Annotated in this window: 56 protein-coding genes, 1 tRNA gene and 1 pseudogene (2 of these 58 running past the window's edge); 37 read left to right on the top strand and 21 right to left on the bottom strand. The window is 65.7% G+C overall.

Annotated elements, in window-relative coordinates; translation table 11 throughout:
• The 7 genes from G6N43_RS18090 to G6N43_RS18060 form a co-directional block, all read left to right on the top strand.
• Positions 1-480, top strand: the end of a protein-coding gene (locus tag G6N43_RS18090; protein ID WP_083151056.1) for an anthranilate synthase component I. Its footprint begins 1,047 nt before the window's first position; only the last 480 of its 1,527 coding nucleotides appear in the window; the start codon falls outside the window, past its left edge; the stop codon is at positions 478-480.
• Positions 477-1,067, top strand: coding sequence for a TIGR02234 family membrane protein (locus G6N43_RS18085; protein ID WP_083151058.1), 591 nt, complete (start codon positions 477-479; stop codon positions 1,065-1,067). Before G6N43_RS18090 ends, G6N43_RS18085 begins: the two co-directional genes overlap by 4 nt.
• A 71-nt stretch (positions 1,068-1,138) precedes the next feature.
• Positions 1,139-1,957 carry an indole-3-glycerol phosphate synthase TrpC gene (trpC, locus tag G6N43_RS18080; protein WP_083151060.1) on the top strand — a complete coding sequence of 273 codons (819 nt, stop codon included), beginning with the start codon at positions 1,139-1,141 and terminating at the stop codon, positions 1,955-1,957.
• Between the two features lie 3 nt (positions 1,958-1,960).
• Positions 1,961-3,220: a tryptophan synthase subunit beta gene (gene trpB, locus G6N43_RS18075; protein ID WP_083151063.1), complete on the top strand. Its 1,260-nt coding sequence runs from the start codon at positions 1,961-1,963 to the stop codon at positions 3,218-3,220.
• A gap of 14 nt (positions 3,221-3,234) precedes the next feature.
• Positions 3,235-4,005 (top strand): tryptophan synthase subunit alpha, encoded by a 771-nt coding sequence (gene trpA, locus G6N43_RS18070; RefSeq protein WP_179968041.1) that lies wholly within the window; start codon positions 3,235-3,237, stop codon positions 4,003-4,005.
• Positions 4,002-6,179, top strand: a complete 2,178-nt coding sequence (gene lgt, locus G6N43_RS18065) for a prolipoprotein diacylglyceryl transferase (protein WP_083151067.1) — start codon at positions 4,002-4,004, stop codon at positions 6,177-6,179. Before trpA ends, lgt begins: the two co-directional genes overlap by 4 nt.
• Positions 6,180-6,245: 66 nt before the next feature.
• Positions 6,246-7,532: a DUF222 domain-containing protein gene (locus G6N43_RS18060; RefSeq protein WP_083151070.1), complete on the top strand. Its 1,287-nt coding sequence runs from the start codon at positions 6,246-6,248 to the stop codon at positions 7,530-7,532.
• Here the strand turns inward: G6N43_RS18060 and G6N43_RS18055 are convergent.
• Complete coding sequence (locus G6N43_RS18055; protein WP_083151072.1) at positions 7,518-8,186, bottom strand: response regulator; 669 nt, start codon at positions 8,184-8,186, stop codon at positions 7,518-7,520. The genes G6N43_RS18060 and G6N43_RS18055 overlap by 15 nt on opposite strands.
• The gene (locus G6N43_RS18050; protein WP_083151485.1) at positions 8,179-9,816 is read right to left on the bottom strand and encodes a sensor histidine kinase; all 1,638 of its coding nucleotides are present in this window, start codon (positions 9,814-9,816) and stop codon (positions 8,179-8,181) included. Before G6N43_RS18050 ends, G6N43_RS18055 begins: the two co-directional genes overlap by 8 nt.
• 129 nt (positions 9,817-9,945) lie before the next feature.
• Here G6N43_RS18050 and G6N43_RS18045 point away from each other — a divergent pair, with 129 nt between their 5' ends.
• Together G6N43_RS18045 and G6N43_RS18040 are read left to right on the top strand one after the other, a co-directional pair.
• The gene (locus G6N43_RS18045) at positions 9,946-11,403 is read left to right on the top strand and encodes a nitrate/nitrite transporter (RefSeq protein ID WP_083151075.1); all 1,458 of its coding nucleotides are present in this window, start codon (positions 9,946-9,948) and stop codon (positions 11,401-11,403) included.
• Positions 11,404-11,408: 5 nt separating this feature from the next.
• Positions 11,409-15,161, top strand: a complete 3,753-nt coding sequence (locus tag G6N43_RS18040; RefSeq protein ID WP_083151077.1) for a bifunctional nitrate reductase/sulfite reductase flavoprotein subunit alpha — start codon at positions 11,409-11,411, stop codon at positions 15,159-15,161.
• On the opposite strand, the gene G6N43_RS18035 is transcribed toward G6N43_RS18040, so the two are convergent.
• A complete protein-coding gene (locus G6N43_RS18035) occupies positions 15,158-15,778 on the bottom strand; it encodes an FMN-binding negative transcriptional regulator (protein WP_083151078.1) in 621 nt (206 codons plus the stop codon). The genes G6N43_RS18040 and G6N43_RS18035 overlap by 4 nt on opposite strands.
• 217 nt (positions 15,779-15,995) lie before the next feature.
• Here G6N43_RS18035 and G6N43_RS18030 point away from each other — a divergent pair, with 217 nt between their 5' ends.
• Both G6N43_RS18030 and G6N43_RS18025 read left to right on the top strand, forming a co-directional pair.
• Positions 15,996-16,844, top strand: a complete 849-nt coding sequence (locus tag G6N43_RS18030; protein ID WP_308206461.1) for an SDR family NAD(P)-dependent oxidoreductase — start codon at positions 15,996-15,998, stop codon at positions 16,842-16,844.
• Positions 16,845-16,853: 9 nt separating this feature from the next.
• Positions 16,854-17,657, top strand: a complete 804-nt coding sequence (locus tag G6N43_RS18025) for an SDR family NAD(P)-dependent oxidoreductase (protein ID WP_083151081.1) — start codon at positions 16,854-16,856, stop codon at positions 17,655-17,657.
• A 174-nt stretch (positions 17,658-17,831) separates the two neighbouring features.
• Here the strand turns inward: G6N43_RS18025 and G6N43_RS18020 are convergent, their stop codons facing one another.
• From G6N43_RS18020 to G6N43_RS18010, 3 genes are read right to left on the bottom strand one after another with little or no spacing between them, the layout of a single operon-like run.
• The gene (locus G6N43_RS18020) at positions 17,832-19,247 is read right to left on the bottom strand and encodes a phytoene desaturase family protein (protein ID WP_083151083.1); all 1,416 of its coding nucleotides are present in this window, start codon (positions 19,245-19,247) and stop codon (positions 17,832-17,834) included.
• The gene (locus G6N43_RS18015; protein WP_083151086.1) at positions 19,244-21,010 is read right to left on the bottom strand and encodes a DUF3556 domain-containing protein; all 1,767 of its coding nucleotides are present in this window, start codon (positions 21,008-21,010) and stop codon (positions 19,244-19,246) included. Before G6N43_RS18015 ends, G6N43_RS18020 begins: the two co-directional genes overlap by 4 nt.
• 25 nt (positions 21,011-21,035) lie before the next feature.
• On the bottom strand, positions 21,036-22,502 hold the full coding sequence (locus G6N43_RS18010; RefSeq protein ID WP_083151088.1) for a class I adenylate-forming enzyme family protein: 1,467 nt from the start codon (positions 22,500-22,502) through the stop codon (positions 21,036-21,038).
• A gap of 167 nt (positions 22,503-22,669) precedes the next feature.
• Between G6N43_RS18010 and G6N43_RS18005 the strand changes: the two genes are divergently transcribed.
• Positions 22,670-23,956, top strand: coding sequence for a PucR family transcriptional regulator (locus tag G6N43_RS18005; protein ID WP_083151091.1), 1,287 nt, complete (start codon positions 22,670-22,672; stop codon positions 23,954-23,956).
• Between the two features lie 53 nt (positions 23,957-24,009).
• Here the strand turns inward: G6N43_RS18005 and G6N43_RS18000 are convergent.
• A tRNA-Leu gene (locus tag G6N43_RS18000) sits at positions 24,010-24,095 on the bottom strand.
• A 74-nt stretch (positions 24,096-24,169) separates the two neighbouring features.
• Here G6N43_RS18000 and G6N43_RS17995 point away from each other — a divergent pair.
• Together G6N43_RS17995 and G6N43_RS17990 are read left to right on the top strand one after the other, a co-directional pair.
• Complete coding sequence (locus G6N43_RS17995; protein ID WP_083151094.1) at positions 24,170-25,510, top strand: M20/M25/M40 family metallo-hydrolase; 1,341 nt, start codon at positions 24,170-24,172, stop codon at positions 25,508-25,510.
• Positions 25,511-25,528: 18 nt separating this feature from the next.
• Positions 25,529-26,059: a YbhB/YbcL family Raf kinase inhibitor-like protein gene (locus G6N43_RS17990; protein ID WP_083151096.1), complete on the top strand. Its 531-nt coding sequence runs from the start codon at positions 25,529-25,531 to the stop codon at positions 26,057-26,059.
• On the opposite strand, the gene G6N43_RS17985 is transcribed toward G6N43_RS17990, so the two are convergent.
• From G6N43_RS17985 to G6N43_RS17975, 3 genes are read right to left on the bottom strand one after another with little or no spacing between them, the layout of a single operon-like run.
• Complete coding sequence (locus G6N43_RS17985; RefSeq protein ID WP_179968040.1) at positions 26,056-27,120, bottom strand: quinone-dependent dihydroorotate dehydrogenase; 1,065 nt, start codon at positions 27,118-27,120, stop codon at positions 26,056-26,058. The genes G6N43_RS17990 and G6N43_RS17985 overlap by 4 nt on opposite strands.
• Before the next feature lie 7 nt (positions 27,121-27,127).
• Complete coding sequence (locus G6N43_RS17980; RefSeq protein ID WP_083151102.1) at positions 27,128-27,385, bottom strand: DUF5703 family protein; 258 nt, start codon at positions 27,383-27,385, stop codon at positions 27,128-27,130.
• Positions 27,382-28,389: a YncE family protein gene (locus G6N43_RS17975; protein WP_083151104.1), complete on the bottom strand. Its 1,008-nt coding sequence runs from the start codon at positions 28,387-28,389 to the stop codon at positions 27,382-27,384. The genes G6N43_RS17980 and G6N43_RS17975 overlap by 4 nt, the downstream gene beginning before the upstream one ends.
• 130 nt (positions 28,390-28,519) lie before the next feature.
• Here G6N43_RS17975 and G6N43_RS17970 point away from each other — a divergent pair, with 130 nt between their 5' ends.
• Genes G6N43_RS17970 through G6N43_RS17950 form a run of 5 tightly spaced genes read left to right on the top strand, consistent with a single transcriptional unit; the run spans position 28,520 to position 31,893 of the window.
• Positions 28,520-28,831: a hypothetical protein gene (locus G6N43_RS17970; RefSeq protein ID WP_083151107.1), complete on the top strand. Its 312-nt coding sequence runs from the start codon at positions 28,520-28,522 to the stop codon at positions 28,829-28,831.
• 42 nt (positions 28,832-28,873) lie between these two features.
• Positions 28,874-29,704, top strand: coding sequence for an undecaprenyl-diphosphate phosphatase (locus tag G6N43_RS17965; protein ID WP_083151487.1), 831 nt, complete (start codon positions 28,874-28,876; stop codon positions 29,702-29,704).
• Positions 29,701-30,417, top strand: a complete 717-nt coding sequence (locus G6N43_RS17960) for a histidine phosphatase family protein (protein WP_083151110.1) — start codon at positions 29,701-29,703, stop codon at positions 30,415-30,417. The genes G6N43_RS17965 and G6N43_RS17960 overlap by 4 nt, the downstream gene beginning before the upstream one ends.
• 59 nt (positions 30,418-30,476) lie before the next feature.
• Positions 30,477-31,064 carry an Rv2134c family protein gene (locus G6N43_RS17955; RefSeq protein WP_083151113.1) on the top strand — a complete coding sequence of 196 codons (588 nt, stop codon included), beginning with the start codon at positions 30,477-30,479 and terminating at the stop codon, positions 31,062-31,064.
• A complete protein-coding gene (locus tag G6N43_RS17950; protein WP_110810366.1) occupies positions 31,048-31,893 on the top strand; it encodes an Rv2133c family protein in 846 nt (281 codons plus the stop codon). The genes G6N43_RS17955 and G6N43_RS17950 overlap by 17 nt, the downstream gene beginning before the upstream one ends.
• Here G6N43_RS17950 and G6N43_RS17945 read toward each other — a convergent pair.
• The gene (locus G6N43_RS17945; protein ID WP_083151492.1) at positions 31,844-32,560 is read right to left on the bottom strand and encodes a Crp/Fnr family transcriptional regulator; all 717 of its coding nucleotides are present in this window, start codon (positions 32,558-32,560) and stop codon (positions 31,844-31,846) included. The two genes, G6N43_RS17950 and G6N43_RS17945, sit on opposite strands and share 50 nt — an antisense overlap.
• A 128-nt stretch (positions 32,561-32,688) precedes the next feature.
• Between G6N43_RS17945 and G6N43_RS17940 the strand changes: the two genes are divergently transcribed.
• From G6N43_RS17940 to G6N43_RS17930, 3 genes are all read left to right on the top strand, one after another.
• Positions 32,689-33,489: a 3'(2'),5'-bisphosphate nucleotidase CysQ gene (locus G6N43_RS17940; RefSeq protein ID WP_083151115.1), complete on the top strand. Its 801-nt coding sequence runs from the start codon at positions 32,689-32,691 to the stop codon at positions 33,487-33,489.
• Positions 33,490-33,578: 89 nt separating this feature from the next.
• Positions 33,579-34,817 carry a cysteine--1-D-myo-inosityl 2-amino-2-deoxy-alpha-D-glucopyranoside ligase gene (gene mshC / locus G6N43_RS17935; RefSeq protein ID WP_083151118.1) on the top strand — a complete coding sequence of 413 codons (1,239 nt, stop codon included), beginning with the start codon at positions 33,579-33,581 and terminating at the stop codon, positions 34,815-34,817.
• Between the two features lie 40 nt (positions 34,818-34,857).
• Entirely contained in the window at positions 34,858-35,736 is an 879-nt protein-coding gene (locus G6N43_RS17930) for an SDR family oxidoreductase (RefSeq protein ID WP_083151120.1), read from the top strand.
• A 73-nt stretch (positions 35,737-35,809) separates the two neighbouring features.
• Here the strand turns inward: G6N43_RS17930 and G6N43_RS17925 are convergent, their stop codons facing one another.
• From G6N43_RS17925 to G6N43_RS17910, 4 genes are all read right to left on the bottom strand, one after another.
• Positions 35,810-36,499 (bottom strand): MIP/aquaporin family protein, encoded by a 690-nt coding sequence (locus tag G6N43_RS17925; RefSeq protein ID WP_083151122.1) that lies wholly within the window; start codon positions 36,497-36,499, stop codon positions 35,810-35,812.
• Positions 36,500-36,596: 97 nt separating this feature from the next.
• Positions 36,597-37,244 carry a response regulator gene (locus tag G6N43_RS17920; RefSeq protein ID WP_083151125.1) on the bottom strand — a complete coding sequence of 216 codons (648 nt, stop codon included), beginning with the start codon at positions 37,242-37,244 and terminating at the stop codon, positions 36,597-36,599.
• Positions 37,241-38,491 carry an ATP-binding protein gene (locus tag G6N43_RS17915; RefSeq protein ID WP_083151128.1) on the bottom strand — a complete coding sequence of 417 codons (1,251 nt, stop codon included), beginning with the start codon at positions 38,489-38,491 and terminating at the stop codon, positions 37,241-37,243. The genes G6N43_RS17920 and G6N43_RS17915 overlap by 4 nt, the downstream gene beginning before the upstream one ends.
• 37 nt (positions 38,492-38,528) lie before the next feature.
• Positions 38,529-39,419, bottom strand: coding sequence for a PAC2 family protein (locus G6N43_RS17910; RefSeq protein WP_083151131.1), 891 nt, complete (start codon positions 39,417-39,419; stop codon positions 38,529-38,531).
• 81 nt (positions 39,420-39,500) lie between these two features.
• Between G6N43_RS17910 and G6N43_RS17905 the strand changes: the two genes are divergently transcribed.
• The 8 genes from G6N43_RS17905 to G6N43_RS17870 all read left to right on the top strand — a co-directional run bounded on the left by G6N43_RS17905 (position 39,501) and on the right by G6N43_RS17870 (position 49,027).
• On the top strand, positions 39,501-39,647 hold the full coding sequence (locus G6N43_RS17905; RefSeq protein WP_163658145.1) for a hypothetical protein: 147 nt from the start codon (positions 39,501-39,503) through the stop codon (positions 39,645-39,647).
• A gap of 205 nt (positions 39,648-39,852) precedes the next feature.
• The gene (gene metH, locus G6N43_RS17900) at positions 39,853-43,599 is read left to right on the top strand and encodes a methionine synthase (RefSeq protein ID WP_083151134.1); all 3,747 of its coding nucleotides are present in this window, start codon (positions 39,853-39,855) and stop codon (positions 43,597-43,599) included.
• A 98-nt stretch (positions 43,600-43,697) separates the two neighbouring features.
• Complete coding sequence (locus G6N43_RS17895) at positions 43,698-44,381, top strand: HAD family hydrolase (RefSeq protein WP_083151137.1); 684 nt, start codon at positions 43,698-43,700, stop codon at positions 44,379-44,381.
• Positions 44,382-44,439: 58 nt separating this feature from the next.
• Positions 44,440-45,906 carry a sugar porter family MFS transporter gene (locus G6N43_RS17890; RefSeq protein WP_083151139.1) on the top strand — a complete coding sequence of 489 codons (1,467 nt, stop codon included), beginning with the start codon at positions 44,440-44,442 and terminating at the stop codon, positions 45,904-45,906.
• Between the two features lie 40 nt (positions 45,907-45,946).
• On the top strand, positions 45,947-46,228 hold the full coding sequence (locus G6N43_RS17885; protein ID WP_083151141.1) for a phosphoribosyl-ATP diphosphatase: 282 nt from the start codon (positions 45,947-45,949) through the stop codon (positions 46,226-46,228).
• Between the two features lie 8 nt (positions 46,229-46,236).
• Positions 46,237-47,094, top strand: a complete 858-nt coding sequence (gene hisG, locus G6N43_RS17880) for an ATP phosphoribosyltransferase (RefSeq protein WP_083151495.1) — start codon at positions 46,237-46,239, stop codon at positions 47,092-47,094.
• A gap of 69 nt (positions 47,095-47,163) precedes the next feature.
• On the top strand, positions 47,164-47,646 hold the full coding sequence (locus G6N43_RS17875) for a DUF4126 family protein (protein WP_083151144.1): 483 nt from the start codon (positions 47,164-47,166) through the stop codon (positions 47,644-47,646).
• Between the two features lie 10 nt (positions 47,647-47,656).
• Complete coding sequence (locus G6N43_RS17870) at positions 47,657-49,027, top strand: FAD-containing oxidoreductase (protein WP_083151147.1); 1,371 nt, start codon at positions 47,657-47,659, stop codon at positions 49,025-49,027.
• Here G6N43_RS17870 and G6N43_RS17865 read toward each other — a convergent pair.
• Genes G6N43_RS17865 through G6N43_RS17855 form a run of 3 tightly spaced genes read right to left on the bottom strand, consistent with a single transcriptional unit; the run spans position 48,978 to position 50,442 of the window.
• Entirely contained in the window at positions 48,978-49,625 is a 648-nt protein-coding gene (locus tag G6N43_RS17865) for a flavodoxin family protein (protein ID WP_179967885.1), read from the bottom strand. The genes G6N43_RS17870 and G6N43_RS17865 overlap by 50 nt on opposite strands.
• Positions 49,622-50,131, bottom strand: coding sequence for an SRPBCC family protein (locus G6N43_RS17860; RefSeq protein ID WP_083151150.1), 510 nt, complete (start codon positions 50,129-50,131; stop codon positions 49,622-49,624). Before G6N43_RS17860 ends, G6N43_RS17865 begins: the two co-directional genes overlap by 4 nt.
• Complete coding sequence (locus tag G6N43_RS17855; protein WP_083151153.1) at positions 50,128-50,442, bottom strand: ArsR/SmtB family transcription factor; 315 nt, start codon at positions 50,440-50,442, stop codon at positions 50,128-50,130. Before G6N43_RS17855 ends, G6N43_RS17860 begins: the two co-directional genes overlap by 4 nt.
• A gap of 149 nt (positions 50,443-50,591) precedes the next feature.
• Between G6N43_RS17855 and G6N43_RS31085 the strand changes: the two are divergent.
• From G6N43_RS31085 to G6N43_RS17835, 6 genes and pseudogenes are all read left to right on the top strand, one after another.
• Positions 50,592-50,828 (top strand): annotated as a pseudogene (locus tag G6N43_RS31085) (acyl-CoA dehydrogenase family protein); the annotation flags it as partial.
• A gap of 76 nt (positions 50,829-50,904) precedes the next feature.
• Entirely contained in the window at positions 50,905-51,219 is a 315-nt protein-coding gene (locus G6N43_RS30695; RefSeq protein WP_244960501.1) for an acyl-CoA dehydrogenase family protein, read from the top strand.
• A 14-nt stretch (positions 51,220-51,233) separates the two neighbouring features.
• Positions 51,234-51,794, top strand: a complete 561-nt coding sequence (locus G6N43_RS30690; protein WP_207569314.1) for an acyl-CoA dehydrogenase family protein — start codon at positions 51,234-51,236, stop codon at positions 51,792-51,794.
• Positions 51,794-53,017, top strand: a complete 1,224-nt coding sequence (locus G6N43_RS17845) for an acyl-CoA dehydrogenase family protein (RefSeq protein WP_083151155.1) — start codon at positions 51,794-51,796, stop codon at positions 53,015-53,017. Before G6N43_RS30690 ends, G6N43_RS17845 begins: the two co-directional genes overlap by 1 nt.
• 10 nt (positions 53,018-53,027) lie before the next feature.
• Entirely contained in the window at positions 53,028-53,765 is a 738-nt protein-coding gene (locus G6N43_RS17840) for an SDR family oxidoreductase (protein ID WP_163658143.1), read from the top strand.
• An 85-nt stretch (positions 53,766-53,850) separates the two neighbouring features.
• Entirely contained in the window at positions 53,851-54,072 is a 222-nt protein-coding gene (locus tag G6N43_RS17835; protein WP_083151161.1) for a (2Fe-2S)-binding protein, read from the top strand.
• Positions 54,073-54,094: 22 nt separating this feature from the next.
• Here the strand turns inward: G6N43_RS17835 and G6N43_RS17830 are convergent, their stop codons facing one another.
• On the bottom strand, positions 54,095-54,277 hold the full coding sequence (locus G6N43_RS17830; RefSeq protein ID WP_083151164.1) for a hypothetical protein: 183 nt from the start codon (positions 54,275-54,277) through the stop codon (positions 54,095-54,097).
• A 66-nt stretch (positions 54,278-54,343) separates the two neighbouring features.
• Between G6N43_RS17830 and G6N43_RS17825 the strand changes: the two genes are divergently transcribed.
• Positions 54,344-55,240, top strand: coding sequence for an amidohydrolase family protein (locus G6N43_RS17825; protein ID WP_083151167.1), 897 nt, complete (start codon positions 54,344-54,346; stop codon positions 55,238-55,240).
• Here the strand turns inward: G6N43_RS17825 and G6N43_RS17820 are convergent.
• Entirely contained in the window at positions 55,237-56,034 is a 798-nt protein-coding gene (locus G6N43_RS17820) for a thioesterase family protein (RefSeq protein WP_083151170.1), read from the bottom strand. The genes G6N43_RS17825 and G6N43_RS17820 overlap by 4 nt on opposite strands.
• Positions 56,031-56,595, bottom strand: the 3' portion of a protein-coding gene (locus G6N43_RS17815) for a RecB family exonuclease (protein ID WP_083151506.1). The gene runs 326 nt beyond the window's last position; 565 of the gene's 891 nt are visible here — the last part of the coding sequence; the start codon falls outside the window, past its right edge; the stop codon is at positions 56,031-56,033. Before G6N43_RS17815 ends, G6N43_RS17820 begins: the two co-directional genes overlap by 4 nt.

The following is a 56,595-nucleotide window of genomic DNA, read 5'->3' as shown; positions in this document are numbered from 1 at the left end:
GAGCACCTGATGCTGGTCGATCTCGGCCGCAACGACCTCGGCCGCGTCTGCCGGCCCGGCACCGTGCGCGTCGAGGACTACAGCCACATCGAGCGGTACAGCCACGTCATGCACATCGTGTCGACGGTGCACGGTGAGCTCGCCGACGACAGGACCGCGCTGGATGCCGTATTGGCGTGCTTCCCGGCGGGAACGCTGTCGGGCGCGCCGAAGGTACGCGCCATGGAGCTGATCGAAGAGGTCGAGAAGACCCGTCGCGGGCTGTACGGCGGTGTGCTGGGTTACCTGGACTTCGCGGGCAACGCCGATTTCGCGATCGCCATTCGCACGGCGCTGATGCGCGGGGGCACGGCGTACGTCCAGGCAGGCGGGGGAGTCGTGGCCGATTCCAACGGGCCCTACGAGTACACCGAGGCGTCAAACAAGGCCCGTGCGGTGCTCAAGGCCATCGCTGCGGCGGAAACGCTGACCGAACCATGATTCGGATCGCGCAGCTCGGGCTCGTGTTGGCGGCGGCGGCATTGTGGGTCGCGTCGCGGATGACATGGGTCGAGGTGACGTCGTTCGACGGGCTGGGCCAGCCCCGAACGACGGCGCTGTCCGGCGGTTCGTGGTCGACGGCCCTGGTCCCGCTCGCTGTGTTGCTGCTGGCCACCGCTGTCGCCGCGCTCGCGGTACGCGGCTGGGTGTTGCGCGCGCTGGCCGTCCTTGTGGCGATCACCAGCGCGGGGCTGGCATATCTGGCGATCACGCTGTGGGTGATGCCTGACGTAGGCGTTCGGGCGTCACACCTTGCCGACGCGCCGGTGGCCGATCTGGTGGGCACTCAGCGGCACTACGGGGGTGCGGTGATCACGGTGGTGGCGGCGGCCCTGACCCTGCTGTCCGCCGTGCTGCTGTTGCGATCGGCGACCAAGGACCGCTCCGCTGCGGTCCGCTACGCACGTCGTAGTAGTTCTGTCGCGGGCGAACCGGAGGACGCGATGTCGGAGCGACAGCTGTGGGACGCACTCGACGATGGCGTCGATCCCACCCAACATCAGACCCCAGACAACAAGGGCCGGTGACACCCAATGGTGTGGCGACGGTTACCCTTCGTTGAAGATCGGTTGGCACCATCCGGGAGGATTCGGCACTCATGAGTTCGGCGACTGTGCTCGACACCATCATTGAAGGTGTTCGCGCCGATGTCGCAGCTCGCGAAGCGGCTCTTCCGCTCGCCGACATCAAGGAGAAGGCGAAGGCGGCGCGACCCCCGCTCGACGTGTTGGCGGCGTTGCGTGAACCGGGTATCGGTGTCATCGCAGAAGTGAAGCGCGCTAGCCCGTCGCGCGGCGAATTGGCCGCGATCTCCGATCCAGCGGAGTTGGCCCGTGCATACGAGGACGGCGGAGCACGCGTTATCAGCGTCCTCACCGAGGAACGGCGATTCAACGGCTCGCTGGCAGATCTCGACGCAGTGCGTGCTGCGGTGTCAATCCCGGTGTTGCGCAAGGATTTCATCATTGGGCCGTACCAGATTCACGAGGCCCGTGCCCACGGTGCGGACATGCTGCTGCTCATCGTCGCTGCGCTCACGCAGCAGGCACTGGAGTCGATGCTCGATCGCACCGAATCGCTTGGCATGACGGCGCTTGTCGAGGTGCACACCGAGGAGGAGGCGGACCGCGCTCTGCAGGCCGGCGCGAAGGTGATCGGGGTCAACGCCCGGGACCTCAAGACGCTGGAAGTGGATCGGGACTGCTTCGCGCGCATTGCCCCCGGTCTACCGAGCGGCGTCATTCGTATCGCCGAGTCGGGTGTGCGCGGCACAGCCGATCTCCTCGCTTACGCCGGGGCAGGCGCCGACGCTGTGCTCGTCGGTGAGGGACTGGTCACCAGTGGTGACCCGCGCAGCGCCGTAGCCGATTTGGTCACCGCAGGCACACACCCGTCCTGCCCGAAACCCTCACGCTGACAAGTGGCCGACCTCACCGGTCCGGAGTTACCGCGTTCGAGCGCGGCCGTCGCCGAACCCACAGTCCACGATCCCGACGAGCGCGGCCATTTCGGCGTCTACGGAGGGCGGTACGTCCCCGAGGCGCTGATGGCGGTGATCGAAGAAGTCACCGCCGCATACGAGAAGGCTCGTGGCGATCAGGAGTTCCTCGACGAGTTGGATCGGTTGCAGCGTCACTACAGCGGTCGGCCGTCGCCGTTGTACGAAGCGTCGAGGCTTTCCGAGCATGCGGGTGGCGCGCGGATCTTCCTGAAGCGAGAAGACCTCAACCACACCGGATCTCACAAGATCAACAACGTGCTCGGGCAGGCGCTGCTGGCGCGGCAGATGGGCAAGACCCGCGTGATCGCCGAGACCGGCGCGGGCCAGCACGGTGTGGCCACGGCGACGGCGTGCGCGCTGCTCGGCCTGGAGTGCATCATCTACATGGGTGCGATCGACACCGCGCGGCAGGCTCTCAACGTGGCGCGGATGCGTCTACTCGGGGCCGAGGTGGTGTCCGTCGAGGCGGGTTCCAAGACGCTGAAGGACGCGATCAACGAGGCGTTCCGCGACTGGGTCACCAACGCGGACAACACCTATTACTGCTTCGGTACGGCGGCGGGGCCGCATCCGTTCCCCACGATGGTGCGCGATTTCCAACGGGTGATCGGGCTCGAGGCGCGGGCGCAGATCCAGGCGCAGGCGGGCAGGCTGCCTGATGCCGTGACGGCGTGCGTGGGAGGCGGATCGAATGCCATCGGCATCTTCCACGCCTTCATCGATGATCCTGGGACTCGGCTCATCGGCTTCGAGGCAGCGGGGGATGGCGTCGAAACCGGGCGTCACGCAGCGACTTTCACAGGCGGTTCGCCTGGAGCGTTTCAGGGGTCGTACTCGTATCTGCTTCAGGATGAAGACGGGCAGACCATCGAATCGCATTCGATCTCAGCGGGTTTGGACTATCCGGGGGTGGGGCCGGAACACGCGTTCCTGAAGGACATCGGCCGCGCGGAATATCGACCTATCACCGACACCGAGGCGATGGATGCCTTCGCTCTGTTATGCCGTACCGAGGGAATCATTCCGGCAATCGAATCGGCGCACGCCGTGGCGGGTGCATTGAAGCTGGGTCAGGAGCTGGGCCGCGACGCGCTCATCTTGGTCAACCTGTCGGGCCGTGGCGACAAGGATGTCGAGACCGCGGCGAAGTGGTTCGGCTTGATGGACGGTGAGTCGTGAGTCGGCTGGCGGAGATGTTCGACACGTGCGGGGCGGAGGACCGTTCGGCACTCATCGGATACCTGCCCACGGGTTTTCCCGATGTGCCGACGTCGATTTCGGCGATGAAGGCGTTGGTCGAATCAGGCTGCGACCTCGTTGAGGTCGGTATTCCGTATTCGGACCCGGGTATGGACGGACCCACGATCGCGGCGGCCACGGAAGTGGCGTTACGCGGTGGCGTCCGCGTGCGTGACACGCTGGCCGCTGTCGAGGCGATCAGTAATGCGGGCGGCCGTGCCGTGGTGATGACGTACTGGAATGTGGTGCTGCACTGGGGTGTCGACGCGTTCGCCCGTGACCTGGCTGCGGCAGGCGGTCTGGGGATGATCACGCCCGATCTGATTCCGGACGAGGCGTCGGAGTGGCTCGAAGTGTCGGAGCGCCACGATCTGGACCGCATCTTCCTGGTAGCCCCGTCGTCGACTCCCGAGCGGCTGGCCGCGACGGTGCGGGCGTCACGCGGATTCGTCTACGCCGCGTCCACGATGGGCGTCACCGGTGCACGCGACGCGGTGTCAACAGCCGCACCCGAATTGGTCAGGCGGGTGAAGGCGGTGTCCGACATTCCGGTCGGGGTCGGCCTGGGTGTGCGGTCGCGTGAGCAGGCAGCGGAGATCGGGGCGTACGCGGACGGCGTGATCGTCGGGTCGGCGCTGGTTTCGGCGTTGCAGGACGGGTTGCCTGCGGTGCGGGCACTGACCACTGAGCTTGCCGACGGTGTGCGGCAGAGGATCACCGCGTGACGACGACAGTCCTGGCATCGATACCCAGTCCCTCGCAGGGTGTGTGGTACCTCGGCCCGGTCCCGATCCGCGCGTACGCGTTGTGCATCATCGTCGGAATCGTTGTGGCGTTGCTCATCGGTGACCGGCGCTGGACGGCCAGGGGTGGCGAGCAGGGCGTCATCTACGACATCGCGCTGTGGGCGGTGCCGTTCGGTCTGCTCGGCGGCCGGCTGTATCACGTCATCACCGATTGGCCGAAGTACTTCGGGGAAGGTGGCGCCGGGTTACTCGGCGTCGTGCGGATCTGGGACGGTGGTCTCGGAATCTGGGGTGCCGTCGCGCTCGGCGGTGTCGGGGCCTGGATCGCGTGCCGACTGCGTGGCATTCCGTTGCCGGCGTTCGCAGATGCGATCGCGCCGGGAATCGTGCTGGCGCAGGCGATTGGACGGTTGGGCAACTATTTCAACCAGGAGTTGTACGGCCGCCCGACAGATCTGCCCTGGGGACTCGAGATCTACGAGCGGGTGGGCGCGAACGGCGTCGTCAGCCCAGACCTGGCGAGCGGGGTCTCGACGGGCCAGCTGTACGCCATCGTGCATCCGACGTTCCTGTACGAATTGCTCTGGAACGTTCTGGTTTTCGCAGTCCTGATTTGGGTCGATCGGCGGTTCACGATCGGTCACGGTCGCTTGTTCGCGCTGTACGTGGCCGGTTACTGCGTGGGTCGGTTCTGGATCGAACTGCTGCGCAGCGACCCCGCCAGCCTGATCGCAGACATCAGGATCAACTCGTTCACATCGACGTTCGTGTTCATCGGCGCAGTGGTCTACATCATGGTGGCGCCCAAAGGTCGCGAGGATCCGGCGACGCTCAAGGGGAAGCCGCGTGACGAGTCGCTGATCGACGAGGTGGCCGATGAGCTCGTCGCGGTCGCTGCTACGACGGGTGTGGTGGCTGCGGCCAAGGCGGCAGGTGCGGATGAGGACGAAGATGCTGGCGCTGACTCGGATGAGGTCGCCGAGGCGGCCGAAGAGCCGGGGCCGGACGATGATTCGGAGACCGAGGCGCATACGGCGGTAGTCGAACTGCTTACGGCCGCTGCGGCGGCTGAGGACGAGGATTTCGACGGGGACGAAGAAGTAGTCGGTGGTGTAGGCGCTGTCGAGGGTGAGGACGCCGTCGAGGCGCAGGAGGCTGCGGCTGAGGTTCATGAGGCCGCGGTTGAGGATGCGGCTGAGGCGGAAGAAGTAGCGGCGGAAGTCGCCGAAGAGGCCGAGGAAGCCGAGGACGAGGAAGCCGAAGCTGTCGGCGGCGTGGGTGCTGTCGAGGGTGAGGATGCCGTCGAGGCGCAGGAGGCTGCGGCTGAGGTTCATGACGCGGCGGTCGAGGATGCGGCCGAGGCTGAAGAAGTTGCAGCGGAAGTCGCCGAAGAAGCCGAGGAATCTGCCGACGAGGAAGCGGCAACCGACGCAGAGGAAGCGGAGGAGCCGGAGCCTGACGAAGGTGCCGACGAAACGGTGTCCGCCGAGGGCGGGGAAGCAGCACCCGAGGCTGCTGGTGAGGCTGCAGCTGAAGAAACCACCGCCGAGGAAACAGAACCCGAACTACCCGGCGACGGTGATGCTGTAGCCGAGGGCGAAGACCAGGGCGACGTAGAGGAAGGTTCGGATGTTCTGGCCGAGCCGACCGACGCTGACGCTGAGAGCACCGATGAGGGCGAAGAACTAGCGGCGACTTCTGAGGAATCGGAACCCGAGGAACTCCTGGACATCGAGACTGAGGAAGCCGAATCTGACGACTCCGGTGAGGACAAGCCGGTCGTCGAGGATGCTGAAGAAACTGAACCCGAGACATCGGCATCCGACGAGCCCGGCGACGATGACGCTGCAGCCGAGGACATTGCAGAGGCTGAGGACGAAGACATAGCGGCGGAACTCGCCGCTGCGGCCGAGGATCTCGGTTCCACCGACGAAGAATCAGAGTCCACGGTCGACGGTGAGGACGAAGAAGCGGCGGACTCTGAAGCCGACGCAGACGCCGACGAATCCGACGACGCCACAGCAGAAGAGCCTGCCGTCGAAGAAGCTGCGGAAGCAGAGAACGACGCCGCCCCAGCATCGGCCCAAGCGCCTGCACAACAGCCTGAAGAGCGCGGCGGACGGCTTCGTCGACTGTTCCGTCGCCGAGGCTGAATCTGCGAGCCGATCATCATCTGACTGACAACCAAACTGTCAGAGGGTCGATATACGATCGAATGTATGTTCGATCTCGCGACCGTGACCTCGGTTGATCCGCTCGCCGACGAGGCTGAGTTGATCGCGCGGATCGCCCAGTTGGAGCAACTCAAATCAGCCGCCGCGGCAGGGCAGGCGCGTGCCACCGCTGCGTTGGACGAGCGCCGGCGCGCAGCGGAGGCGGCAGCGGGTGTTCCATCGGCCAAGAGAGGCAAGGGCCTCGCCAGCGAGGTGGCATTGGCGCGACGCGATTCTCCATATCGTGGAAACCAGCATCTCGGGTTCGCCAAGGCATTGGTCCATGAAATGCCGCATACGCTGGCGGCATTGGAGTCGGGTGCACTTTCGGAATGGCGCGCCACGCTGATCGTGCGCGAGTCCGCCTGTTTGGAGGTCGAGCTTCGACGGACGCTGGATGCTGAATTGTGCGCGGACGTAAGCAAGCTGGATGGGCTCGGCGACAAGAGGTTGACCACCGAGGCAAAGAACATCGCCTACCGGCTCGATCCGCAGGCGATCGTCGACCGGGCCGCTAGGGCCGAAGCCGACCGGACAGTAACCATTCGTCCCGCGCCCGACGCCATGACATACGTGACCGTGCTGCTACCGGTGGCGGTGGGTGTAGGGGTGTACGCCGCGTTGAAGCGTTCTGCCGACACCACTTTCGACGATCGGTCCCGCGGCCAGGTCATGGCCGACACGCTAGTGGAGCGGGTGATGGGCCGGCCTGCAGACGTTCCGGAACCAATCGCGGTCAGCCTCGTGATATCGGATGAGGCGCTGCTCGGTGGAGAGAACGTCCCGGCGATGATCGAGGGTTACGGCCCGATTCCTCCTTCGGTGGCATGCCGATTGGTTGAATCCGCAGTCGGCGACCAGCGGTCGAAGGCGACGTTGCGGCGTCTGTACCGAAACCCGAAGAGCGGATCACTTGTGGCGATGGAGTCCCGATCACGCTGCTTCCCCAAGGGACTGGCGATGTTCATCGGCCTTCGAGATCAAAGTTGTCGAACACCGTATTGCGATGCGCCCATCCGACACCGTGATCACGCTGTGCCGAGCAGCCGGGGCGGACCCACGAATGGACTCAACGGGCTCGGCATGTGCGCGTACTGCAACTTCGTCAAGGAGTCACCGAATTGGGAGGTGTCCCCATGCGAGGAGAACGGTGTCCACACAGCTGAATTCGTGACACCGACTGGCCATCATTACCGGTCGACCGCTCCGCCCTTGCTCGGGCGCCCGCTGATCACGATCAGCGAAGTCGAGATCAGAATCGGTATCGAGCTCGCAGACCTACACGCCGCGTAGGTGATAACGCCGCTCAGGTCTGCCGGCGCCGTACTGCAGTCGCAATTCCAACACCTCAGTACTCAGGTAATGCTCGAGGTAGCGGCGAGCACTGACACGGGAAATCCCAACCATATCCGCACATTCCGCAGCAGACACTTCGCCCGCCTCGCGAACTGCATCCAAGACCAGCCGCCCAGTCTCGGCACCGAGCCCCTTCGGCAGGGGCTGGGTCGTACCGCCCGGACTCCCGAACAACGAATCCACCAACGACTGGTCGATTCCACCGGGGGCCGACTCCAGGGCATCCGCCCGCGCCGCGAATGCTTCCAGTTTCGCCTTGAACTGACCGAACTCGAACGGTTTGATCAAGAAGTCCGCTGCACCACCATCCAAAGCGCCTTTGACGGTGTCCAATTCGCGCGCCGCGGTGATCATGATGACGCCGACGAGATTGCCGTCCGAACGCAGCCGCTGCAGCACGGACAAGCCAGTCATATCCGGCAGGTACACATCCAACAGAACCAGATCCGGCTGCAACTCCTTCACCGCCGCAAGTGCCTCCGCCCCCGTACGTGCAACGCCAGTTGCCTGAAAGCCGTCTACCTGTTCGACGAACCGGCGATGGATCTCGGCCACCATGAAATCGTCATCGACGATCAGCACGTCACGCATGAGCAGCCTTCTCCGCGACGACGCTCGCTGGCAGGCGCACCACGAAGAGTGCACCTCCAGAAGGACCGTCGACAACCTCCACCGTGCCGCCATGCTGCGCCGTCACCAGCCGCACCAACGCCAGGCCGATACCCCGACCGCCCGGAACGTCCGGCTTGGAGGTCACCCCGCGCGCGAAGATCGACTCCCGAAGATTCTCGGGCACACCCGGTCCGGAGTCAGCTACCGAGATCGTCAGGCCCGCGTGGTCGTCAATGCTGACCGTCACTCGGGCCGCTACAGATCCCACCGACACGTCGACCGCGTTGTCGATCAGATTGCCCAGCAGCGTGATCACGTCGGTCGCCACGGCAGGCGGCAACGCCTCAAGGTGCGAATCCGGGGCGAGTTCCAGAGAGACACTGCTCTCAGCCGCCAACGTCGTCTTGGCGATCAACAATGCCGCTACTGCGGGATCGGAAATGCGCTGTGTCACGGCATCACTGATCTCCGCGCGGCGTCGAGTCAGCGTCTCGACAAGATCGCGGACAGAGTCGTATTCGCCCAACTGAACAAGCCCCGAGATCGTATGCAGCTGATTGGCGAACTCGTGCGTTTGGGCCCGCAGCGTGTCTGTCACGCTCTTGTGTGACGACAGCTGGCCCTGCAACGCCGCCAGCTCGGTGCTGTCACGCATCGTCGTGACCGTCCCGATCTGCTGACCCTGGCTCGTCGCCGCCCGCCTGTTCAGCGCCAACACCCTTGTCCGCGTGACGATCACGACGTCGCGGCCCTCCTCACCCGACAACAGGAACGCGACCACTGCGGGATCGAGCCCCACGCTGTGCACCGGTCGGCCTACGGCATCGGCAGTCACGCCGAGCAGTTCCTGTGCGCTGTCGTTCAGTACGGTGATGTCGCCCTCGTTGTTCACCGCGACGACGCCCTCACGGATGCTGTGTAACAACGCTTCCCGATGATCGGCCAGGCTCGCGATCTCCGCGATCTCCAACCCGCGGGTATGCCGCTTGATCCGCCGCGACAACAGCCACGACGCCAGCAGCCCCAGCGCCGCACCCAGCCCGAGGTAGAACAGGAGCCGCTCGCCGGACGCACCCATCAACTCCCACACCGACGGATACCGCTCACTGACCGACGCGATCGACACGACTTCCCCTGAGTCTGCCAGGATCGGCACCTCGCCGACGAGGCTGTGTACCCCGTCGATCGTCAGATCACCGAACCAGGCCCGCCCTTCGTCGGCGCGCGTCGGACCCATGTCGACTTGACGCCCGACCCGCGACGGATCCGACGACACGCGCACCGTCCCGCCCGGATCGATGATCTCCGCAAGCCCGGCACCCGACAGCGCCACCGCACGATCGACCTCCGGCGCCAGCACCTTGGACGCGCCCGGGTCCGCGTACCTGTCCCGCACCACCGGCGTCGACGCCATATTCTCGGCGACCGCGATCATCCGCGCCCCGCGCACCTCACGGAACTCCCGCGTCGACTGCGCCACCGACACCGCCGCCACCGCGACCAGGACGATCGCGACGACCAGCAACTGGAAGACCAGGAATTGGCCCGCCAGGCTGCGAAACCCCCGCGCCGTGTCGCAACAGGTGCTGCTCGAATGCCCGAAGCCGATCTTGGCGGTCAAACCCGACGGAAAATGACGTGGCACAGGTCACGTATGTTTCCGTTGCGTTTCGTCGACCGCGCACGCAGCCATCACGGTGAAGTGAGCGGGTGTTGACGTTTCGGACATGACGGGGCAATGGCAAGGGAATGGCCGCACGCGAACCTAGTGTTCGTGAAAACCTTGAGCCGCAGCCGCACGATCGAGCACTGGGACGCCGAAGACGTCGAGGCATGGGAAGCCGGGGGGAACCGGATCGCCAAGCGCAACCTGATCTGGTCCATCTTCGCCGAGCACGTCGGTTTCTCGGTGTGGTCAATCTGGTCGGTGATGGTCCTGTTCATGCCGCAGAGCATTTACCACATTGATGCCGCAGGAAAGTTCTACCTGGTCGCGGTGCCCACGCTGGTCGGCGCCGTCATGCGCATCCCGTACACCATCGCGCCCGCCAAGTTCGGCGGCCGTAACTGGACGATCGTCAGCGCACTGCTGCTGCTCATCCCGACGGTTCTGACCCTCTGGGTGATGAAGAGGCCCGACACGTCGCACGCCACGTTCATGGTTGTCGCGGCATTCGCGGGCTTCGGCGGCGGAAACTTCGCCTCGTCGATGACCAACATCAACGCGTTCTATCCCCAGCGCCTCAAGGGCTGGGCGCTTGGCCTGAACGCCGGCGGCGGCAACATCGGCGTGCCGGTGATCCAGCTGATCGGCCTGCTGGTGATTGCCGCGGTCAGCAACACGGCGTCCGAAATCGTCTGTGCCATCTACCTTGTGATGATCGGACTCGCCGCGCTCGGTGCCGCCCTGTTCATGGACAACCTCGGCAACCAGCGCTCGAACCTCGGCGCGATGTTAGAAGCGTTGCGGTTCAAGCACTCCTGGGTGATGAGCTTCCTCTACATCGGCACCTTCGGCTCGTTTATCGGCTTCTCGTTCGCATTCGGTCAGGTGCTCCAGATCAACTTCCTCGCCGGGGGAGACACCCCAGCGCAGGCGTCGCTGCACGCTGCCCAGATCGCCTTCATCGGCCCGCTGCTCGGCTCGATCTCCCGTCCTTTCGGCGGCAAGATCTCCGACCGGATCGGCGGCGGGAGAGTCACCCTGTACACGTTTGTCGCGATGATCTTCGCGGCGGGAATCCTGGTGGCAGCGGGCGTGATCGACGACGGCATGGCCGGCGCCGCGACGACCGGACAGATGGTCGCCTACGTGACCGGTTTCATCCTGCTTTTCATCCTGTCGGGTATCGGAAACGGGTCGACGTACAAGATGATCCCGTCGATCTTCGAGGCGAAGGCCCAGGGCCGCGGTGACTGGAACCGCGAAGAGAAGGCGGCCTGGTCGCGAAGCATGTCCGGCGCTCTCATCGGCTTCGCCGGTGCGATCGGCGCACTGGGCGGCGTGTTCATCAACGTCGTACTGCGCGCGTCCTATGTCAGCGAGGCCAAGTCCGCGACCAACGCGTTCTGGGTGTTCCTCGTCTTCTACGTGATCTGCGCGATCGTCACCTGGGGGGTGTTCCTGCGAGTCCACACGGCGCGGGCCGGCGCGGGCGAGCAGATCGGTCGCACACCGGCACCGGTGCCCGCCTGACGCCCATGGTGACCCGTACGGCGTGCTCATACTGCGGTGTCGGCTGCGGTATCGAAGTTCACAGCGTCGTGAGCTCCGATACCGGCCGACCCGTCATCGCCCAGGTCACCGGAGACAAGCTGCACCCCGCCAACTTCGGCAGGCTGTGCACCAAGGGCGCGACGCACGGCGAGATGATGGCCGCCGACGATGGACGGCTGACGACGGCACTGCTGCGTCCCGCCCGCGGTGAGGAACCGGTGTCGGTACCTGTCGACGACGCGGTCGCCGAGGCGGGGCGACGACTGCGCGCCATCGCCGACGAGCACGGACCCGACGCCGTCGCGCTCTACGTATCGGGTCAGATGTCCATCGAGGCGCAGTACCTGGCCACCAAGCTGGCCAAGGGATTCCTGCGGACCGTGCACATCGAGTCCAACTCGCGACTGTGCATGGCGAGCGCGGGAACCGGTTTCAAGCAGTCGCTCGGCGCCGACGGCCCACCGGGCTCGTACGCCGACTTCGACTGCACCGACCTGTTTTTCGTCATCGGCTCGAACATGGCCGACTGCCATCCGATCCTGTATCTGCGCATGGTGGACCGGCTCAAGGCCGGCGCGAAGCTGATCGTCGTCGACCCCCGTCGTACCGCCACCGCCGAGCGCACCGACCTGTTCCTGCAGATCAAACCCGGCACCGACCTTGCTCTGCTCAACGGCCTGCTGCATCTACTCGTCGACAACGGCGACATCGACGAGGATTTCATCGCCGAGCACACCGACGGCTGGGACACCATGCCCAGCTTCCTGGCCGACTACACGCCCGAGGCCGTCGCACAGATCACCGGACTCACCGAGCCGGACATCCGCACTGCCGCCCGGATGATCGCCGAGGCCGGCGAGTGGATGAGCTGCTGGACGATGGGCCTGAACCAGAGCACCCACGGCACCTGGAACACCAACGCCATCTGCAACCTGCACCTGGCCACCGGCGCCATCTGCCGGCCGGGCAGCGGCCCGATGTCGCTGACGGGTCAGCCCAACGCGATGGGCGGCCGCGAAATGGGTTACATGGGGCCGGGGTTGCCCGGTCAGCGCTCGGTGCTGTCCGCGGACGACCGCGCCTTCGTCGAACAGCAGTGGGAGCTGGAACCCGGCACCATCCGGTCCGACGTCGGGCCGGGCACCATCGACATGTTCGGCCAACTCGCCGACGGACGCATCAAAGCGTGCTGGATCATCTGCACCAATCCCGTTGCCACTGTGGCTAATCGCAGCACGGTGATCGCGGGTCTGGAAGCCGCCGAGTTGGTCATCGCACAGGACACCTACCGCAACACCGCAACCAACTCGTACGCCGACATTGTGCTGCCCGCGACCCTGTGGGCCGAGGCCGACGCGGTGATGGTGAACTCAGAGCGCAATCTCACGCTGCTCCAGCAGTCGGTGCCGCCGATCGGCGCGGCACGCCCCGACTGGCGGTTGATCTGCCAGGTCGCCGCGCATCTGGGTTACGGCGAACACTTCGCCTACGAGTCCAGCGAGCAGATCTTCGACGAGATCCGTCGCTTCTGGAATCCCAAGACCGGCTATGACATTCGCGGGGCCAGCTATGCGCGGCTGCGCGAAACGTCGCTGCAGTGGCCCTGCCCGCCCGGCGACGAGATCGATCGCCACCCGATCCGCTACCTCAACGACGGCGTCAGCCAGGACTACTTCGTCGACGAGGACGGCCATGCGCCGCGGCTGGCCTTCGCGACCCCGACGCGGCGCGCGAACTTCTTCGCCCGGCCACACATGGACGCTCGCGAGCTGCCCGACGACGACTACCCGCTGGTGCTCAACACCGGTCGGTTGCAACACCAGTGGCACACCATGACCAAGACCGGCCTCGTCGATGCGCTCAACCGACTCAACAGCGAACCGTTCGTGGAAATCCACCCGGCCGACGCTGCGGGACTGGAGATCTCGAAGGACCAGGATGTCGAGCTGACCACCCGCCGCGGCCGCGCGGTACTTCCCGCGGTGATCTCCGACCGGGTGCGCCAGGGCACCTGCTTCGTGCCCTTCCACTGGAACGACGACCACGGCGAGTACCTGGCCGTCAACGCACTCACCAACGACGCCGTCGACCCCGACTCGCTGCAACCGGAGTTCAAGGCGTGTGCGGTACGTCTGCGCCCACTGGCCACGCCGGTGCGCGAGCCAACAGTGCTGTCGCGTCCAAACCTCACCGAGGGGCCGCTGATCCTGTGGGCGTCCCAGACCGGCACCGCCGAGGAGTTCGCGGGCAAGTTGGCCGCCGGGATCGGCGTGCCGAACCTGGTGAACATGAACGACATCGGAATGGCCGACCTCGCGGCGCGCGACGTGCTGGTGGTCACCAGCACCTTCGGGGACGGCGGGCCACCCGACAACGGTGCGGACTTCTGGAACCGCCTCAACGCTCCCGACGCCCCCACGTTGACCGGTGTGCGGTTCGCGGTGCTCGGTATCGGCGACCGCGCGTACGAGAACTTCTGCGGCCACGCCAGATCCATCGACTCCCGCCTGTCCGCGCTGGGTGCGACCCGGCTGCTCGACCGGGTCGAATGCGAGGCTTACGACGACGAGCCGATGGGCCGGTGGGTCGATCAGGTCGCCGCGCTGCTGGGCCGCTCGGTGTCCGCGTCGCCCGCGACCGTCGCCGAGCCGTTCAGCCGCGCGAATCCGATCGTCGCGCCGCTGTGCCGCAACCTCCTTCTGAGTGCACCGTCGGCACGAAAAGAGGTCCGGCAGTTCGGGTTTGACATCTCCGAGTTCGACGTCAGCTACTCCGCAGGCGACTCGCTCGGGGTGTTTCCGACGAACAACCCGGCCGCGGTCGACGCCTGGCTGGACGCCACCGGGATGCGCGGTGAGCACATCGTCGTGGTCGACGGCACCGAGCAGACCCTGCGTGACGCGCTCACGTCGCACTACGACTTCTGCCGTATCACCCCCGACCTGCTGCGCTTTATCGCCGAGCACAGCCGCGACGCGAAGGTGCTGCGCGCCTCCAAGGGCAAGCTCGACAAATGGCTCGTCGGGCGCAACGTCCTGGATCTGGTGCAGGAGTTCGTCGTACACGCCGACCCCGATCAATGGCTGGATGTCCTGGTGCGGCTGACGCCGCGCAGCTACTCGATCTCGTCGAGCCCGCTGGTCAGTCCGCACGAGATCCAGCTGACGGTGTCGGTGATGCGCTACGGACACCAGCGTGGCGGGGTGTGCTCGACGTTCCTGGCCGATCGCGCGACGTCGGCCCCGGTGTTCCTCCAGCGGTCGCCGCACTTCCGGCCGCCCGAGGACGCGGACACACCGATGATCATGGTGGGCCCGGGGACGGGCATCGCGCCGTTCCGCGGTTTCCTGCAGGAGCGTCGCGCACTGGGACACGCGGGCCGCAACTGGTTGTTCTTCGGCGATCAGCACCGAAACGAAAACTTCTATTACCGAGACGATTTGGAGGGAATGGCTCGCGACGGCTTCCTCAGCCGGCTCGACCTCGCCTTCAGCCGCGATCAGAAGGACCGGGTCTACGTACAGCACAAGATGCTCGACCACGCCGCCGACGTGTGGCGCTGGCTCGACGACGGCGGACACTTCTACGTCTGCGGTGACGCCACCCGGATGGCCCACGACGTCGACGCCGCGCTGACGACGATCATCGAGACCCACGGGAAGATGTCTCGCGAGGGGGCACGCGATTTCAAGCGTGAACTCGTCGCTGCGAAGCGCTACGTGCGCGACGTGTACTAGAGGCCGGGTTCCATCGCCGCCGCCACCTCGGCGGCCGCGTAGTGCGGTTCCGCACGTAGCCCGTCGACGACGCCGCGGCGGTCGGCCGCCGAGCGGTTCTGGCTCAGCTTCGCCTTCCCCTCGACGCGGCTGACGGTGATCTCTAGCCCGACGATGCCCGCGAGTTGGCCCTCGATGTACTTCTCGGGCGCGTCACCGGGGTGCCACGGCTCATCGCGCCCGTCCTCGTGCACGCTGGTCAAGTGGGTGACCACGTCGCGCAGCCAGTCCCGGTCCTCGCGCACCCGCACCGTGCCGGACAGGTGCACGGCGCTGTAGTTCCACGTCGGCACCACGCGGCCGTGTTCGGCCTTCGCCGCGTACCACGATGGGCTGATGTAGGCCTCGGGGCCCGAACAGATCAGCAGTGCCGGGCTGTCGGGGGCGATCGTCTTCCACTGCGGATTGGCCCGCGCCATATGGGCGAGGACGACGTCGCCGTCCCAGATCACCGGCAGCAGGGTGGCGACGGGAGTCCCGTCCGGGTCGACCGTGATGAACTGCGCTGATCGTGCCTCGGCGACGAAGCGCCGAATCTCGTCCTCGTCGTCGATCCGGTTGAAAGAAGGGGTGTACATGTTGTGTCCGAGGGGGCTGTGGCATCCGCGATACGGGGTGTGACCTGGCATTTGAGTTGGTCAACGCATCGTACGCCGGCGCTGGATACGTTAGTGGGGCCGACACAGAGCCTCGCCGCGTTGGCCGCGAATTCGCGTGTCCGACTTGCGCACCAGTTCGCGGCGAAGCCGGACCACAGCCATCGTCTCCAACCAACAACCAACTCGGTAATCGCCGTTGCGGCGAGACGAAGCCTTTGCCCCACCTGCCTGCCACATTGGATGTCACAAGCCTTATCAGGCAACGTCACTGGAGGAGCATCCTATGGAGGATCTGTTCGGCCGACGCGCGATCGTGTCGGGATCGGCCCGCGGGATTGGTTTCGCCATCGCCAGTCGTCTCGTGGCGGGCGGTGCCAAAGTTGCCGTCGTAGACCTCGATGCTCAAGGGGCGAACGCTGCGGCACGTCAGCTGGGCAACGGGAGTATCGGCGTGGGGTGCGATGTGCGGTCGGACGCCGATGTAGATCTCGCGGTGGCACGCGCCGTTGAAGCGTTCGGCGGGCTGGACTTACTTGTCAACAACGCAGGGATTGAAATCGCCAAGCCCATAATCGAACTCACGAGTGACGAGTTCAGTCAGGTGCTCGATGTCAACGTGACAGGCACCTTCCGGTTCACCAAGGCGGCGGTGCCGGCGCTTGCGGCAGCCGGGAACGGTGCGATCGTGGTCGTATCATCTGTCGCCGGCACCGCGGGTGGCCCATTGGTCAGCGCCTACAGCGCGTCCAAGGGAGCACTGATCCGCTTTACCGAATCGGCCGCCATCGAACTACGTCAGGCCGGTATTCGCGTAAATGCCGTCTGCCCGGGACTTGTTCGCACCGAAATGGCCGAGCGCTTGGCAGCACCTCTCGAGGCCGTCGCTCCGATCCCGTTCGACGACCTCGTCGCGCTCAAGCAGGGCCGCTTCGGCACGCCGGCCGAGATCGCCGAGAGCGTCGCTTTCCTCGCCTCTGACGACGCCCGCTTCATCAACGGCGCCCACTACCTTGTCGACGGTGGCCTCACCGCGAACCTTTTCTAAGGAGAACGCATGTCCCACACTGCATTTGCTGAAAGCGCATTCGAGACTGCCGAGGGTTCTCTCGTCGGCAAAGTCGCCGTCGTCACCGGCGCCGCCCGCGGCATCGGTCACGCTGTCGCGCAGGCTTACGCCGCTCGAGGCGCCACCGTGGTCATCGCCGATATCGACGCATCCGCTGCGGCGTCCGCTGCGAGCGCCCTGCCGAACGCCGTTGCGGTGCAATGCGACGTGACCAACGAGCGCAGCGTCGTCGAACTCTTCGAGCACGCGGTAGATCGGTATGCCAAGGTTGACATTGCCGTTGCGAACGCGGGGATCGCCGGTGTTCTGCCGATCGTGGAGATGCCCTTCGCCACCTGGCGCACCATGTTGTCGACCAATCTCGACGGGGTCTTCCTCACGGTGCGATCCGCTGCACGGTCGATGATCGCGTCGCAGACGGCCGGATCCATCATCACGATGGCCTCGGTGACAGCCCTGGCGGGCATCCCGTTGGCTGCGCATTACGCCGCAGCGAAGGCCGGTGTGGTGAGCTTGACCAAGACCGCTGCGCTTGAACTGCGGCCGGCAGGGATCAGGGTCAACGCGATCCTGCCCGGATTCGCGGAGACGGAACTGGTCACCGCGAACCGCGAGAAATACAGCGCGGCGTTGGGTATTGACTTCGACACCGTCATCACCGCAGCACAGGGAGGTTATGTCAGCGTCGACGATGTCGCCGGGCTGGCGTTGTTCCTCGCCGGTGACCGGTCGCGGTTTTGCACCGGCGCAGGGTTTGTCGTCGACGGGGGTCTGACCGCAAGCCTGTTCTGACGGCAGGCCCCTTTGTTCACCAGTCGTCCGCGGCGCGATTCGGGCGGTATCAACGTTCGCCGTTGTCGCGTCCATTTCTTTGCGACGGTATCGCTGGAGTCGCGCTCTATCGGTGCGCGACGACGACGGACATCGCTAACCGCGACTGTCGATCTTCCAGTTCGACGGTGCGCGTCACGCACCCAGGTATTTCAGGGCGTACTTCGCGGCGTTCGCACCGCACATTCCATGCGCGCCAGGCCCCGGCGGAGTCGCGGCTGAGCAGATGTACATGCCGGGTATGCCGATCCGATAGGGGTTGAGTGTGGCCCGTGGCCCGAAGGTCAGCTGACGAATGTCCTTGGCCCCTGTGAGGATGTCGCCACCGACGTAGTTGGCGTTGTAGGCGGACATCTCGGTGGTTGAGCGGACGGTTCGCCCAACGATCCGGTCCCGGAATCCGGGCGCAAATCGTTCGATCTGGGCAATGATCGCTTCGGTGGCGTCACCCGTGTAGCCATGTGGCACATGGGCATAAGTCCACAATGGATGGATGTTGCCGACGGAGCGGCCGGGGTCGGCGAGGTATTGCTGGCCGACGAGCACGAACGGGCGCTCGGGCATCCGTCCGGCGTGTACGTCACGTTCGGTCGCGGCGATTTCGGCAAAGTCGCCGCCGAGATGAACCGTCCCGGCCCGATGCGCGTCGGGGCTGCGCCACGGAACGCCACCCTCCACCGCGAAGTCGACTTTGAAGGCACCCGGCCCGTATCGGTAGCGGCGGTATGCGCGCGCCACCCGCCACGGTAGGCGATCGGACAGGATCTTCGCGACGGCGCTTGGCGCGAGGTCGAACATCGTGACGTCGGTGCGGGGGAGTTGGGAGGCGGAGTCGATCCGCGCCCCGGTTTCGATCTTGCCGCCGAGATCGCCGAGCAGCGACACCAGCGCGTTGGTGATCGACTGCGAGCCCCCCACAGCGACGGGCCAGCCATGGCGGTGGCCCGCCGTGATGATGCCGATACCGATCGCCGAGGTCATCGGGTAGTGCAGTGGCCGAAACGCGTGTGCCGCAACGCCGCCCCACAGCGCCCGGGCCTCCGGGGTTCGGAACGCGTGCGCGAACGTGGCCGCGGGCAGCACGGTTGGGGCCCCAAACCGGGCCATCACCAACGGATGATTGGGCTTCCGAAGCAGTGGCCCCATGATGTCCTCGGCCAGCAGGTCGAACCGCGCCGAGGGTGCGCCGAACACGCGCTTCCACTGCCTGCCGTCGGCGCCGAGCCCATCGGCCGTGTCATCGACCGACCGGCGCAGCACGCCGGCATCACCGCTGTCGAGCGGATGTGCGCAGTCGATCTCGGGCCAGAGCCACTGCAGTCCGTAGCGATCGAGTGCGATTTCGTTCAGAAATGCTGAGCCGACGGCCATCGGATGAATCGCCGAGCAGTGGTCGTGCAGCAAGCCGGGCAGGATCGCCTCGCTGGAGCGTGCCCCGCCGCCGACCTCGTCGGCGGCCTCCAGCACCGTTACCTGCACTCCCGCCCATGCCAGGGCAACAGCGGCGGCGAGCCCATTGGGTCCACCGCCTACCACCACCGCGTTACTCACGCGTCCGCCGCCTCTCGAGTCCAGGTCACGTTCAATGTAATTGGGCCATTGGGCAGCCAAGGCTGTTCCGCCACGGCATCCTCCGGGTTCCACGTGCCGCACTCGACGACGCCGAGCGCCGCGTCGATGACCTTGTAGTGCTGGATCCTGCGATGGATAGGTTGCGACTCGACCCAGACGACGACGAGCTCGCCCGGCTCGAACTTGGCCTCGTCCTGCACGGCACAGATCAAGTCTTCGTTGTGCAGATGACCGTCACCGAAATTGAAGCCGAGAATCGAATTGGCGACCAGTTCCGCTTCGCGGACCGTCCTGTGGTCGATATCGGGGAGATTCTTCAGCAGCACCGAGTAGAGGCCCCGCCCCTGGCTGTGAAAGCAGCGGAACGCGAGCGTCTGCTGCAGGAATATCTCAGCCCACATCGGCTCATACCCGGCGTCGACCAACTGGTCGACCTGGTTCTTCGCCGAACGCGTCACCAGGTTCAGCTTCTCCTCGGCGCCGGGTGCAAACGTCCACACCGCGGATGCCCAGTTCCCCGCATACTGGCGCATCGCCGGCAGGAACGACACCAGGTCGGGCCGCACATTGCCAAGTACCGGGAAGAACGACAGGCCAGCCAGAAGAGCAATCGCCAGCCACGACGTGGACATGTCCCACACCGCGTAGCCCTTCCAGTTGGGGAAGCCGAGGAAAAGGAAGAGCGTCGCGTAGGCGAACAGCACATTCCATTCCACCGGCACCGCCATCGGGAAGGTCGAGATGATGAACAAGTGGAATCCGACCATGATCGCCGCGGCGACGAAAGTCAGCCAGGGCCAGGGTGACAACAGCAGCGCCAAGGGGGCGATGATCTCGACCACCGTGCCCGGCCCGTGCGCCATGAAGCCTGCGAGATGCGATGGGCGCAGGTCGTGCGGGAAGTTGCGGTAGTGAGCCCGCTTCAACCACTTGAAGGGCAGGGCGGGGCTGTTGCTGACCATCGGCGGGATGACGCTGGTGAAGTGGATGCCGAGCTTGGAAATGCCGGCCCAGATCCACACGGTGACGATCAGTAGTTTCAGCGCGATGATCATGTCGACGAACGGCAGTACGGCAATGAAGAACAACGCCGGCAGGTACTGTTCACCCCGTGCTGCGAGAAAAATGGTCCTGTCCCGCAAGCCAATCAGCACCAACAACGCCATGGGCGTGATCAGCAGTGCCGGGTTCACGACGCCCGAGGTGTTGAGCGGTAAGACCGCTGACAGCGAGTCACTATGTACGCCGGGCACCGCCAGTGCCACTGCCACGCTGGCGATCAACGCCAGATACAACGAAACGTCGAACCACGTACGCCGGTTGCCCACGGTGAACGGGACCCACTTCCACGGCCGTAGTCGAATTGTGTTGACCTTCATCCAAAACCGGTATCCCCCGGTCATCGGTTTGGTCTTGCCGGCCAGCGGGCCCCACGATCCGGCCAGGCCGAGCAGCTCAAGCAGCACCGTCCACAGGATCATTTTCTGGTAGACAATGGGCTCGCTCCACCACTCCGACACATGCCAGAATGCCGGCAGCCCGGACGTGAGCGTGGCGACCAAGACGCCGCCCAGGGAATAGAAGAAGACCAACTTGGCGATGTAGATGGTGTGCACCACTCTGGGTACACCGTATCCATGGTCCACCCACTTCAACGTGAGCAACCTGATGCGCTCCATCAGCGGTTTCCTGAGGAATAATTCGGGCTGTACCGCAGGCAAATTCGGTGCCATGAACCCCATGGTCGGCTCCTTCGAGGTAGTGGTCTCAGCCTTGGTGGGTAAGCGATTTTCTGAGCGAGGGCTTGTCGATCTTGCCGACCGCGTTCTTGGGTAAGCCGTCGAGGATCGTGATCCCTACGGGCACTTTGTATTTGGAGAGGGACGTGCGCACGTGCTCGTCGATCTGTCCGGTGGCTATATCAGCGCCTGAGTTCAGCGATACGAACAGCACCGGCTCTTCGCCGTACACGGGGTGGGTGCGGCCGACCACGGCGGCCTCCGCGATCTGCGGCAACTGATAGACGACGGACTCGATCTCCTTGGGGTAGATGTTCTCGCCGCCGCGGATGATCATGTCCTTCGCGCGGTCGATCAACACGAGGTAGCCGTCTTCGTCCAAGTACCCGACGTCCCCGGTGTGCAGCCAGCCGTCGACGAGCGTCTTTGCCGTCTCCTCAGGCCGGTTAAGGTAGCCGCGCATCACATTGCGGCCGTTGATGAGCACCTCGCCGGCCTCACCGTCGGGAACCGGTACGTCGCCGGGTCCGACGATGCGAATCGCCTGTCCCGGCAGCGGAAGGCCGACAGTGCCGGGTTTGCGGTTGCCGTTGAGGGGGTTCACGGTACTGGCGCATGTTCCTTCCGAGAGCCCGTACCCCTCGATGATCGGGATGCCGTAGCGGGTCTCGAACCTGTCCAGCAGTTCCGTACTGGCCGGTGCGGCCCCGCAGAGGGCGAACCGCACCGAAGAAGTGTCGGGCCGCACCTCGTCGGGCAGGTCGGCAAGCATCGTGTAGATCGTCGGGACAGCCGAGAAATAGGTGGGGCGGCACTTTTCGATCCGGTCGAAAAAAGTTGCCGGGCTGAACCGCCCGGCGATCGTCGTGCAGCCACCCGCGATCAGCGGAGCCAGTGTGCTGACGACGATCCCGTTGACGTGGAACAAGGGGAGGATGAGCAGGCTGTGGTCGTCACTGCCCATCGCGAATGCGTCGATCGTCATGCGGCACATGGCATTCAAGTTGCCTTGGTCGAGCACGACGCCTTTGGGCCGTCCAGTCGTGCCGCTGGTGTAGATCAGCAGCGCGAGGGCGTCGTCGCGGTGTGCGGCGGGTTCGACTGCCGTCGACCCCGATGCTGCAATCAGTTCGTCGGCAGTCAGCACTACACCGATCGGGGGATCGAAGCCGAGCGGCTCGTCGACGACGAGTAGCTTGGCTGCGGCATCGGTGAGCTGGTACGAAATCTCCGCCGGCACGAGGGTGGGGCTGACGGGCGTGACCGCCGCGCCGAGTCGCCACGCAGCGAACATCGCCACCACGAACGCTGCTCGGTTGGGCAGCATGATCGCCACCACGTCGCCGGGCTCGAGGCCGTGCGTGTGCAGGGTCGCGCTGGCGCGACACACGGCACGGAGGAAGTCTGCGTTGCTCAGCTCGACGGAGTCGTCGGCTATCGCGGGAGCTTCGGGGGCCCGGGCCGCCCGCACGTCGGGCACTGCCGAAAGGTTCATAAGGGGTCCTCGCTGGGTGTCTCGAAGGGATGAAGCAACGGTAGGAATCAGCCCGCTGAGGCACACCGTTGTGAACCGATGAACTTCGCTGCCGGCACTGTCGCCGGAAGACAGTGCGACCGCCAAAACGTGCTCGTCGATCCCGCATGCGTCCTAACCTGCATTGCATGGGCGTTCGAGCCCGCCATGACGAGACAGCCGTTCGCGAAGCCGCTGCGGTCGTGATGGAGCGGCTGATCGGCCGACAGGGCGAGGTTTCACTCGCCATCGAGCAGCGCCTAGTGGCGGAGATCGACGAGCTGGGGAGCGATTCCGGACTCGTCGAACTCCTGAACGCGAGCACCGACAGCAACATCGACGCCGTGTTTCACGCGTTGCGCTATGAGATACCCCTGAAAAACTTTGCGATGCCGACCGCGGCCATGGAGTACGCGCGGCGGTTGGCCCAGCGTGGAGTTCCGATGAACGCGCTGGTCCGCGCTTATCGGCTGGGCCATGGACTGGTACTGCGCGCTGCGGTCGAGGAGATCAACGACGCGGACCTCGACCCTTCGCTGAGATTCGCGGTGTTGGAACGAATCACCGCCGTCACATTCGTCTACATCGACTGGATTTCCCAACAAGTCGTTGCCACGTACGAACGCGAGCGGGACGACTGGTTGAAGAATCGCGACAGCTTGCGCGCGATGCGCGTCCGCGAAGTGCTCGAGGTCACCGAGATCGACGTTGACGCGGTCACCTCGGCCATCCGGTATCCATTGCGCCGACTCCATCTCGGGTTGGTGCTGTGGCTACCCGCGGAGACCGGCCGCGGCGACGAGCTGATCCGGCTCGAGCGATTTCTACAAGAGCTCGGTGAATCGCTTGCCGCACAAGGTAGTCCGCTGTTCGTAGCTGCGGACAAAGTCAGCGGCTGGGGTTGGATACCCCTACAGTCCAACGCGACTCCGACGGTAGTCGCCGATATCCGGAGCTTTGTCGCCAACTACGACCACGCACCGTCGGTGGCCGTCGGCTCACCCGCGGCCGGGGTGGAAGGCTTTCGGCGGACCCATCGTCAAGCGCAGCGAGCACGCAACGTCGCGGTCGCAGCTGGGTCGCACGCGATGCCGGTCACCAGTACTTCCGATCCCGGCCTGTACGCGGGATCACTGCTGTGCGACAACCTCGACGAGGTGCGCGAGTGGGTGCACGAGATCCTCGGGCCCCTGTCATCGGCCACCGACAACGATGCTCGCCTGCGCGAGACACTGCGAATCTTTCTCCGCGCCGGCGCCAGCTATAAGGCCGCCGCAGAAGAACTCAATCTGCACTTCAATTCGGTGAAGTACCGCATCCAGCGTGCGGTCGAGCGTCGTGGCACGCCGATCGATGACGCCAATCGCTTGGACGTCGAACTCGCGCTACTCGTGTGCCACTGGTTCGGCGGATCCGTCCTGCAATCCAAGAGGTGACACTCCGGCACGCATTTCCACCGGAAAACCGCCGTCTAACAGCGGCGATGTTGTGTCCGAGGGGGGACTTGAACCCCCACGCCCGTTAATAGGGCACTAGCACCTCAAGCTAGCGCGTCTGCCATTCCGCCACTCGGACCCGTTGTGGGCAGCTAAGGCTATCGGATCAGCGAGGCCGGACCCAAACCCAGGGGAGCAGGCAATGGTACGAATGTGACTGTGACCGCATCCTCAGCAGCCGAAGCCGAGGTGGTTGATCTCGTCAGCGCGCTCATCCGCTTCGACACGTCGAACACCGGTGAGCCCGAGACCACCAAGGGTGAGGCCGAATGTGCCCGCTGGGTGGCCGAACAGCTGCAGGAGGTCGGCTACACCACCCAATACGTCGAGGCAGGCGCCCCCGGCAGGGGCAACGTGTTCGCGCGGCTGAAAGGTGCCGACCCCACTCGCGGCGCCCTGATGCTGCACGGCCACCTCGACGTGGTGCCCGCGGAGGCCGCCGACTGGAGCGTGCACCCGTTCTCCGGCGCGGTCGAGGACGGCTATGTCTGGGGCCGCGGCGCGGTCGACATGAAGGACATGGTCGGCATGATCATCGCGGTCGCCAGGCACTTCAAACGCTCGGGAGTCGTGCCGCCGCGCGACCTCGTCTTCGCCTTCGTCTCGGACGAGGAAGCGGGCGGCAAGTACGGCTGCAAGTGGCTGGTCGACAACCGCCCGGACCTGTTCGAGGGCGTCACCGAGGCGATCGGGGAGGTGGGCGGCTTCTCGCTGACGATCCCGCGTCGTGACGGCGGCGATCGGACGCTGTACCTGATCGAGACCGCCGAGAAGGCGATGATGTGGATGCGGCTGACGGCGCGCGGGCGCGCGGGCCACGGCTCGATGATCCACGACAACAACGCGGTCACCGCCGTCGCCGATGCGGTCGCCAAGCTGGGCCGACACCAGTTCCCAGTGGTCCTGACCGACTCGGTTGAGCAGTTCCTGACCGCCGTCGCCGAGGAGACCGGCTACACCTTCGACGTGGACTCCCCGGATCTCGAGGGGGCGATCGCCAAGCTGGGCCCCATCGCGCGGATCGTGGGCGCGACGCTGCGCGATACCGCCAACCCGACGATGCTCAAGGCCGGTTACAAGGCCAACGTCATCCCCGCAACGGCTGAGGCTGTCGTCGACTGCCGGGTGCTGCCGGGGCGGCTCGCCGCTTTCGAGCGCGAGGTCGACGAGATCATCGGCCCCGACGTCACCCGCGAGTGGATCACCGAGCTGCCGCCGTATGAGACGGCCTTCGACGGTGCGCTGCTCGAGGCGATGAACGCCGCGATCCTGTCCGCCGATCCCGAAGCCCGCACGGTCCCGTACATGCTCTCGGGTGGGACCGACGCAAAACACTTCGCGCGCCTCGGGATTCGCTGCTTCGGATTCGCACCGCTCAAGCTGCCGCCGGACCTCGACTTCGCCGCACTGTTCCACGGCGTGGACGAACGGGTACCCGTTGACGCACTGACGTTTGGCACCAGAGTTCTCGAGCATTTCCTGTTGCACTGCTGACGACACGAAAGGATCGCAATGCCTTTTCCCTACAACCCCTATGACTTCCTGCCGAAGCTGCCGACGTTCCAGCTGACGTCGCAATCGGTGACCGACGGACAACCGCTGGCCAACGACCAGGTCAGCGGAATCATGGGCGCGGGCGGGTCCGACATCTCGCCGCAGCTGTCGTGGTCGGGCTTCCCCGAGGAGACGCGTAGCTTCGCTGTGACGGTCTACGACCCCGACGCGCCGACGGCGTCCGGTTTCTGGCACTGGGCCGTCGCGAATCTGCCCGCGACCGTCACCGATCTGCCTGCCGGCGCGGGCGATGGCAGCGGATTGCCCGGTGACGCACTCACTTTGGCCAACGACGCCGGGTTGAAGCGTTACCTCGGCGCTGCACCGCCTCCGGGACACGGCGCGCACCGGTACTTCATCGCGGTGCACGCCGTCGGGGTGGAGAAGCTCGAACTGTCCGCCGATGCGACTCCGGCCTACCTGGGCTTCAACCTGTTCCAGAACGCGATCGCGCGCGCACTGATACACGGGACGTACGAGCAGAACTAGTCACGCACGGCCGAGCCGACGGCGTCTGCCAGCGAGGCGAAACCCTCGTCGTGCAGACGCCGGGCCAGGCCGTCGTGAATGCGCTTGGCCCACAACCCGCCGCCGTAGATGAAGCCGGTGTAGCCCTGCAGCAGCGAGGCGCCGGAAACGATGCGCTCCCAAGCGTCGTCGGCCGTTTCGATGCCCCCGACGCTGATCAGCACCAGCCGGTCACCGACGCGGCGGTACAGCCTGCGCAACACCTCCACCGACCGCTGTGCGACCGGAGGTCCGGAGATGCCGCCCGGACCGAGCTCATCGACCCCGGGAGTCTTCAAGCCCTCGCGCGAGACGGTCGTGTTCGTCGCGACGATGCCTGCCAAGCCCAATTCGATTGCCAGGTCGGCGATCTCGTCGACATCCTGATCCGACAGATCCGGTGCGATCTTGACCAGCACGGGCGTCGTCGTCTGCGCACGGACCGCACGAAGAATCGGCCGCAACGACTCCACCGCCTGCAGGTCGCGCAGGCCCGGCGTGTTCGGCGAGCTGACGTTGACCACCAGATACGAGGCGAGCGGCCCCACCAGCCGCGCACTCTCCGCATAATCGTGGACTGCGGCCTCGGGCGCGGTGGTCTTGGTCTTGCCGATGTTGACCCCGATGGGCACGTCGGGCGTCTGTCTGGCCAGCTGTATCGCCAACTCGCCCGCGCCGTGGTTGTTGAACCCCATCCGGTTCAGCAGTGCGCGATCGTCGGGGAGCCGGAACATCCGCGGTTGCGGATTGCCGGGTTGTGCCTGCGCGGTGACCGTGCCGACTTCGGCATACCCGAACCCGAGCGCACCCCAGGTCCGCAGCCCAAGACCGTCCTTGTCGAACCCCGCCGCCAGGCCCAGTGGCGCGGGGAACGTCACGTCGAACACCGTGCTGGACAGGATCGGATCACGGGGCGCCAACCACCGCGCCAACGGGCGACGGGTGACGGCAAGCGCGGTCACGGCCCGCAGCAGCGCAAAAACCCAGGTGTGAATGCGTTCAGGCGCGAACAGAAACAGCACCCGCTGCACCGCGCGGTACATCATGAGCTCACAGTGCGGGCTGCTCCGGGACCGCCGCCTCGTGGACCGCCGATTTCTTGCGCCGCAGCAACACCCGCCGCGAGCCGTCGGTGTACAGCCGCACGCGGGTGAGCTCCCAGCCGCGGTATTCGGCCTCGATGGACAGCCGCGTCGACGCGTTGAGCCTGGTCAGATCGGGGGGCAGGCGCAGCGGAATCCACTCGTAATCGTCGGACAGATCCTTGTCCCAGCCCTCCGGCATCCGGCCGCGGTGCATCGTCGTCACGAACCCACCGCCGCATCCGGGATCACCTGGACACCCGCTCCTGAGCCCGACACCACATAGAGGGTGCCAGATGACTCGTCGTAGGCCAGGGAGTTCGGTTGCTGCACGGTTCGATAGCGCACCTTCTCGACGGGAATACCGGTTGACAGATCGTAGCCAACCACCGCGTTCGACGCGGTCTGCGACACCCAGGCCAGCGTCGACGATCCCGCCAGCCCGTAGGGCGCGTCCCGCACCGGATACTTCTGGCGCAGGATAAGCGGGTCGGTGCCGAAGACCAGCAGCTGGCCGCCGCGGGTGTCGGCGACGAGTACCCGGCCCACGCTGTCGGCGGCCATTGTCGTCGCCCCTTCACCGGCACGCAACGCCTGTTCGGCCTTCTCGCCATCCTCGGAAAGCGCGGTTACCGACGTCTGACCCCGGTCCAGCACGACGACGGTATTTCCTTGCGCCACAAGGCCATCCACTCGGGCGAAGATCTTCAGATGCGCGCCCACCGCGGTATCGGACCTCAGGGTGAACACCGTGCCGTCGGCGCTGCCGAGCGCCAGCCTGCCGTCCGCGCGACGCGTGATCGCGGTGAAATCCGTCTGCTCCTGCCCCTCGACGCGCACCGGCGTGGCGGTGCCCTCGGCGAGATCGATCCGGAAATAGCCGCCGCGTGTCGACGCATACGCCTGGCCTTCGCCGTCTCCCGTTATCGCTGTCGCGACCCCGGGCAACGGCACCGACCTGGTACCGCCCGGCTCGCCGAGGATCGTGATCTCCGACTCACTCAGCACCGCCAACGACCCGGTTTTTCCGTCGAACACCGCGCCCTGGGCAGGGGCAGCCAGCGGGCGGAGGGTTCCGGCGGGGGTGCCTGTCACGGGCGGTGAAACCGCGGCCTGAGCAGGCGTGATGGTCGGTGGCGGGGCGTCGGCCGGGTTCGACGAACATCCCGACAGTCCGATCGCCAGGGAGACCAGCACCACCTGAATCGAGGTGTTTATGCGGATCGGCAAGGGGTAGCTCTCGGGATGTGCGAATTGGAACTCTGTTGACCAGCAAGTGTAGGCAGACCGCTCATCGTGAAATTCACTCCGCTGGCCGTGGCCCATCCATCGGCGGCATAAATCGAGTTATGGTCTTCTCATGACCATCGCCGCAGACCGGCAATTGGGCGACCAAGAGTTTGCTATCGAGGACATTTCCACTGGTCTTCACGCTAGCGGATTTGGCCAGGTCGGCGACGGCCGCAGCTTCTCGTTCCACGTCGAGCGGCAGGTGCTCAACGTCGAGGTCTATCGCCCACGCCTGAGCGGGCCCGTCCCGCAGGTCGAGGACGTCGTCGCGGTCACCACCCGCAAGCTGACAGACGTCGACCTCAACGACGAACGCAGCGTGGCGGCTGCGGTGCGTGACGCGGTCGCGGCCGCGCAACCGGTTGCGCGCAGCAACCGCTGACCCACCCCAGGTACGGTCGTCGTCGTGACGGACGTGGCGGCGATGTCGTGGGTCCAGGTGATCGTTCTCGCGGTTCTGCAGGGCTTGACGGAATTTCTGCCCGTGTCGTCATCGGGCCACCTGGCGATCGCGTCGCGCGTGTTCTTCACCGATGACGCAGGCGCGTCGTTCACTGCGGTCACCCAGCTCGGCACAGAAGTGGCGGTACTCGTCTACTTCGCCCGCGACATCGCCCGCATCGTCAAGGCCTGGTTCAACGGGCTCTTCGTGACCGCGCACCGCACCGCCGACTACTGGCTGGGCTGGTGGGTGATCATCGGCACAATCCCGATCGGCGTGTTCGGCCTGTTGTTCAAGGACCAAATCCGAACGGGCGCACGCAATCTGTGGTTGATTGCGATCGCGCTGATTGTTTTCTCGGCGGTCATCGCCGCGGCGGAGTACTACGGTCGCCAAACGCGTCGCGTCGAACAGCTCACGTGGAAGGACAGCATCATCGTAGGTCTCGCGCAGTGCCTGGCGTTGATTCCCGGTGTGTCGAGATCGGGCGCGACCATCAGCGCGGGCCTTTTTCTGGGGATGGAGCGCGAGCTCGCCGCGCGGTTCGGCTTCCTGCTCGCCATTCCGGCGGTGTTCGCCTCGGGGCTGTTCTCGCTGCCCGACGCGTTTCATCCGGTCGGCGAGGGGATGAGCGCCAGCGGCCCGCAGCTGTTGGTGGCGACGGTGATCGCGTTCGTGGTCGGATTCGCCGCGGTCGCCTGGTTCCTGCGATTCCTGGTGCGCCACAGCATGTACTGGTTCGTCGGCTACCGCGTGCTGCTCGGCACCGTCGTGCTGATCCTGCTCGGCACCGGGGTGGTGGCGGCGGTATGACGGTCATCCTGTTGCGTCACGGGCGGTCGACGTCGAACACCGCCCACACCCTGGCCGGCCGCACCGAAGGTGTCGACCTCGACGACAAGGGGCAGGAACAGGCTCAGGGCCTGGTAGCGCGGATCGGGATGCTGCCGATCAAGGCGATCGTGCGCTCACCGCTGCTGCGATGCGAGCGCACCGTGCAACCGCTTGCCGCGGCGCTGGGTTTGGAGCCGATCGTCGACGAGCGCATCTCCGAGGTCGACTACGGCTCGTGGACCGGCCGCAAGATCGGCGAACTGGTCAAGGAGCCGCTGTGGTCGGTGGTCCAGCAGCAGCCCAGCGCGGCGGTGTTTCCCGACGGGGAGGGCCTCGCTGCGGTCCAGTCGCGTGCGGTGGCCGCGGTGCGCGACCACGACCGCCGGCTGGCCGAAGAGCACAACGGCGACGTGCTGTGGCTCGCGTGCACCCATGGCGACGTCATCAAGGCGATCGTGGCCGACGCGCTGGGCACGCATCTCGACAGCTTTCAGCGCATCACAGCGGATCCGGCGTCGATGAGTGTGATCCGTTACACGGCGGTGCGCCCGTTCGTCATCCACGTCAACCACACCGGTGACCAGTTGACCGCCGGACTGCTCGCGAAACCGCCGAAGGACGCGTCGGACGACGGCTCCGGCGACGGTGAAGTGCCGCCCGACGACGCCGTGGTGGGCGGCTCGACCGGTTAGCGGGTACACCCCCCGGGATTGCGGCTGACACGGCCGCAACCGGTATTTTGGAAAGTGCCATGGCCCGCGCAATTCACGTCTTCCGCACACCCGACCGCTTCGTGGCCGGGACTGTTGGCCAACCCGGCAACCGGACGTTCTATCTACAGGCCGTCCACGACAAACGCGTCGTATCGGTGATCTTGGAAAAGCAGCAGGTTGCCGTGCTCGCTGAGCGGATCGCCGCGCTGCTGCTCGAGATCAACCGCCGTTTCGGCACTCCCATCCCGCCGGAGACCGGCGAGGTGGAGGATCTGAGTCCGCTGATCACCCCTGTCGACGCCGAGTTCCGGGTCGGGACCATGGGCCTGGGCTGGGACTCGGAGGCGCAGACCGTCGTCGTCGAACTGCTCGCCGTCTCCGACAGCGAGTTCGACGCCTCCGTGGTGCTCGACGACGCGGAAGAGGGCCCCGACGCGGTCCGTGTCTTCCTGACACCTGAATCGGCGCGTGAGTTCGCGACGCGCTCCAACCGGGTGATCTCGGCGGGCCGCCCACCGTGCCCGCTGTGCGACGAACCGCTCGACCCCGAGGGGCACATCTGCGTGCGGACGAACGGCTACCTGCGCGGCGCCATCGCCGGTTCCGACGATGACGCCGACGGATAGCGGGGCCGACTCCGCTCGTGAATCCGATGAGGTGCTGCGGCGCGGCGAACTGACCGTCATCGGACGTATCCGCTCGGCGAGCAACGCCACCTTCCTGTGCGAGGCGCATCTCGGTGAGCGGCAAGCACATTGCGTGTACAAGCCAGTCGCGGGGGAGGCGCCGCTGTGGGACTTCCCGGATGGCACGCTCGCGGGTCGCGAACTCGGCGCGTATCTGGTGTCGGAAGCGCTGGGCTGGAACGTCGTGCCGTACACGATCATTCGCGAGGGCCCGGCCGGGCGCGGCATGCTGCAGCGCTGGGTGGACCAGCCTGGCGAGAGCCTGACCGAGGTCGGTGACGAACCCGCCGAAGGGCCGGATCTGGTCGATCTGCTGCCCGCGGGCGAGATCCCGCCCGGCTACCTGCCGATCCTGCAGGCGTACGACTATGCGGGCAACGAGGTGACCCTGGTACATGCCGACGACGCCCGGTTGCGCCGGATGGCGGTGTTCGACGTGCTGATCAACAACGCCGACCGCAAGGGTGGGCACATCCTGTGCGGTGTCGACGGCCGGGTGTACGGCGTGGACCACGGGGTGAGCCTGCACGTCGAGGACAAGCTTCGAACCGTCCTGTGGGGCTGGGCCGGCAAGCCGGTGGATGAGCAGACCATGGAAGCCGTCGCCTGCCTACGTGATCAGCTCCGCAATGGCCTGGGGGATGCGCTGGGCGAGCACATCACCGAGCGTGAGGTTGCCGCGCTACTGGCTAGAACCCTTGCGCTGCTGGATGATCCGATTATGCCGACACCGGATCGGCGACGCCCGATCCCGTGGCCGGCGTTCTAGCACCCCACGCGCGTCTGGCCAGCTGCCGTGGGCGGTGAATGACGGTCGTCTTGGCGTCGGTCGTGATCCACCCGCGCTGCACGAAATCGCAGAGCGCCTTGTTGACGCTCTCCCGGGTGGCTCCGACCAACTGCGCGATCTCGGTCTGAGTCAGATCGTGAGTGACCCGCCAGGACTCGCCCTGCTGAACTCCGAAGCGCTGCGCCAGGCTCAGCAGTTCCTTCGCGACCCGGCTCGGCACGTCGTCGAATATGACGTCGAGCCGATGATTGCGGGCCGTTCGCAGTTGTACGGCCATGAACCGCAGCAGCTGTTGTGCGATCTCCGGACGTTCGGCCATCCACCCGTGCAGGGTTTCGTTGTCGACGATGGCCGTACAAACATCGGTGACAGCGGTCGACGTCGCGGTGCGCGGCCCCGAGTCGAGAACAGAGACGGCGCCGAAGATGTCACCGGGTCCGCGGATCGCCAGCAACTGTTCGCGGCCGTCGGCCGAGTGGCAGCAGATTTTGACCTTGCCCGCCAGGACGATGTGTAGGCCGTCGGCCGGCTCACCCTGGCGGTAGATGGTGTCGCCACGAGACACCTGCACCTGCCGCAGTTGCTGGGCGAGTGCGAAGAGGACGTCGTCGCCGAGCCCGGTTAGGAACCCCACCCGGGCCAGCACCGCGGCGGCGCGCTGAGGCGACGCGAACTTGATCGGCTGTTTCACCCTGCGGTCTACCTTCCGCGCAATTGATGACGCACAGGATTCCACGGCCGGGCCGAACTAAACCTTCATGATCTACTTGGCCGGTGAGCCTGACCGATGCGGCGCTGGCCGCCGAGGTGGCCCGAGAAGCCGGCGAGATGCTAGTGGCCATGCGCGGGGAGATCGGCTTCTACGATCCGTACGACCTCGGCGACGCCGGCGACCGCCGTGCCAACACGCTGATCCTCAACCGGTTGCGCGCCGAGCGTCCGAACGACGCCGTGTTGTCCGAGGAGGCGGTCGACGATGTCTCCCGCGTCAAGACTGACCGGGTCTGGATCGTCGACCCCGTCGACGGCACCCACGAGTACTCGATGCCGGGCCGGACGGACTGGGCGGTGCACATCGCGCTGTGGCAGCGTTACGGCACCGCAGGCGCCACGACCTTCCACACCCGTGGGCCGGACGGCGGCATCACCGACGCGGCCGTCGCGCTGCCCGCCCGTGGTGAGGTGTACCGCTCCGACACCGTGACCCCGCCGCCGCCGCGCGAGGACGGACCGATCCTCATCACGGCGAGCGCCAACCGTCCGCCGCCGGTGCTGTGGTGGCTACGCGAGCGGCTCGACATCCAGCTCGTGCGGATCGGTTCGGCGGGCGCCAAGGCGATGGCCGTGGTCCGCGGCGACGTCGACGCCTACGTCCACGCCGGCGGGCAGTGGGAGTGGGATTCAGCGGCGCCCGCAGGGGTGGTGGCGGCTGCAGGCTTGCACGCGTCGCGGCTGGACGGTTCGCCGCTGATCTACAACCGACCTGATCCTTATCTGCCCGACCTTCTGATGTGCCGGGCGGAACTGGCTGACGTGCTGCTCGAGGGGATCCTGTCGGCGTATCGGAACCGGTGATGGGAAAGGGCCGGGACATGCCCGGGACATGCCCGGGAATGAAACAGCCGCTCGCGGTGTCGCATCCCCTGATGCTTAAAGTCGACGCTATGAAATCGTGGCCGGCGCCCCTCGTACCGGCACTTGAGGGCCGGGGTCCGCAGCTGCGGCTGTACGACAGTGCCGACCGGCAGGTCCGTCCGGTGACAGCCGGCGAAACGGCGACCATGTACGTCTGCGGCATCACCCCGTATGACGCTACCCACCTCGGCCACGCCGCCACCTACCTGACGTTCGATCTGGTCCACCGGGTGTGGCTGGATTCGGGGCATCAGGTGCACTATGTGCAGAACATCACCGACGTCGACGATCCGCTGTTCGAGCGTGCTGAGCGCGACGGCATCGACTGGCGCCAGCTGGCCGATCGGGAGACGGACCTGTTCCGCGAGGATATGGCGGCCCTGCGGGTGCTGCCGCCGCATGACTATGTCGCGGCCACGGAGGCGATCGCCGAGGTCATCGAGGTCGTCGAGAAGCTGCTGGCCGCGGGCTCGGCCTACGTCGCCGATGACGCCGAGTACCCCGACGTGTACTTCCGCGCCGACGCCACCCCTCAGTTCGGCTACGAGTCGGGCTACGACCGCGACACCATGATGCGGCTGTTCGCCGAACGTGGCGGCGACCCCGAGCGGCCCGGCAAGGGCGACCCACTGGACGCCTTGCTGTGGCGGGCGCAGCGCCCGGGCGAGCCGAGCTGGCCGTCGCCGTTCGGGGCCGGGCGGCCGGGCTGGCACGTCGAATGCGCCGCGATCGCGTTGAGTCGCATCGGCACCGGACTGGACATCCAGGGCGGCGGTTCCGACCTGATCTTCCCGCACCACGAGTTCTCCGCCGCCCACGCCGAGTCGGCTACGGGGGAGCGGCGATTCGCCCGCCACTACGTGCACGCGGGAATGATCGGCTGGGACGGCCACAAGATGAGCAAGAGCCGCGGCAACCTCGTCCTGGTCTCCAACCTGCGCGCCGACGGTGTCGATCCCGCGGCCATCCGGCTGGGTCTTTTCGCGGGTCACTACCGCGCCGACCGGTCATGGAGCCAGGCGGTTCTCGACGAGGCCAACGAACGGTTGCAGCGCTGGCGCAGCGCGGTGACACTGCCGGCCGGACCCGACGCGGGCGACGTGGTGGCCCGGGTCCGCCGCTATCTGGCCGACGATCTGGACACGCCGAAAGCGCTTGCCGCACTTGACGGCTGGACCACGGATGCGCTGACCTACGGTGGCCACGACGAGCAGGCGCCGCAGACGGTCGCGACCGCGGTCGACGCGCTGCTCGGGATCAAGCTGTAGAGCCGCCCGCCGGCCCATCCGGGTGGAGTACGTTTCGCACATGGGATCTGTAAACGGAAAAGTCGTCCTGATCACCGGAGCGGCCAACGGCATCGGCGCCGAGGTAGCCCGTCGCCTGCACGACAAGGGCGCCAAGCTGGTGCTCACGGATCTGGACGAGGTCGCACTCAAGAACCTCGCCGGCAAGCTCAGTGAGGATCGCGTGTTCACCGCCGTGGCGGACGTCCGCGACCTCGCCGCGATGCAAAGCGCCACCGATGCGGGCATCGACCGCTTCGGCGGCCTCGACGTCGTGATGGCCAACGCGGGTATCGCGACCCACGGATCGCTGTTGGCCGTCGACCCCGAGGCCTTCAAGACCCTGATCGACGTGAATGTCATGGGCGTGTTCCACACGGTGCGCGCAGCGCTGCCCTCGATCATCGAGCGACGCGGCTATGTGTTGGTCGTGTCATCGGCCGCGGCCTATGCGCCCGCGGCGGGCATGGTGCCCTATGACACGTCGAAGGCGGCCGTGGAGCAGTTCGCGAACGCGCTTCGCCTCGAGATCACGCACCGGGGCGTCGGCGTCGGATCCGCGCACATGCTCTGGATCGACACCCCGATGGTCCAGGAGACGAAGGACGAGTCGGCGACCTTCCAGGAGATGCTGCGCAAGCTCCCGGGCCCGCTCGGCAAGACCACGTCCGTCGAGAAGTGCGGTGAGGTGTTCGTCAAGGGCATCGAGGAGCGCAAACGTCAGATCAACTGCCCGGGCTTCGTCGGAGTGATGCGTTGGCTGAAGCCGCTGCTGTCGTCCCGGCTCGGGGAGTCGCTGACACTGAAGGATGTACCGGCCATGTTGCCGAAGATGGATGCCGAAGTGGCCGCGCACGGCCGCTCGATGAGCGCGCGCACCGAGGCGCTCGAGAAGGGCTGATCGTCGAATCCCCTTGGGGCCGAGGAAGCTGACGGTGGCCTGACCCGTGCGGGTCAGGCCACCGCTGGAAGGGTCAGTCGTCGGTCGGATTGAGCGCTCGGAAGGTCATCCCGGCGGCTACCGCCGCGAGCGCCTGTCCGGCGATGTAGATGACGAGCACCTGTGGGGACAGCAGGCCCATCGCGATCGCGCCGAGCACCACGGCGGGATTGAACGCACCGCCGGAGATCCCGCCGACCGCGATGGCGCCGGCCGCCACGGTGAAGCCGATCGCCAGCCCGTAGAACGAGTTGTCGGGGTGGTCCTTGCTGGTGGCCACGTTCAGGACGACGTAGCACAACGCGAAGGTGACGAGGAACTCCACCGCGACAGCGGCCACCATCGCGTGGCCGGACAGCGCCAGCGGCTCGGTGTGTCCGCGGGGGACGACTGCGACGACCAGCGTCGCGCCTGCAACCCCTCCGGTGAACTGCGCGAGCCAGTAGCCGATCGCGTCGCGGACGTCGATGCGACGGCGAACGAGCACGGCCAACGTCACCGCCGGGTTGTAGTGCGCACCTGAGACGTGGCCGCCTGCGTAGACCATCACCATCAGGACCGCGCCGATGCCCAGCGGCGCCAACGCGGCTCCGCCTCGTACGCAGGCACCGATGGTGAAGACCAGGAAGAGTGTGCCGATGGCCTCCGTGGCGAGCTTCGTCGCTGCGCTGTGACGGACTGTCGGGGTGGGGATGTGGATAGGGGTGTGGGTTGTGGTAGTCATGCGAACAAGACTCGTGCGCGCCGACGAAAACCGGGATCGCGCAAAAGCATGAACCGCCGGATGAGCGTGCTGTCGTCCTTTCGGACGACAGGGCTCCTCACTCCAGGATGTGGTTGCGCATCGCGTAGGCGACCGCTGCGCCGCGATCGGAAACGCCGAGCTTCTCGTACAACCGCCGGATGTGTGTCTTGACGGTGGTCTGCGCCAGGAACAGCTGCTCGGCCATCTCAGGCACGGTCTTGCCGTCGGCGATCAGACGCAGGATCTCCTGTTCGCGCCCGCTGAGCAGCGGTGCGGTCGAATGCGCATGCTGGTGGACCTGCGTCGCAAGTGACGTCACCAATTCGGGCGGAAGCACGCTTTCACCACGCGCACAAGCGATCACGGCCGCCACGATGTCATCGCGATCCGCTTCCTTCGAAAGGTATCCCGCGGCACCGTCCTGTATGGCGCGGTACACCACCGACCCCTCGGTGCTCGCCGACAAGAGCAGCACGCGGGTGGACAGATGGTCGCGGGTGACGGCGTGGGCCACCGCGATTCCGTCGAGGCCCGGCATCTTGTAGTCGAGCAGGGCCACATCGGGCCGATGTTCGCGGACCGCCGCGAGCGCGTCGTGACCGTTTCCGACCGCGGCGACGACCGCGGTGCGCCCACTGGTGTCCAGCGCACGCACCACGCCCTCGCGGTACACCGGGTGGTCGTCGCCGACGACGACGGTCACCTTGCGGTCCGAACTGCTCATCGCGCCTCCTGCTTGACGCCCTGCGGCAACCGGACATGCACCCAGGTGCCGTTCTCGACCGGCCGAAAATCCATTGTCCCCGAAAGTGTTTCGATGCGTGCGCGGTGCGATGCGAGGCCGATGTGCCCTTCGCTGACGCGCCGCGAGATCACCGCGGGGTCCATACCGACTCCGTCATCGCGGATGTCCAGCGTCAGTGCGTCGTCGACCTCGCGCAGCTCGAGCCATACATTGCGTGCCTCGGCGTGCCGGGCGACGTTGCTGAGCAGCTCACGGGCGATGCCGTACATCGTCGCGTCGTCGGGTCCGCGTCGCGAATAGTCGACCGAACAGTGCACGGGCACATCGGTGCGTTCGGTGAACGCATGTGCCAGCGCCTCCAGTGCGACCGCCAGGCCCGCCTCGTCGAGCACCGACGGATGCAATTCCCTGGTCACCTGCCGTAGGTCGTGCGACACGTCGGCCAATAGATTGCTGGCGCGTTCGACACCGGACATGTCACCGTTGCCGCGGACCGCGTCACGCAGATCCTGCTTAGCGGCCAGCACCGTCTGTAATGCCCCGTCGTGCAACGCTTCTGCGATCCTGCGGCGCTCACGTTCCTCGGCGCTCATCACGTCGGCCAGCAGCAGCGACCGGCTGGCCGTCAACTCGGCGACGCTGGCCAGCCGCCGTTGTTGAACTCGCGACACGGTGAACGAGCACAGGCACAGCAGCGCGAGTATCGCCAGCAGCGTCGCGATCGCACCGCCCGACAACTGTTCGCGGTAGACGGGGTCGGCCAGCACGGCCACGGCGCCGCACGCGATCGCCGCAAGCGACAGCACGGCCGCCCGTGGGCCGGTCTGCGTCGCGATGAAGAACGGCAGGAACGCCAGCAGCGCGAGAACGAGATAGCTGCCCGTCGACATGAACGGCAGGATGCAGAGCGCGGCGACATCGATGAGCGCCATCGGCTCCAATCGCCGCAGCCTGCGGGCCCGGGTCGGATATCGCAGCCACAGCCACGCGGCCGCGAGCGACAACACCGCGTAGACGGCGATGACCGTGAATTGCGCGGGCCACTGCGACCGCGGTGTGTCGCTGACCACCGCGAGCACCATCAAACAGACGAGCGCGAGTCGCAGGATGCTGCGCTGGCGTTGGGTCTGCCGGTGGAAGCGCAGGAACGTCTCCCGCACGGCCTCTCCGCCGGCACCCGACGCTTCGGGCGGTACCTCCAGGCTCGCCCAACCGGTGAACCGCATGGCTTAGCCGGGGCAGTGCTGGTTCATCGGACTACCGCTACCGCCCGAAGCCTGGCCCACGTCGACGCAGATACCGCTCGAACTCGGCGGCCAGCGCGTCGCCGTCGATCTTGCCGATCGCCTCGTGCATGTCCACCTCGGCGTCACCGCGTTGCTCCAGTGACTGCACGTATTCGGCGATGTCGTCGTCCTCGGCGGTCATCTCGGTCACGGCCATCTCCCACTCCTCGGCCTGCGTCGGCAGGTCGGCGAGCGGCACCTCGATGTCGAGCACATCCTCGACGCGGCGCAACAACGCCACGGTGGCCTTGGGGTTCGGCGGCTGCGATACGTAATGGGGCACCGCCGCCCAGAACGTCACCGCCGGGATGCCGGCTTGCACACACGCATCCTGGAACACCCCGGCGATGCCTGTCGGTCCTTCGTAGCGTGTCTCCTCCAACCCGAAGACCTTCGCGGATTCGGGGGAGTAGGCCGCGCCCGACACCGGCACCGGGCGGGTGTGCGGCGTGTCGGCCAGCAGCGCACCCAGGATCACGACCGTCTGCACGTTGAGCTTGTCGGCGATCGCGAGCAACTCCGCGCAGAAGGTGCGCCAGCGCATGTTGGGCTCCACACCGTGCATCAGCACGATGTCGCGGTTCGATCCCGGCGGCCGGCAGTGCGAAATCCGCATCGACGGCCACACCAGCTCCCTGGTCACGCCGTCTACCTGCCGAATCACCGGCCGGTTCACCTGATAGTCGTAGTACGCCTCGTCGTCGATCTCGATGATCGGCTCCGCTTCCCAGATCGCGTCCAGGTGCTCCAACGCGTCGCTGGCCGCGTCGCCTGCGTCATTCCAGCCCTCGAAGGCCGCGACGACGATCGTCTCGCTCAATTTGGGCAGGTCGGGCGGTTTGTAGCCGCTCGCATCCGACGGGGTCACAAGGCCAGCGTAAGCCCTGTATGGCACCTAGGAGCGGCATCGCCACACGGGTTGATTCGCCAAAACGACTACCCTGGCTTTGTGACTGTTGTGAACGATCGCACCTACGGCGCCGATTCAGTCGGCGCCGTCTCGACGCGGGTCTCGGTGGGCGATTACAACCAGCTCCTCGGCGACGCATGGGCCGACGTCGTCGAGACGAAATACGTTCGGCTGCAATCGGGTTAAGCCTGGTGACGACGACCGTGCCAACGGGACCCCGCGCGGCAGAGGGGTCGGGGCCGGTCGCGGCGATGACATGGGCGTCCACACGTCGATCCGATGACGACGTAGACTTTACTGGTCGAGAGGCGTTGCAACGGTTCCCGGTGACTACCGGTGACCGCCACGCTCGGCAGAGACAAGGACGCCTTCCGTTAAGGAAGGAACGTACGTGAGCTCCCCGGAGAACGCTCTGCAACCCAACATCCGACCCGACTGCACCGACGAACTGACGACTGCGCTGCGTCAGCGGATCCTGGTGATCGACGGGGCGATGGGCACGGCGATCCAGCGGGACCGTCCGGACGAGGCGGGCTACCGCGGCGAGCGGTTCAAGGACTGGCCGAGCGATGTCGTCGGCAACAACGACCTGCTCACCCTGACCCAGCCACAGATCATCGAGGGAATCCACCGCGAGTATCTCGAGTCGGGCGCCGACATCCTCGAGACCAACACGTTCAACGCGAACGCGATCTCGCTGTCCGATTACGGCATGGAGGAGCTGGCCTACGAGCTGAACTACGAAGGCGCCGCGCTCGCCCGCAAGGCGTGCGACGAGTTCAGCACCCCGGACAAGCCCCGCTACGTCGCCGGGGCACTGGGGCCGACGACGCGCACGGCGTCGATCTCGCCGGACGTCAACGATCCCGGCGCCCGCAACGTCTCCTACGACCAGCTCGTCGCCGCCTACTACGACGCGGCCAGGGGTCTGGTCGACGGCGGTGCCGACCTGCTGATCGTCGAGACGATCTTCGACACGCTGAACGCCAAGGCCGCGATCTTCGCCGTCGAGACGCTGTTCGACGAACGCGGACGCCGCTGGCCGGTCATCATCTCCGGCACCATCACCGACGCCTCAGGGCGGACGCTGTCCGGCCAGGTCACCGAGGCGTTCTGGAACTCGATCCGGCACGCCAAGCCGCTTGCGGTCGGCCTCAACTGTGCGCTGGGTGCCCCGGAGATGAGGCCCTACATCGCCGAGATGTCGCGGATCGCGGACACCTTCGTCTCCTGCTACCCGAACGCCGGCCTCCCGAACGCGTTCGGCGAGTACGACGAGTTCCCGACCCGCCAAGCCGGCTACGTCGCCGAGTTCGCCGACGCGGGCTTCGTCAACCTCGTCGGTGGGTGCTGCGGGACGACGCCCGCGCACATCGCCGAGATCGCCAAGGCCGTCGAGGGCAAGTCGCCGCGCCAGGTGCCCGACATCCCGGTGGCGACGCGACTGTCGGGCCTGGAACCGCTCAACATCGATGACAACTCGCTGTTCGTGAACATCGGTGAGCGCACCAACATCACCGGTTCGGCCCGGTTCCGCAACCTGATCAAGGCCGAGGACTACGACACCGCGCTGTCGGTCGCCCTACAGCAGGTTGAGGTCGGTGCTCAGATCATCGACATCAACATGGACGAGGGCATGATCGACGGCGTCGCCGCGATGGACCGGTTCACCAAGCTGATCGCGTCCGAGCCGGACATCAGCCGCGTGCCGGTGATGATCGACTCCTCGAAGTGGGAGGTCATCGAGGCGGGCCTGAAGAACGTGCAGGGCAAGCCGATCGTCAACTCGATCTCCCTGAAGGAGGGCGAGGAGAAATTCGTCCGCGAGGCCCGGCTGTGCCGCAAGTACGGCGCCGCCGTCGTCGTCATGGCGTTCGACGAACAGGGCCAGGCCGACAACCTGGAGCGTCGCAAGCAGATCTGCGGGCGCGCGTACCGGATCCTCACCGAGGAGGTCGGTTTCCCGGCCGAGGACATCATCTTCGACCCGAACTGCTTCGCGCTGGCGACGGGTATCGAGGAGCACGCGACCTACGGCATCGACTTCATCGACGCCTGCGCCTGGATCAAGGAGAACCTGCCGGGGGTGCACATCTCCGGTGGTATCTCGAACGTGTCCTTCTCGTTCCGCGGCAACAATCCGGTCCGCGAGGCCATCCACGCGGTGTTCCTTTTCCACGCCATCAAGGCCGGCCTGGACATGGGCATCGTCAACGCCGGCGCGCTGGTGCCGTATGACTCGATCGACTCCGAGCTGCGGGAGCGCATCGAAGACGTCGTGCTCAACCGCCGCGAGGACGCGGCCGAACGGCTGCTGGAGATCGCGGAGCGGTTCAACAAGAAGGAGGCGGGCGAGGATCCTGCGGCAGCCGAGTGGCGCAGCCTGCCGGTCCGCGAGCGCATCACGCACGCGTTGGTGAAGGGCATCGACGCGCACGTCGACGAGGACACCGAGGAACTGCGCGCCGAGATCGCCGCCGCGGGCGGTCGCCCGATCGAGGTCATCGAGGGCCCGCTGATGGACGGTATGAACGTCGTCGGCGACCTCTTCGGCTCCGGCAAGATGTTCCTGCCCCAGGTTGTGAAGTCGGCCCGCGTGATGAAGAAGGCCGTCGCCTATCTGCTGCCGTTCATCGAGGCGGAGAAGGAAGAGAACGGCACTGCCGGGTCGAAGGACACCAACGGCACGATCATCATGGCGACCGTGAAGGGCGACGTCCACGATATCGGCAAGAACATCGTCGGAGTCGTGTTGCAGTGCAACAACTTCGAGGTGATCGACCTCGGAGTGATGGTGCCCGCGCAAAAGATCCTGGACGCCGCCAAGGAGCACAACGCAGACATCATCGGGCTGTCCGGCCTGATCACCCCGTCGTTGGACGAGATGGCGAACTTCGCGGTCGAGATGGAACGCGAGGGGCTGGAGATCCCGCTGCTGATCGGCGGCGCGACCACCTCGCGCGCGCACACGGCTGTCAAGATTTCGCCGCGGCGCAGCGGCCCGGTGGTCTGGGTCAAGGACGCGTCGCGCTCGGTGCCGGTCGCGGCCGCGCTGCTCGACGACAAGCAGCGCCCGGCCCTGCTCGAGGCCACCGAGAAGGACTATGCATCGCTGCGTGAGCGGCACGCCCAGAAGAACGAGCGGCCGATGGTGACGCTGGAGAAGGCCCGCGCCAACCGGACGCCGATCGACTGGGACGGCTACACGCCGCCGGCGCCCGCCCAGGGGCTTGGCGTGCGGGAGTTCTCGGACTACGACCTCGCCGAGCTGCGTGAGTTCATCGACTGGCAGCCGTTCTTCAACGCGTGGGAGATGAAGGGCCGATTCCCCGACATCCTCAACAACCCGGCCTCCGGCGAGGCGGCCCGCAAGCTGTACGACGACGCCCAGGAGATGCTCGACACCCTGATCAAGGAGAAGTGGCTGACGGCCAACGGGGTGATCGGGTTCTTCGCGGCCAACGCCGTCGGTGACGACATCGAGGTATACACCGACGAGACCCGCACCGAGGTGCTCACCACGCTGCACAACCTGCGCCAGCAGGGTGAGCACCGCGACGGCGTCCCGAACCGTTCGCTGGGCGACTTCGTCGCTCCCAAGCAGACGGGTCTCGCCGACTACGTCGGTGCATTCGCCGTCACCGCGGGCCTCGGTAGCGGTGAGAAGATCGCGGAGTTCAAGGCGGCCAACGACGACTACAGCGCGATCCTGCTGGAATCGCTGGCCGACCGGCTGGCGGAGGCGTTCGCCGAACGGATGCACCAGCGCGTCCGCAAGGAGTTCTGGGGCTACCAGCCCGACGAGCAGCTGGACAACGACGAACTCATCGGCGAAAAGTACGTCGGAATCCGGCCTGCCCCCGGCTATCCGGCGTGCCCGGAGCACACCGAGAAGGTGACGCTGTTCAAGCTGTTGGACGTGTCAGCGCGGACCGGTATCGAGTTGACCGAGTCGATGGCGATGTGGCCCGGTGCGGCCGTCAGCGGTTGGTACTTCTCGCACCCGCAGTCGCAGTACTTCGTGGTCGGCCGGCTGGCCCAGGACCAGGTCGCCGACTACGCGCGACGCAAGGGCTGGACGCTGCAGGAGGCCGAGCGCTGGCTCGCGCCCAACCTGGGCTACAACCCGGAGGACTAACGCCCGCAAGGCTTTTCGTGCGGTGACGGGATTTCACCGACTGTGGCCCCGGCCACACGGATTTCGTGCCTGGGTACGGCGGGTGAGAGAATCGGGTCATGCGTGCGGTGCTCTTCGACATGGACGGCACGCTGGTCGATTCCGAAAAACTCTGGGATATCTCGCTGGCCGCGCTGTACGAGTACCACGGCGGGCGGCTCACTCCCGAGGTCCGCGCCTCGATGGTGGGCGGTTCCGCCGAGGACACCATCCGCACCGTATACACCGATCTGGGACTCGATCCCGATCCGGCGGCGATGGCGGAGTCCGACCGGTGGCTGCACGAATACACCGCACAGCTCTTCGACGGCGGACTGCCGTGGTGCGCGGGCGCGCGTGAGCTGTTGGAAGCCCTTGCCGCCGAAGCCACTCCGATGGCGCTGGTGACCAACACCCAACGCGCATTGACAAAGCGTGCCTTGAACAGCATTGGCGAACATTATTTTTCGGTGTCGGTATGCGGTGACGAGGTGCCGCGCGGAAAGCCGGCACCCGACGTGTATCAGCGCGCGGCCGCGTTGCTCGGTCGGGACCCGTCGGAATGCCTGGCGATCGAGGATTCGGTGACCGGAACGACGGCCGCCGAGACCGCGGGATGCCCGGTACTGGTGGTACCCAACGACGTTGCTGTGCCGTCGGGCCCGCGGCGTCGGCAGATCTCGTCGCTCACCGAGGTGTCGGTTGCCCAGCTGCGGAGGACGTACACCGAACTGAGTTCACAGTTGGGGGAACGCACCGCCTGACAACGGCATAAGTGATTGAATGTGAAGCCGATCACGCACAGCTGCGGAAGGCGGTCATATGACGCACGGCCCGGTCGGGGATTCAACGGCAGGTCTTGATTACGAGGAGTCCGAGCACAGCGGTCGCGTGGTCCGAATCGCCGCGGTCGCCGCTCTGGGCGGCCTGCTGTTCGGCTACGACAGTGCGGTCATCAACGGCGCGGTGTCGGCCGTCGAACATCACTTCGGCATGAGCAAGCTCGCGTTGGGCATCGCGGTCGCCGCCGCGCTCATCGGCGCGGCGCTCGGCGCGGTTGTCGCGGGGCGGTTGGCGGACAAGATCGGGCGCCTGGCGGTCATGAAACTCGCTGCGGTGCTGTTCCTCATCAGCGCCTTCGGCACCGGTCTGGCGACCGGAGTCTGGGTGTTCGGCCTGTTCCGGGTCATCGGCGGGCTCGGTGTCGGCGTGGCGTCCGTCATCGCCCCCGCGTACATCGCCGAGACGTCCCCGCCGCGGATCCGGGGCAGGCTCGGGTCGCTGCAACAGCTGGCGATCGTGACCGGCATCTTCGTATCGCTGGGTGTGGATGCGCTGCTGGCGCGTCTCGCGGGTGGGGCGCGTGAAGAGCTCTGGCTGGGGCTTGAGGCGTGGCGCTGGATGTTCATCGTGATGGCGGTGCCGGCGATCCTGTACGGCACCCTCGCCTTCACGATTCCCGAATCGCCGCGTTATCTCGTTGCCACCTTCCGCATTCCAGAGGCGCGCAAGGTGCTCACGAAGTTGCTTGGGGAGAAGAACCTCGAGCTGACGATCACGCGCATCCAGGAGTCGCTCAAGTCCGAGAAGCCGCCGTCATGGGCGGATCTGCGCAAGCCGACAGGAGGCATCTACGGAATCGTCTGGGTGGGCGTATTCCTGTCGGTCTTCCAGCAATTCGTCGGTATCAACGTGATCTTCTACTACTCGAACGTGCTGTGGGAGTCCGTCGGCTGGGAGGAGAGCCAGGCGTTCACCATCACCGTGGTCACGTCGGTGACGAACATCGTCACGACGTTGATCGCGATCGCGTTGATCGACAAGATCGGTCGCAAGCCGCTGCTGCTGATCGGTTCGGCGGGTATGGCCGTCACGCTCGGCACGATGGCGGTGATCTTCGGCACGGCGCCGGTGGTCGACGGTCAACCTGATCCGTCGGCCACTGCCGGGGTGATCGCGTTGATCGCCGCCAACCTGTTCGTCGTCGCCTTCGGCATGTCCTGGGGCCCGGTCGTGTGGGTGCTGCTCGGCGAGATGTTCCCCAACCGCATCCGCGGCGCGGCGCTCGGCCTGGCCGCCGCGGCCCAGTGGATCGCCAACTGCGCGATCACCGCATCGTTCCCGGCGCTAGGCGACTTCTCGCTCGGTGTCGCGTACGGCTTCTATGCGATCTGCGCGGTGCTGTCGTTCCTCTTCGTGTGGCGCTGGGTGTCCGAAACCAAGGGCAAACACCTCGAGGACATGGGTACCGACGTGGTGCACCACCAAGCGGGTCCTGTCGGACACTGACCGCCGGCGGGTTAACCCGCGTGACCGCACCACGCGCGGCGTGAAACAATCGCCTGCCGTGAAGACCTTCGACGCCCTGTTCGCCGAATTGAGCGAGCGCGCCCGCACCCGGCCGCCGGGCAGCGGCACCGTGGCCGCCCTGGACGGCGGTGTACATGGGCTCGGCAAGAAGGTCCTGGAAGAGGCCGGCGAGGTATGGCTGGCCGCCGAACACGAGGGCGACGAAGCGCTGGCCGAGGAGATCAGCCAGTTGCTGTACTGGACGCAGGTGCTGATGATCTCCCGCGGACTGACCCTCGATGACGTGTACTCGAAGCTGTGAGCGCCACCCTGCGCGTCGCCGTACCCAACAAGGGGACGCTTTCCGAATCCGCGGCCGAGATCCTGTCGGAGGCCGGTTACCGGCGCCGCACCGATCCCAAGGATCTGACCGTCATCGATCCGGCGAACAACGTCGAGTTCTTCTTCCTTCGGCCGAAGGACATTGCGATCTACGTCGGTTCCGGGCAATTGGACTTCGGCATCACGGGCCGCGATCTGGCGTGGGAATCCGACGCGCCGGTGCGGGAGCGACTCGCCCTCGGCTTCGGGTCGTCGACGTTCCGATACGCCGCACCCGCCGATGCGCAGTGGCGAATCGAGGATCTCGCGGGTAAGCGAATCGCGACGGCGTTTCCCAACCTGGTTCGAAAAGACCTCGCCGCGAGGGGGATTGAGGCGACCGTCATCCGGCTCGACGGCGCCGTGGAGATCTCCGTCCAACTCGGTGTCGCCGATGCGATCGCCGACGTGGTCGGTTCGGGTCGCACTCTGCGGCTGCACAACCTCGCGGCCTTTGGTGAACCTCTCTGTGATTCAGAGGCGGTGCTCATCGAGCGCGCCGACGTCGCCGACGAGTCGCCCGAAACCACGCTTGCCCGCGACCAACTGGCCGCGCGTGTCCAGGGTGTCGTGTTCGGACAGCAATATCTGATGCTCGACTACGACTGTCCGCGCACCGTGCTCGAAGAGGCCAGCGCAGTCACCCCGGGTCTGGAATCGCCCACCATCGCGCCGCTCGCCGATCCGGCGTGGGTGGCGGTGCGGGCGCTGGTACCGCGACGCGACGTCAACGACATCATGGACAAGCTCGCGGCGATCGGCGCCAAGGCGATCCTGGCGTCCGACATCCGCTTCTGCCGCTTCTGATTCGACAGGTCATGCGCAGCTAACCGTGTTAGCGTCCGGGAATCGTCTTCTCCCGGTACGGAGGTTGGCATGACGCAGGTTCTCATCATCGTCCTCGCTCTGCTGATCGGTGTGATCGCCGGGTTGCGGGCGATGACCGCCCCGGCGGTGATCGCTTGGGGGGCCGTGCTGGGTTGGATCGACCTCGACGGCAAGTGGTCGGAATGGGTGGCGCACCCGATCACCGTCACGGTCCTCACGATCTTCCTGCTAGTGGAGCTGGTCACCGACCAACTTCCGAAGACGCCGAGCCGTAAGACGGCACCGCAGTTCATCACCAGGCTCATCATGGGTGGGTTCGCAGGTGCGGTGATCGGCAGCGCGTTCTTCCATACCTTCATCGGACTCGGCGCAGGCATCGTCGGTGCGGTGTTGGGCACATTGGGCGGAGCCGCGGTGAGAACGAAGCTCTATGAAGCCAACAACGGAAAGGACCGGCCGGGCGCCTTCCTCGAAGACGTGGTGGCGGTGGGCGGCGGTTTCCTGATCTCCTTCCTGGTCAGCTTCATCTGAACCGCGTTCCATGAGCGAAAAATTCGACGCCATCATCATCGGCGCCGGCCAAGCGGGGCCGCCGCTCGCGGGCCGGTTGACCGAGGCCGGGCAGACGGTCGCCGTGATCGAACGCAAGCTCGTCGGCGGCACCTGCGTGAACTACGGCTGCATACCCACCAAAACACTGGTTGCCAGTGCGCACGCCGCTCACGTCGCCCGTCGGGGAGCCGAATTCGGCATCGGCGTAGGCGATATCAGCGTCGAGATGGCTGCGGTCAAGGCGCGTAAGGACAAGATCGTGCGCGGCGATCGCGAGGGCGTCGAGTCGTGGCTGGCGGGTATGAACGGCGCGACGTTCATCCGCGGCCACGCCCGCTTCGAGAGTCCGCATACGGTGCGGGTGGACGACCGACTGCTTGAGGCGGACAAGGTCTTCCTCAATGTCGGCGGCCGGGCGGTCGCCCCTGACATGCCTGGGCTTTCCGAGATCGGCTACATGACGAATGTCGGCATCCTCGAACTCGATACGGTGCCTGAACATCTGCTCATCGTCGGCGGCAGCTACATCGCGCTGGAGTTTGCGCAGATGTACCGCCGCTTCGGCGCTCACGTGACGGTGATCGAGAAGGGTCCGCGACTGACCTCCCGCGAGGACGAAGACGTCTCCGCGACCATCAAGGAGATCTTGGAAGCCGAGGGCATCGACGTGGTCGTCGATGCCAACGACATCCGATTCGCCAAGCGCGGCAACGGGTTCGAAGTCGCGCCGCGCGAGGGTGCCCAACCGATCACCGGAACCCATCTGCTGATGGCAGTCGGAAGGCAGCCCAACACCGACGACCTCGGCCTGGAGGCGGCGGGCGTGCAGACCGACCACCGCGGTTACATCGTCGTCGACGACCAGCTGCGCACGAACGTCGACCACATCTGGGCGATGGGGGACTGCAACGGTCGCGGCGCCTTCACCCACACCTCGTACAACGACTTCGAAATCGTCGCGGCCAATCTGCTCGACGATGATCCGCGCCGGGTGAGCGATCGAATCACCACCTACGCGCTCTACATCGACCCGCCGCTGGGGCGTGCCGGAATGACGGTCGACGAGGTGCGCAAGACCGGACGAAAGGCCTTGGTGGGCAAGCGGCCGATGACCCGGGTCGGGCGCGCCGTCGAGAAGGGCGAGACTCAGGGTTTCATGAAGATCGTCGTCGACGCGGAGACCGAGCTGATCCTCGGCGCCGCGATCCTAGGCGTCGGCGGCGATGAGGTAATCCACTCGATCCTCGACATCATGACCGCCAAGAAGCCCTACACCGCGATCTCACGGACCATGCACATCCATCCCACCGTCAGTGAGCTGGTGCCGACGATGCTCCAGGAGCTGAAGCCACTGGACTAGCGGCGCGGCCAACGTTGAGCTGTCGCGTGACGTGTGCGACGCGCCACCCGAGGTGACGACACGTCCGCACATCGGAGGGATGGACCTGATCGGAATTCGCATCGACGTCGGTCTGTGCGCCCGCACCGATGAAGAAGCCCAGGCGGTTGAGGTCGTCCTCGCCGCTGGTCGAACTGTTCCAGCCCGGGGGCAGACCGAGATTGACCCAGTGCATATGGTGCTGGGCCGCGAAAACCGCCAGCGACAGCAGGGTATTCAGTTTGTCGCCGCTCTTGGCGCCGGAGTTGGTGAATCCGGCAGCGACCTTGTCGCGCCAGGTGCCCTCGATGCACCGACGCCCGGTCTGCTCGGCGAACGACTGGAACGCCGCCGACACATTGCCCATGTAGGTCGCGGAGCCGAACACGATGCCGTCGGCGGCGTCGAGTACGTCCCAATCCGTTTCGCCCATCCGGTCGACGGCGATCATCCTGACATCGGCGCCGGCCTCTGCAGCGCCTGCGGCGACGGCAGCGGCGAGGGACGCGGTGTGCCCGAACCCCGAGTGGTACGCGATCGCCAAGCTGGGTGCGGCGATATCGGATCCGTTGTGTTTCATGTGTCTTCGCCTCCCGTGTTGAGTGATGAGATGACCTCGAGGCGGCGTTGCGTCCAATCGGGCAGTTCGTCGCCGGCGAGATAGGCTTCCAAGCGGTCGAGGAAAGCGTGTGTGCCGCCGCGGAATCCGCTGGCGTTGCGCACACCGAGGCCGCGATGGGTGAAGCGCAGCAGGGTGCCGTCGCCGTCGGGGGTGAGCTCGTAGCGTACGACCCCGTCCTCGACGATGGGTTGTTTCCATTCGTGTTCGAGCACATTGGGCGGATCCCAGACCAGGATCCGGCCAGTCATCCGTTTGCGCTCGGGCGGCAGCGGCGGTGCGGTCGCCACCATGTCGATGGTCCCGCCTTCACGACCGTCGATCGTCGTGACGCCGAACCACTGTTCGCGTTCGGCGGGATCGGTGATCGCCGACCAGACCGCCTCGATGGGGAAGGGCAGGCGGCGTTCGAAGGTGAGCACCGCGCGGTCGCCCTCGACCGTGAGTCGTCCTTCGCGAGAAGTCATGGTGTCTCTCTCTTGGCTTCCAGATGACGTTCGAGGGCGTCGAGATGATCGGACCAGTACCGCCGATACCGCTCGATCCACTCGTCGATCGCGACCAGACCGTCGGCGCGCAGCGCATATATCCGGCGCTGGGCATCGGGGCGCACCTCGACCAGGCCGACCTCGCGAAGCACCCGTAGATGGCGCGACACCGTCGGTTGCGTCAGCTGCGGCAGGGTTGCGACGAGTTCGCCGGCCGTGCGCTCACCATCGACCAGGGCGTCGAGCAGTGCGCGGCGACTCGGTTCGGCGACCGCTTCGAACACATCCATACACATCAGTATTGCAGGCTATCTATATAGATACAAGTACATATTCGGCTTCGGCCGGACCCGCGTCGCGGGTTAAGCAGGCGACGGGTCGTCGTTCAGCGCGCTCTGAGCGATCTCAACCACCAGCACCGTGCGCTAATATTCGTACTATGTATAACGGCGGGATCGGTGGTCCGTCCAGTGTCGTCATCGACGCCGATTTGTCACCCGAACAAACCTTGCTCCGCAGTTCGACCGCGCGCTTCATCGAAGACGTGTGTCCGGTGACAACACTGCGGGACAGGGTCGACGCACCGACCGCCTTGCCGCCCGGTTACCTCACGAAGGCGGCCGAGTTGGGCTGGTTCGCGATGCTCGCGCCGGAAGAGTGCGGCGGGGAGTACCTCCGGTCAGGGCCTCGTCGATGCCGCGCTGTTGTCCGAGCTTCGTGGCGCGCGGGTCCAGCCCGGGCCTTTCATATCGATGAACACGGTGGCTTATGCGTTGTCCCGCAACGGATCAGAACGTCACCGCAAAGAAGTGCTACCTGCCATCGTCGCGGGCGAGCACGTTGCGGTGTGGGCGCTGGCCGACCCAGAGGCGGTGTTGGGGGGCAGAGGCGGGGTCACGGCCGAACCAACTGCCGACGGGTACCGTCTGTACGGCGAGAAGACATTCGTCCAGGATGCAGAGATCGCACAATCGTTTCTGCTAGACGTCGTCGTCGACGGCTGGCCGCGTCAGGTCTGCTGGATGCTGATGCTCACGGCGTCTCGGTGTCCCCGAAGAAGTCGCTAGATATATCGATGCGGATGGGGCGACTGGATATTCGTGACGCCCTCATCAGCGAGGATGACTTCGTCGGTACGGCCGACACCACCATCGCAGACCTCGACACCCAGCTCGATATCGCCGCGGTGTTGTGCGCGGCCGAGACAGTGGGTGCGATGAGTCACCTCTTCGAGATGACGGTTCAGTACGCGCGCGACCGTGTGGCGTTCGGTCGTCCGATCGGATCGTTTCAGGCAGTCAAACATCAACTGGCGGATCTGAGTTTGCAGCTGGAACTGAGTCGAGCCGTCACCTCCGCCGCAGCGACCGCGGTGTCGGCTGCGCTCGGCGAGGACAAGCGCGACGGTGCGTCGACGATCGCGAGTGCTGCCAAGGCGTTCGTCGGCGATACCTCCAACTACATCGCGCAGGGCTGTTTTCAAGTGTTCGGGGGTATCGGATTCACCTGGGAACACGATCTGCACCTATATCTACGTCGGGCAAGTGTGAACGAAATTCTCTACGGGACACCGGCTTGGCACCGGGAGCGAATCATCTGCCTGGAGCAACGGGCCGCTAGCGAAAGCCGCTGTGAATTCTGATGAGGGAACGCGATCTCGACACTTACCGCTCGGCCGCAAGGCAGTGGATCGAGTCAAACCTGGAACGGGCGCGTCGGAATGCCGCAGCCGAGCGCGGCGGTGAGAGCGCTGAGGCCGTCGCCGCGTTTCGCGCCTCGCAGAAACGCTTGTACGAAGCCGGCTGGGCAGGAATCGACATACCCATCGAGTACGGCGGCCAGGGTTTGTCCCCAGCTCACGCCGCGGTGTTCGCGGAGGAGGCCCGCGACTACCTGTTACCCGATCTGGGCGTACTCACGCTGGTGACCTTTGGCATCGTCCTGCCGTCGATCCTTGCGACGTGCACAGAAACGTTCAAACAGCGCCATATTCCGCGGATCCTCGCCGGAGAGGAACTGTGGTGCCAGCTGCTTTCCGAACCAGGTGCCGGATCCGACTTGGCCGGCATCCTGACCAAAGCCTCCAAGCACGGGGACCGGTGGATCGTCAATGGCGCCAAGATCTGGAGCAGCGGTGCGATGCACGCCGACTTCGGCGTGTGTATCACGCGCACCGACTGGGACGTCCCCAAACACGACGGCATCACCTGGTTTGCGATGCCACTCAAAGCGCCAGGGGTCAAGGTTCGGCCGATACGCGAGATCAACGGCGGTTGGGAATTCTGCGAAGTATTCATGGACGACGTGATGTTGGACGCCGATGAGATCCTTGGTGAGGTCAACAAGGGGTGGTCGTTCACTCATACGATGCTTGTGTTCGAGCGCGGCGCCCTGCGGGGTGATCGCACGGAGCTGCCCGAGTCGGTCGCGCCGGATCTGGTCGAGTTGGCACGAGCTCGAGGCAGCCTCGGGGACAGTCACGTTCGGCAACTGATCGCGACCGCGCACACACACGACGTGGTACGCGCGGCGCTGACGATTCGAGTCGAGAAGGTGATGCGCGCAGGCGGAGGCGATGGCAATCTCGCGTCATACGTCAAACTGGCCAAGGGTGTGTTCGATCCGCTTCGGGCGAGGATCGGTATGGAGATCGCCGGCGATGCCGCCATCGCCTTCGAGGCGGGGGATCCGGGATTCGCGGCGTCGATGAACTACCTGAATTGTCGAGTCCATTCCATTTCCGGCGGCAGCAATGAAATGCAGCGCAACGGGATAGCCGAACGCGTACTCGGGCTCCCACGCGAAATGAATGTCGAGAAGGGCAAGCCCTTCAGGCAGGTGCTCGAAGACTCGCGGAAGTGGTGACCGAAGCGCGGTGACCATTCTTGTCACGGGAGGAACCAAAGGGATCGGGCGAGCGATCGCTGAACGCTTCGCGGCACCTGGGGTCCGGGTGTTTGTCGGCTACGCATCAGATGACGACGCTGCTCGCCAAACCGCCGCGGCGATCGAGCGCAAAGGTGGCGAACCGTATCTCCTGAAGCACGACGTCGGCGATCCGGAGGAATGCCGACGCCTGGTCGATATAGTCGGCAACCATGCGTCGGTCCTGAACCAACTCGTCCACTGCGCGGTTGCTGCACCGTGGGGCGGATTGCTTGACGTTCCCGATGACGAGGTGATGCGATCAGTTCGAGTAAACGCCCTCGCTGTGCTGGACGTGGTACGGGCAGCGCGACCGCTGCTCACGAGAGGATCGGTGATCGCCGCTATCTCCAGTCGCGGTTCGTCGATGGTGGTCCCGGGGTACGGCCCGGTGGCCATCGCCAAAGCACTGATGGAAGCCAGCATGCGCTACCTTGCCGTCGAGCTCGGACCCGCCGGCATCCGAACACACGTTGTAGAGGTGACGGCCGTACTGACGGACACCTATCGGGCGATCGTGCCCGACGCCGAGCGCAAGATCGCGCAGATCGGCGTGAACTCCCCGGCCGGCCGGCCTGTCACCGCAGACGACGTGGCGGACGCGCTCGAGTGGCTGGCATCAGATGGCGCGCAGATGATCAGCGGTCGCACCATCGTGCTCGACGGCGCCGCCAACCTCAGAGTGTGACGAATACCGCAAGATGCACTGGTGAAGACGCCGCCCAGCGTGTTACCTTAGCCTAACCTTGCCGCCTTGAGGTCGGAGCGCTGAAGTGTATGTCTGTCTCTGTACCGGTGTTTGCAGCGAAGTCGTTCGCGCCGCGATCGCGGGCGGCGCTGCCACCACCAAAGAGGTCAGTGCCGTGTGCGGTGCCGGCGGTGAGTGCGGCCGCTGCCGAATGACGGTCCGGGCGATGATCGAAGCGCATTTCAGTCAGACGCATTGCCAAGAAGACAGCGCGCGATTCAAGCTGCCCTCTACCGTGGCGGTCTGAGTCCACCCAACCAGGCTGCGGGTTAGTCGCGCCGGGCTTCAATGAGCTCGGCGAGACGCCGTTTGTCGACCTTGGTCGACGGTGTCATCGGAACTTCGTCGCGCGACTCGAGGAACACGATCACTCTCGGCACCTTGTAGGGCGAGAGACGTTCGCGCAGCATCGCTCTGATGTTGTCCGCAGTGATGCTCGCATCAGAAGACATGAGGTTTCGCTGCGGCGCGCAACTACCGACTCACGCAGTGGACTGGTCAGAAAGGGCCTTCTGAGCATGAAGTTCATCGACGGCTGGTCGAACATGCCGATGCTCACCGAAGACGAGCTCGTCAATGAGTTCGCCGACGAGGTCCTGAACAGCAACGTCAACAAATGGTTCAAGACGAGCGGAGAGTCGCGGGGGCCGGGCACCAGCGCGGCGGAATTAGTGACGATGATGGACGCGGCCGGTATCGAGAAGACGATCATCTCGGCCTTGCACAGTTGGTCGCACCCCGACACCCGCCCGCGGGGCGTGTTCCAGGCCACCGCCGGACAGCCCGACGACATCTTCGATGCCTTCCTGGAACAGATGGCTACGGCCACAACCGAACACAAAGGCCGTCTGTACGGCAGCGCGTTGATCGATCCGATGGGCGGGCTACGGGCGTATCGACAACTCGATCGTGCCGTCAAAGATTACGGGTGCGTCGCGATCCGCGTCATGGCCGCGATGTTCGGCGAGCCCTACGACCACCCGCTTTACTACCCGATCTATGCCAAGTGCGCCGAGCTTGGTGTTCCGATCACCATGAACCTCGGTTTCCCGGGCCCCATGCGCAGTGCGAAGTTGCAGCACCCTGCGCTTCTCGACGACATCCTGCTCGCCTTCCCTGAATTGACGGTGGTCGGAACTCACATCGGGCACCCGTGGCACCTGGAAACCCTTGCGCTGCTGCAGAAACACCCGAACTTCTATTTGATGACATCAGGGTGGTCCCCGAAGTACATCCCGACAGAGATCGTCCACTTCATGAACACTCGCGGCAAGCGGCAGGTGATGTGGGCGTCGGACTTTCCCTTGTTGAGCTTGGATCGCGCAACCGGCGATGCGCTCGAACTACCCCTGAAAGACGATGCGATGCAGGCCTATTGCCACGACAACTGTCTCGAAGTGTTCGATCTGAGCTAGCGCCGCCGCATCACGAGCAGCGTCTGCGCCGAGGTGCCGATGAACCCGCGACGGTCGAAGAGTTCGGCGGTGGTGACGCCGATTCCGTCGGGCCCGATCGAGGCGCGCGAGCGGAGCGCGAAATCGGTACCCTCTGGCAGCCGATGCAGGTGCACCGCGGTGTCGGTGTTCATGAAGATGAACTGCTCGGGATCCAGCGCTGCGCCTGCACCGTTCGCCGAATCCACCACCATTGCCAGCCGCTGCAGAGCGCTCGTCGGTTCCGAATCCACCAGCGGCACAAGGGGGTCGAGCCAGACCACGTGCCCGGTCTCGCCGGCGTCGGGCTGGCGGCGCCAGCTGACCGTCTCCAGATAGCCCCTCGCGCCCGCCCAGCCGTGCGGTGTCGACACCGCCTCACCCTCGATGAGTGGGGGATATCGGTCGGTCGCCACATCGGAGGTGTCGCTGGTGGCCAATAGCCACGCAGTGACTCGCGCGACCGCGCGCTCGGTGCCGTCCTCGCGCTCCGCCGACATCTCGGCCGCCCACAAGGAGATTCGTGCACCCGGTCGTTGTACCCAGCTGCGCACCCGCACACGGGTCACCGGGATGGCGCCGAGAACATCCAGCGTCATCCTGGCGATGCGCAGCCCGGAGTCCGCGGTCGCTTCCTCGATCAGCTTGGTCATCAACGCGAGAGGAGGGGAGCCGTGCTGTATTTCGGGATCCCAGTTACTGCGCGTTCCGTCGGTGGAATCGAAGATCTGCGAATCGCCGTCGATGCCGATTCGTCGGTAGTAACAGTCGATCACGCAGCCGTCTCCGAGGCGCGCATTACGACGTCGTCCTCCGCGCCGGAGCCCTCGTCGGGAACGGTCGGCCAACCCGGGTAGGGCGGTGGTGTGCCGCCGAACACGGGACAATGCGCGTGATGTGCGCACCAGTCGCACATCCGTGACGGGTTCGGCCGGAAATCGCCTGTGGCACCGGCGGATTGGATGGCGGTCCAGATCGCCATCAGCGTCTTCTCGAAGCGCACCAACTCATCGAGATCGGGGGTGTAATCCAGCACCTGGCCGTCTTCGAGATACAGCAACCGCAGCCGTGCGGGCAGCACGCCGCGCGACCGCAGCAGCGCGACGGCATAGAACTTCATCTGGAACATCGCCTTGAACTCGGCCAGCGCCCGCGCCTCCGGCGGCGCCTTACCGGTCTTGTAGTCGACGATCCGCAGCTCCCCGGTCGGGGCGACGTCGATCCGGTCGACGTAGCCGCGCAGCAGGGTGCCGTCCTCGAGCTCCACCTCGACGCGCTGCTCACAGCCCTGTGGGTCGAAGCGGGTGGGATCCTCCAGGCGGTAGTAACCCGACAGC

Source organism: Mycolicibacterium moriokaense (assembly GCF_010726085.1).
Lineage (GTDB): Bacteria > Actinomycetota > Actinomycetes > Mycobacteriales > Mycobacteriaceae > Mycobacterium > Mycobacterium moriokaense.
The sequence above is the reverse complement of the archived record's forward strand: the minus strand, read 5'-3'. Positions and strand labels throughout refer to the sequence as shown.

What these genes read in the sequence shown, in the direction of transcription:
- G6N43_RS18085 (WP_083151058.1), top strand. Translation starts at nt 477, where the DNA reads ATGATTCGGATCGCGCAGCTCGGGCTCGTGTTGGCGGCGGCGGCATTG.
- trpC (WP_083151060.1), top strand. Translation starts at nt 1,139, where the DNA reads ATGAGTTCGGCGACTGTGCTCGACACCATCATTGAAGGTGTTCGCGCC.
- trpA (WP_179968041.1), top strand. Translation starts at nt 3,235, where the DNA reads ATGTTCGACACGTGCGGGGCGGAGGACCGTTCGGCACTCATCGGATAC.
- G6N43_RS18060 (WP_083151070.1), top strand. Translation starts at nt 6,246, where the DNA reads ATGTTCGATCTCGCGACCGTGACCTCGGTTGATCCGCTCGCCGACGAG.
- G6N43_RS18055 (WP_083151072.1), bottom strand. Translation starts at nt 8,186, where the DNA reads ATGCGTGACGTGCTGATCGTCGATGACGATTTCATGGTGGCCGAGATC.
- G6N43_RS18045 (WP_083151075.1), top strand. Translation starts at nt 9,946, where the DNA reads ATGGCAAGGGAATGGCCGCACGCGAACCTAGTGTTCGTGAAAACCTTG.
- G6N43_RS18040 (WP_083151077.1), top strand. Translation starts at nt 11,409, where the DNA reads ATGGTGACCCGTACGGCGTGCTCATACTGCGGTGTCGGCTGCGGTATC.
- G6N43_RS18035 (WP_083151078.1), bottom strand. Translation starts at nt 15,778, where the DNA reads ATGTACACCCCTTCTTTCAACCGGATCGACGACGAGGACGAGATTCGG.
- G6N43_RS18025 (WP_083151081.1), top strand. Translation starts at nt 16,854, where the DNA reads ATGTCCCACACTGCATTTGCTGAAAGCGCATTCGAGACTGCCGAGGGT.
- G6N43_RS18015 (WP_083151086.1), bottom strand. Translation starts at nt 21,010, where the DNA reads ATGGGGTTCATGGCACCGAATTTGCCTGCGGTACAGCCCGAATTATTC.
- G6N43_RS18010 (WP_083151088.1), bottom strand. Translation starts at nt 22,502, where the DNA reads ATGAACCTTTCGGCAGTGCCCGACGTGCGGGCGGCCCGGGCCCCCGAA.
- G6N43_RS18005 (WP_083151091.1), top strand. Translation starts at nt 22,670, where the DNA reads ATGGGCGTTCGAGCCCGCCATGACGAGACAGCCGTTCGCGAAGCCGCT.
- G6N43_RS17990 (WP_083151096.1), top strand. Translation starts at nt 25,529, where the DNA reads ATGCCTTTTCCCTACAACCCCTATGACTTCCTGCCGAAGCTGCCGACG.
- G6N43_RS17985 (WP_179968040.1), bottom strand. Translation starts at nt 27,120, where the DNA reads ATGTACCGCGCGGTGCAGCGGGTGCTGTTTCTGTTCGCGCCTGAACGC.
- G6N43_RS17970 (WP_083151107.1), top strand. Translation starts at nt 28,520, where the DNA reads ATGACCATCGCCGCAGACCGGCAATTGGGCGACCAAGAGTTTGCTATC.
- G6N43_RS17965 (WP_083151487.1), top strand. Translation starts at nt 28,874, where the DNA reads ATGTCGTGGGTCCAGGTGATCGTTCTCGCGGTTCTGCAGGGCTTGACG.
- G6N43_RS17960 (WP_083151110.1), top strand. Translation starts at nt 29,701, where the DNA reads ATGACGGTCATCCTGTTGCGTCACGGGCGGTCGACGTCGAACACCGCC.
- G6N43_RS17955 (WP_083151113.1), top strand. Translation starts at nt 30,477, where the DNA reads ATGGCCCGCGCAATTCACGTCTTCCGCACACCCGACCGCTTCGTGGCC.
- G6N43_RS17950 (WP_110810366.1), top strand. Translation starts at nt 31,048, where the DNA reads ATGACGCCGACGGATAGCGGGGCCGACTCCGCTCGTGAATCCGATGAG.
- mshC (WP_083151118.1), top strand. Translation starts at nt 33,579, where the DNA reads ATGAAATCGTGGCCGGCGCCCCTCGTACCGGCACTTGAGGGCCGGGGT.
- G6N43_RS17930 (WP_083151120.1), top strand. Translation starts at nt 34,858, where the DNA reads ATGGGATCTGTAAACGGAAAAGTCGTCCTGATCACCGGAGCGGCCAAC.
- G6N43_RS17925 (WP_083151122.1), bottom strand. Translation starts at nt 36,499, where the DNA reads ATGACTACCACAACCCACACCCCTATCCACATCCCCACCCCGACAGTC.
- G6N43_RS17920 (WP_083151125.1), bottom strand. Translation starts at nt 37,244, where the DNA reads ATGAGCAGTTCGGACCGCAAGGTGACCGTCGTCGTCGGCGACGACCAC.
- G6N43_RS17915 (WP_083151128.1), bottom strand. Translation starts at nt 38,491, where the DNA reads ATGCGGTTCACCGGTTGGGCGAGCCTGGAGGTACCGCCCGAAGCGTCG.
- G6N43_RS17895 (WP_083151137.1), top strand. Translation starts at nt 43,698, where the DNA reads ATGCGTGCGGTGCTCTTCGACATGGACGGCACGCTGGTCGATTCCGAA.
- G6N43_RS17890 (WP_083151139.1), top strand. Translation starts at nt 44,440, where the DNA reads ATGACGCACGGCCCGGTCGGGGATTCAACGGCAGGTCTTGATTACGAG.
- G6N43_RS17875 (WP_083151144.1), top strand. Translation starts at nt 47,164, where the DNA reads ATGACGCAGGTTCTCATCATCGTCCTCGCTCTGCTGATCGGTGTGATC.
- G6N43_RS17870 (WP_083151147.1), top strand. Translation starts at nt 47,657, where the DNA reads ATGAGCGAAAAATTCGACGCCATCATCATCGGCGCCGGCCAAGCGGGG.
- G6N43_RS17865 (WP_179967885.1), bottom strand. Translation starts at nt 49,625, where the DNA reads ATGAAACACAACGGATCCGATATCGCCGCACCCAGCTTGGCGATCGCG.
- G6N43_RS17860 (WP_083151150.1), bottom strand. Translation starts at nt 50,131, where the DNA reads ATGACTTCTCGCGAAGGACGACTCACGGTCGAGGGCGACCGCGCGGTG.
- G6N43_RS17855 (WP_083151153.1), bottom strand. Translation starts at nt 50,442, where the DNA reads ATGGATGTGTTCGAAGCGGTCGCCGAACCGAGTCGCCGCGCACTGCTC.
- G6N43_RS30695 (WP_244960501.1), top strand. Translation starts at nt 50,905, where the DNA reads ATGAACACGGTGGCTTATGCGTTGTCCCGCAACGGATCAGAACGTCAC.
- G6N43_RS30690 (WP_207569314.1), top strand. Translation starts at nt 51,234, where the DNA reads ATGGGGCGACTGGATATTCGTGACGCCCTCATCAGCGAGGATGACTTC.
- G6N43_RS17845 (WP_083151155.1), top strand. Translation starts at nt 51,794, where the DNA reads ATGAGGGAACGCGATCTCGACACTTACCGCTCGGCCGCAAGGCAGTGG.
- G6N43_RS17830 (WP_083151164.1), bottom strand. Translation starts at nt 54,277, where the DNA reads ATGTCTTCTGATGCGAGCATCACTGCGGACAACATCAGAGCGATGCTG.
- G6N43_RS17825 (WP_083151167.1), top strand. Translation starts at nt 54,344, where the DNA reads ATGAAGTTCATCGACGGCTGGTCGAACATGCCGATGCTCACCGAAGAC.